This window comes from Agromyces sp. CCNWLW213 (assembly GCF_037199545.1).
GTDB lineage: Bacteria > Actinomycetota > Actinomycetes > Actinomycetales > Microbacteriaceae > Agromyces.
In genome coordinates, this window is sequence record NZ_JBBBDX010000009.1 from 1 (window position 1) to 57,671 (window position 57,671).

A 57,671-nucleotide genomic window follows, 5' to 3' on the forward strand; every position below is an offset into this window, starting at 1 on the left:
CCCCCCCCCCCCCCCCCCCCCCCCCCCCCCCCCCCCCCCCCCCCCCCCCCCCCCCCCCCCCCCCCCCCCCCCCGCTCGCCTTCCTGAGCGCCCTCGGGCGCCGCACGTTCGCAGGATGATCCGGGTCACGGTCGGCCGTACGGGCTCATCGCCCGGCTCGTCTGCGTTCCGCTCCGACCCGCACCCGCGGCTCAGAACAGCCGCCGCTGCGCCACCACCGCGGCGCCCTCGAGTTCGAGCAGGCGCCGCTTGCGCTCGAACCCGCCGGCGTAGCCGGTGAGCGATCCGTCGGCGCCCACGACCCGGTGGCACGGCACGAGGATGCTGATCGGGTTGCGCCCGACCGCGTTGCCGACGCGGCGCGCGAGGTTGCGGTCGCCCAGCCGCGCGGCGAGCTCGCCGTACGTGACGGTCTCGCCGAACGGGATCTCGCGCAGCATCGCCCACACCGCCTGCTGGAAGTCGTCGCCGACCGCCGCGAGCGGCAGGTCGAAGTCCGTGCGGCGTCCGTCGAGGTACTCGGCGAGCTCGGCCCCGAGCTGCGCGAACAGCGGGTCGCGCGGCGCGTCGACCTCGGCGCCGAGCGACTCCGCGGCGGGCGGATGCCAGTGCCCGGGGAAGTAGACGCCGGCCAGTCCGCCGTCGTCGGCGACCACGAGCAGGTCGCCGAGCGGCGTGGGCAGCGTCGCGTGACGGCGGGTCATGCGTCGATTCTCGCGCGTGCGCGGCACCGGGCGGCGAGCGGATGTCGCGGGAATCGGACGTCCACGTCGCCGCTGCGGCATCCGCTCGCTCGTCTGCAACCCCGGCTGTCAACCCGGTGACGGCGCCCGCCGCCCCGCAGGAGGGTGGGAGCACCGACGCCGACACGAGGAGCGCCGGACACCGCCGGACACGAAGGAGCGAGCCATGAGCGACAGGAACGTCCCCGACGAGGAGTACCGCGACGAGCAGCCCGGCGACCCGGAGTCGCCCCAGACGCCCGGCGCGCCGCGCAACGCCGACCCCATGAGCGAGTCGACCGAGGGCGGCCTGGAGGGCGGGGAGCCCGGCGTCGAGGAGTGACCCGGCGCGGGCGCTCCCGCCGCGCCGATCACCCGCCGAGCTTGCGGAACGCCACCCCCGCGATCCGGTCGAGCTGCTTCGCGGTGAGGCGCCCGTCGAACGAGCGCGCCTCGCGCGAGATCGCCGCGACGAGCTCGCGCCGCCCCTTCACCCCGATCGTGCGCCAGTCGGGGTCGACGGGCACGGGTCCGCGGCCGGGGACCCACACCACGCCGGGTGCGTCGTCGATGATCCCGAACAGGATGTGCACCCAGTACACGTAGCGATCGGAGATGCGCCCGAACCGCTCGTCGCGCTCGATGGCCTCGAAGATCGCGCGGAGGTCGGGCATGACGCCGATCCGGTCGGTCGCGGGGTCCGCGCTCGGCGTGTTCACGGGTGAGCTCAGCCACCGCCGGACGGTCGCCGGGTCCATGGGCGAGCCCGTCCGCCGCCGCCGCCAGCTCTGCAGGAGGACCGCCGCCCCGGTGACGATCGGGCTCGCGCCCGAGGTGCCCCCGAACCAGCCCGTGTACTCCGTGGTCGACGTGCCCTGCCATCCGTCGCCGGTCGTGTCGATGCCCTCGCCCCACGCGTAGCAGTCGATGCGGCTGCCGTGGTTCGAGAAGCCCAGGCGCGAGTGCGGGGCGGCGGAGGTCGCGGCGCCGACCATGATCGCGCCGGAGTCGCGGTAGTCGTCGTGGCCGACCTGCAGCAGGTGGCGGCCCTCGCCGTCGGTCCAGTCGTCGAGGTCGTTGCCGCCGTTGCCGGCGGCCTCGACGACGACGATCCCCGCGTCGACCGCATCGCGGATCGCGTCGAACACCGCCTGCTCGACCTCGACGGGCAGGTAGCTCGTGCTCGAGCCCGCGGCGGTCGTCTGCGCCTCGAGCAGCAGCACGTCGCCGGGCGACATCGCGTCGGTCGCGGAGATGATCGCGGCGGCGGTGCTGTAGGACGTCGACGTGCGGAACTGCGACACGACGCGGGCCGTCGCGCCCGGCGCGATGCCCACGCAGCCGATCGCGTTGTCGACCGCGACGACCTCGCCGAGCACCGCGGTGCCGTGCCCGTGGTACGCCTGGCTCACCCCCGAGATGATGGTGATCCCGGCGGCGGCCAGGTCCTCGTGCGTGAGGGTCCAGCCCTGCTCGAGGTCGACGAACCCGACCCCGCTCCCGTCGGCGGCATCCCACGCCCACCGCGCGTCGATGCCCTCGGGTGCGGCGTCGAGGTAGCCCTGGTCGCCGCTGCGCGGGTCGTCTCCCGCGTCGACGGGCGGCGGCGTCGGCCCGCCCTCGACGTACGCGGTCTCGATGTCGTCGCGCGCGTTCAGCTCCTTCGCGAGTTCCTCGGCGGATGCCGCGTCCCGCACCGTGATCGCCGCGTACCCGTCGAACCGAGCCCGGCGTCCGGTGCCGATGCGGTCGCGCTCGTCGACGAGCGACTCGAGGTGCGCCTCGTCGGCGACCCGTCGCTGTCGGTCGGACATGACGTCGCCGAGGTAGGCGAGCGCGTCGACGAGCTCGCGTCCGACATCCTCCTCCGGCTCCCCGGCCCGCCGTTCGCGCGGTCGGTCGCGGAGCGCGCGTTCGCGCCGCGCCTCGTCGCGCACCTTGACCACGACCCGCGGTCGCACCTCGCTCGTGTCGGCCGGCTTCGGCTCCCTGCCCTCGATGAGTCCCATGATCTGCTCGCTTCCAGTCCGCATGGCGGTCGTGCGTGCACGTGGAGGCGCCGCGTGCGGGCGGCCGGCCATTCCGATGGTGTACGGGGGGATCGTGCGCCGCCACGACCCGGGCCGCATCAGTGACATCCCGGAGGGGGCGGCCCTCGCGCGGGAGTAGCCTGCGACCGATCGGAGCGCCCGCGGCGTCAGGGGTGCCGTGGACCGGCTCCGCACGGGAACGGGGGTCCATCGTGCTGTCTTCACGCCTCTTCGCCGGGGACGACCTGCTCGAGCGCATCGCCGCGGGTGCGCTCGACCGCATCTCGGAGACGCAGAACCGCTTCGATCCGGCGGTCGCCAAGGTGCAGGCCGCGCTGCTGCTGTGGCGCCCCGACGTGCTGCCGTTGCACGGCGACGACGGCGAGTTCGGTAGCGAGAGCGCCATCGCCGTGGTCCGGTTCAAGGTCGAGGAGCTCGGCGTGCCGCAGCCGATCGCGGATGTCGGCCCGCTCACCGTGCAGCGCCTCGACCAGATCGCCGCGGCTGCGGAGCAGCCCGGGCCGGTCGCCCCGCGGGTGCGCCGCGACATCTGGACGCTGCAGCCGACGGCGGGCACGCCGTGGCATCCGATCGTCGACGCCTACGAGCGGGCGGTGGCCGCGCTGCGCGACCCGTCCCGTACCGCGCCGGCCCGCTGGGACTACCAGGCGGCCCTGCACGGGACGCCGATCCCGACCGGCGACCCGCTGCTGGCGAAGTGCCAGCACGGCACCTGGTACTTCCTGCCATGGCACCGGATGTACCTCGCGCTCTTCGAGCGCATCCTCATCGACGTGATCGCGGGCCTCGACGAGGTCGACGACGACACCAAGGCGACGTGGGCGCTGCCGTACTGGAACTACCACCGGCCGTCCGCGGCGTTCCTGCCGCATCCGTTCCGGTCGCCGACGCGCCCGGACGGCGGCCCCAACAGCCTGCACGAGCCGGCCCGGACGCTCGTCGACACGCTGATCCCGCCGACCTCGCTCGACACGTCCGGATGGCTCGACCGGAACCTCGCGTTCAGCGGCGCGTTCGATCCGGCCGTCAACGTGTCGTTCGGCGGCGAGCGCACGCCCGCGACCCACGTGGCCGCGGGCGGCACGGGCCAGCTCGAGCGGTCGCCCCACAACTCGGTGCACAACGCGGTCGGCGGGCAGATGCTCGATCCGGCGGTCGCCGGTCGCGACCCGGTGTTCTGGCTGCACCACGCGAACGTCGACCGGCTCTGGGAGGTGTGGCGGCTCACGCAGGGCATCGGTCGCGACGAGACGCGGATGTCGTACCTGGGCGAGCCGTTCCCGTTCCTCGAGCTCGACGGCGGCATCGAGCCGTGGCATCCGTCGGACGTCGTCGAGACCGCGCCGCTCGGCTACGCGTACGACGACCTGTCGAAGCCGGCGCCCGTGTTCGTGCTGGGCCGGCTGCAGCCGGAGTGGGTGGCGGCGCTCGCGGGCGTGTTCGCTCCCGTTCCGGTGGGGCCGCCGGTTCCGGTCGGGCCGCCCGTGCCGGCGCCGCCGTCGCCGGTCGAGGGCGAGGTCGGCGCCGGCGGGGCCGGGCCGGATGACGCGCACCGGCGCGTGCGGGCGTCCGCCGGTCCGGAGCCCGGTCCGGCCGCCGAACCCATGCCCGAGCCGCAGCCTCGGCGCCTGGAGCGGATCGGCGCGCTCGACCGGACCCTGCGCCTCTCGGGCGGCGAGTCGCCGACCCTCGACCTGCCGCTCGATGCGCCGCCTCCGGTCGTTCCGGCGCCCGTGCCGCCGCCCCCTTCCGCACGCGGCGGCGGCGACGCGGACGACGACGGCGAGCGCTTCGCGGTCCCGGAGGAGACTGCGGCGGATGCCGCGGAGCCGCCGACCCGCTACTTCATCCGCGTCGAGCACCTCTCGGTGACGCGCAACTCCGACCGCATGTACGAGCTCTACCTCGACCCCGACGGCGAGGCCCCGGAGGCCGCGCGGTTCGTGGCGACGCTGCCGACGTTCGGCGCCGAGCGGGCGGACGCCCCGGATTCCGAGCACGGCCTGACGTTCACGTTCGAGATCACCGAGATCGTCGAGTACCTCATCGCGAACGGGCTGTGGAACCCCTCGAGCGCCCGCGTCACGCTGCACCTGGGCGGCGAGGCGACCGACCGGTCCCCCGATCCCGAGCTCACGATCGGCAGCATCGACATCTTCGCGGGGTGACGGATGTCGGCGGCCACTGGGACCTCGGCGCGCGACCCCCTCGCGGTCGCGCGGCTCCGGTCGCTGCCGCTCCTCGAGTGGGTGCGCACGCGCCGCCGCGAGGAGGCGGCGCTGCTCGCGGCCGCCGCCGCCGCGTGGGCGGCGTGGTGCGGCGTGATGTCGGTGACGGACGCCGCGGCCGGCGGGGATCCCGGAGCGGACGGCGGCGCCCACCGCCATCCGGCCGCCGTGCTCGGAGCGCCGCTCGGCGACGCCGCCGTCCCTCCGGAGCCGGCGTCCGCGGGAGCCGGCCTGCTCGCCGCCCTCGCGATGTGGGCGCTCATGGCGGCGGCCATGATGCTGCCCACGGTCCTCCCGGCCGTGCGATACGTGGCCGACGTGAGCCGGCCCGCGCTGCGCTCGCCGCTGGCGGCCGTGTTCGCGCTCGCCTACCTCGGCGTGTGGACGGCTGTCGGAACGCTGGTCGTCGGCGCGACCGCATGGCTGGGCTCTGCCGACCGGCCCCTCCTCGTCGCGGCGATCGTCGCCGCGGCGCTGTGGGAGCTCACGCCGCTCAAGCGCCGCGCGCTCGCGCGGTGCTGCCGGACGGCGCCGATCCGGTTGCGCGGCCTCGCGGCGTTCCGGTCGTCGGCGGCGTTCGGGGTCCGCAACGGCGCGGTCTGCGTGCTCGCGTGCGGGCCGGCGATGGCGGTCCTCGCGCTCGCCGGGCATCCGCTCGTCGCGACCGTCGTGGTGGCCGGAGTGCTCATGGGCGAAAAGGTCCGGCGGCACGGCGACCGGCTCCGGCCGTGGGGCGCCGCGGCGGGACTCGTGCTCGCCGCCGGGGCGATCGTCGCGTGATCGGCCGATCCCCCGACGCGCCGGCACACCACTCCCCGGCTCATCCGCTCGTGAGGATCGCGAGCCGCTGGGTCGCGCGCGTCATGGCGACGTAGCGATCGACCGCGCCCTCGATGCCGTCGCCGAACCGGTCGGGGTCGACCAGGACGACGAGGTCGAACTCGAGGCCCTTGGCGAGCCCGGGCGTGAGCGACCGGACCCGCGACCCCGGCTCGGGCGACGGCGCGAACGCCGGATCGCCGATGACGCACGCGGTGCCTTCGGCGTGGTCCGCGAGCCACGCGTCGAGGATCGCGTCGCGCTCGCCGACGGGTCCACGGAACACCGGCACGCCGGCGCTGCGGATCGACGTCGGGACGTTCGCATCCGGGATCGCCGCGCGGATGACGGGCTCGGCCTCGGCCATGACCTCCTCGGGGGTGCGGTAGTTGATGGTGAGGCCGGCGAGCTCCACGCGGTCGAGGCCGATGCGCGCGAGGCGCTCCTCCCACGACTCGGTGAAGCCGTGCCGCGCCTGCGCGCGGTCGCCGACGATCGTGAGGCTCCGCGACGGGCAGCGGGCGAGCAGCATCCGCCACTCGGCATCCGTCAGCTCCTGCGACTCGTCGACGACGAGGTGCGCGAAGGGCCCGGCGAGCAGGTCGGGGTCGGCGGCCGGGAGCACCGAGTCGTCGCGGAGGGACTCCTGGGCGTCCTCGACGCGCAGCATCGACATGAGCTTCAGGTCGGAGTCGTCGGCCGCGATGAGGTCGTCGACCACGTCGGCCATGCGCTCGCGCCGGGCGCGGGCCGCGGCATCCGCTGCCCTGCGGCGTCGGGATGCCTCGGGGTCGCCGACGCGCCGCCGCGCGGCGTCGAGGAACGGGAGGTCCTCGGCGGTCCAGGCCCGCGGGTCGTCGCGCTGCAGCGCCCGCACCTCGTGCGGGGCGAGCCACGGCGCGCAGCGGTGCAGGTGCTCGGGCGACGACCACAGGTCGGCGACGACGCCGACCGGGTCGTGCATCGGCCAGGCGCGGGCGAACGTCTCGCGCAGCTCGTCGGCCTGCGCGAGCCACGCACGGAGGGCGGCCTCGGGCAGGTCGGGGTCCTCGTCGACGGCGCGTTCGACGAGGATCGTGAGCAGCTCGTCCCAGACCTCCTCGCGCGCCTCGTCGTGCGGGGCAGCGGATGCCACGGACTCGAACGCGACGGCCCACTCGTCGGCGCCCACGTGCACGTCGACCCACGGGGTCTCGATGAGCAGCTCCTCGGCCGGCGGCCGCTCGTACCGGCGGACGGCGGCCTCGACCGCGTCGAGCAGGCGGCCGCCGGACTTCAGCCGGGCGACCTCCGGATCGGCCTCGCGCAACGCGGTCGCGCCCTCGGGGACGAGGTCGCGCACGGTGCACGTCTGCACGCCCTCCTCGCCGAGGCTCGGCAGCACGTCGGCCACGTACGCGAGGTACGGCCGGCTCGGGCCGACGAACAGCAGGCCGCCGCGGCGATGCCCGAGCCGCGGGTCGGCGTAGAGGAGGTAGGCGGCGCGGTGCAGCGCCACGACCGTCTTGCCGGTGCCCGGCCCGCCGTCGACGACGAGCGCCCCGCGGGAGCCGGCGCGGATGATGGCGTCCTGGTCGGACTGGATGGTCGCGAGCACGTCGCGCATGCGAGGCGACCGGCTGCTGGCGAGGCTCGCGATGAACGCCGAGTCGTCATCGAGCGCGAGGCCGCCCGCCGGGCCTGCGGATGCCGCGGGCGTGAACGCCTCGTCCCAGTAGTCGGCGATGCGGCCCCGGGTCCAGCGGTAGCGGCGCCGGCTGGCGAGGCCCCGCGGGTCGGCATGCGTGGCCGCGAAGAACGGCTCGGCCGCGGGCGCGCGCCAGTCGACGAGCAGGCGGCGGCCCTCGCGGTCGACGAGGCCGAGGCGGCCGATGTAGACCGGCCCCGCGGCATCCGTCTCGACGATGCGCCCGAGGCACAGGTCGAGCGAGAAGCGGCGCAGGGTGCGCAGTCGCGCGCTCAGCCGGTGGATCTCGAGGTCGCGCTCGAGCGCCTGCTCGCCGTGGCCGCCGGGCGCACGGCGCAGGGACTCGAGCCGGTCGGCGAGCTCGGCGACGGTCTGCTCGAGGGTGTCGGCGATGCGCGCGAAGTGCTGCTCGTCGGCGGCGATGAGGGCGGGGTCGGCCTTGGCGGCCAGGCGTTCGGGCAGCACGAACGTGCTGGTGGTGGCGGGATCCACGGGGTCGCTCCGATCGTTCGGCCGACCAGTCTGCGCCCTGACCGGGCCCTTGCCGCAAGACGGGGGGTCCGCGGTATCCTGAAGGTGGGAGGTCGGAGCGGCCTCCCGTTCGCATGCCCGGGCGGAGCATCGGGCGTCGCCTACGGCGCCACATCGAAGACGAGCGAGTCGATGATCGGCTGCAGCTGCGAGCGGAACTCCTCGGCGCTGCGCTGCTCGCGCACGTTGGTGATCTCGAGCGTGAGGTTGCCCTCGCCCCATTCGAGGAGGACGAGCCGGACGTCCATGTCCTCGAGGATCACGTGGTGCAGGTCCGACACGCCGTCGCCGATGATGAGCGGGAGTCCCGGGTTGCCGCCGAAGTCGCAGGCCTCCACGCCGTCCTCGAGGGCGAGGTCGACCTGCAGCCCGTCGAGGCCTCCCACGCTCGCCGGCACCGGCTCGGACACGGTGAGCCCGGGCATCGACTGGTACCAGGCGACGAGGTCGGCGGGCGTCGTGCCCACGCCGTCCTCCCAGCCCTCCCCGCAGTCGAGGGCCGCCGCGTGGACGTTGGTGTAGACGCCGAGGTAGCTGCCGCCTCGCGCCGACGACTGCACCTCGGCGTCCTCCTCGAGGAAGAGCCAGAAGTTGCCCGGCAGGTCCTCCGAGTTGAACCAGCCCTCGGGCACGCGGTACGAGATCGTCGGATCGAAGGTCGTCGTCTCGTACTCGCCCGCCTCGAGCGGGCCGAGGCAGCTTCCCCCGTGCGGGTTCGGGCAGGTGGTGGCGTCGGTCGACGGCGTGGGCGATTCGGCCGCCGCGGCGGGCGCGGGGGACTCGGCCGCGGACTCGGCGCGCGGTGACGAGCACCCGGCGAGCAGCATGGCGAGCGCGGTGCCGCAGGCCGCGGCGGAGGCGATCGGTCGGACGGTGCGAGTGGACATGGACGTTCCTTCCTCGAGCGGTTCGGTTCCCACGGTCCTCGGCCGGGTTTCCGTCGGACTTCCCCCGGTTTCCGTCCGGTATCCGCCGCATTGACGCCCGGATCGTGCGGGCGGATGATCGTCGCGTGAGCATCCGCGTGCTCGGCCCCATCGAGGTGGACGGGAGCGAGGCCCTTCGGCCACGTGACCGCAGCGTCCTCGCCGCGCTGGTGATCCGGCACGGCCGGACGGTCTCGCCGGCCGAGATCGCGGAGGCGGTGTGGGCCGACGGGCCGCCGCCGTCGTGGCCGAAGCAGGTGCAGATCTGCGTGGTCCGGCTCCGCAAGGCGCTCTCGCGCGAGGCGATCCAGACGGCGGGCGACGACGGATACCGGCTCGACCCGGACCGCGTCGAGATCGACGCCGATCGGATGGAGGAGCTCGTCGCCCGCGGCCGGCAGTTCCTCGGCACGGGCGAGCCGGATCGCGCGGCCACGGCCCTCGGGCGCGCGCTCGCCCTCGTGCGAGGCGAGCCGTACCGTTCCGTCGAGCACTGGCCCCCCGCGGCCGCCGAAGCGGCCCGGCTCACGGAGGTCATCCGCTCCGCCGAGGACGACCTGCTCGACGCGCGGCTCGCGCTGGGCCGTCATCGGGAGGTCGTGGGCGACGCCCGGGCGCTCGTCGCGCAGGATCCGCTGCGCGAGCGCCGGTGGGCGGCCCTCGCGCTCGCCCAGTACCGGTGCGGCCGCCAGGCCGACGCGCTCGACGCCATCCACCGGGCTCGGGGACTGCTGCGCGACCAGCTCGGCATCGATCCGGGCGCCGGATTGCTCGAGCTCGAGCAGCGCATCCTCCACCAGGACGCCGGGCTCGACCAGGTCGCCGAGCCGCGGCCGGTCGCGACCGCGTGCCCGTACAAGGGGCTCGCGCCGCTCGCCGCGGGCGACCCGCTGTTCGGCCGCGACCGCGAGGTGGCCGACCTGCTGGAGCGCACCCCCGCGACCGGACTCCTGGTCATCACGGGGCCGTCGGGGTCGGGCAAGTCCTCGCTCGTGCGGGCGGGCCTCGTGCCGGCGCTCGAACGGCGGGGGCGGTCGTGCCGGCTCGTGCTGCCCGACGTCGCGGGCGCGATCGGGATCCCGGATGACGCCGCGCCGTCGGTGCTCGTCATCGACCAGTTCGAGCGGCTCCTGCTGGGCGAGCGATCGCCCGATGCGGTCCGCGCCGAGCTGGCGGGGCTCGCCCGGCACGCGGCATCCGTCGGGCTCGTGGTCATCGTGGTGCGCGCCGACCAGCTGGCCGGCCTCGGCCTGGCGCCGGAACTCGGGCGGCTCGCCGAGGAGAACCTGCACTTCGTGACCGCCCCGACCGGCGCCGCGTTGCGCGAGGCGATCGAGCGACCCGCGATCGAGGCCGGCCTCCGGGTGGAGCCTGGTCTCGTCGACCTCGTCGTCCGCGACACCGAGGGCGAGTCGGGCGCGCTGCCGATGATGTCGCACGCCCTCGTGGAGACCTGGCAGTTCCGCGACGGGAACGTGCTCACGGTGGAGGCCTACCGGGCGTCCGGCGGGATCCAGGGGGCGGTCGCCCGGACGGCGGATCGCGTGTACGAGGGCCTGACGGCGCCGCAGCGGCGCGCCATCCGCTCGGTGCTCCTGCGCCTGGTCGTGCCCTCGATCGAGGGACCGCCGCTCCGCCTGCGCGTCGCGGCCGGGTCCCTGCGGGGCACGGCGGAGTGGGACGAGGTCGTCGCACGGCTCATCGCCGCCCGGCTCGTGACGGCGGAGGACGACGCGCTCGAGATCTCGCATGAGGCCCTCGTGCGCGCGTGGCCGCGGCTGCAGTCCTGGATCGATGAGGATGGCGCGGGGCTGCGCGTGCTGCGGCACCTCTCGACGACCGCCGAGGGGTGGGAGAGCCTGGGCCGGCCGGACAGCGAGCTCTACCGCGGAGCGCGCCTCGAGGCGACGCAGGAGTACCTCGATGCGGCCGCACCCGACCTGACTCCGCTGGAGCGGGAGTTCCTCGATGCGTCCGTGCGGCGCTCGGCGTCGGAGCGCGATGCGATGCGCGAGCAGGCCCGGCGCGATGCGCGGCAGAACCGTCGCCTGCGCGTCCTGCTCGCGGCCGCGGGCGTGCTGCTGCTCGTGACGGTCGGCGCGGTGGCCGTCGCCGGCCGCCAGGGCGCCGACGCGCGGCACCAGGCGGAGCAGGCCACGATCGAGGCGCTCGTCAACCGCTCGCTCGCGCTGCGGAGCACCGACCGCGACATCGCCGCGCTCCTCGCCGTCGAGGCGCACCGCCGCTGGCCCGACGACCCGCGCGTCACGTCCGCGCTGCTCGGCACGTTCACGACCGGGATCGGGGTCGTCGACACGCACTACATCGACGACGCGGCGAGCCTGCGCGGGGCCGTCGTGCCGGGCACCGACCGCGCCGTCGTGGCCCGCGACGGGATCCGCCCGGCTCTCGTCGACCTGGACTCCGGTCAGGTGCTCGAGGCCATCGAGCTGCCGAGCGACCACGGGCCCCTCGGCGGCGACGGCATCGCCGTGAGCGCGGACGCGACCCGCGCCGCCCTGCTCGTCGGCGCGCCTCGCGAGGAGTGCGGCGACGACGGCGGCATCACCGAACACGGGCTCTGCGGTGCGTTCACGGTGCTCGACCTCGCCGGATCGACCGCGACCGGGCCCGTCGTGACCCCCGATGGACCGGGTGGGATCGCCATCTCCCCCGACGGGCGGACGGTGGCCGTGATCGGCACCGGGAGCGGCATCGTGTCGATCCACGACGCCGCGCGGGCGAGCACGGTGGCCGAGGTGCCCGGGCTGCCCGCGGCGGCGCCGGGAGACGGGTGGCCGATCACCAGCGCGGTGGCGTTCGGACCGGACGGCCTCGTGTACGCCGGGTCCGCGGCCGGCCCGGTCCGCGTCATCCGCTCGGACACCGGCGAGGTCGTCGCCACGCTCGACGCCCCGCCGGGTCACTCCGAGCGCCACCTCGCGGTCGGCTCGGACGGCGTGCTCGTCGCGGTCGGCTCCGACGGACTCGTCGCGATCGACGTCCGTTCCGGCGCCACGCGCTGGACGGCGGGCCTCGCGGGCACGAACCCGGATCCGTGCCCGTGGTTCGCCGCGTCCGTCGCGACCGAGCGCGTGTACTGCGGCACCCACTACGGCGAGGTCGAGGAACGCGACCGCCGCACCGGCCAGCTCACGGGGCGCGTGCTCGACACGCAGCTCGGCTCGGTCGGCGACCTCGCCGTGACGGCCGACGGGTCGGAACTCGTCGCATTCGGGCTCGAGACGCCGGCGATCACCCGGTGGCGCCTCGACGGCAGCGGGCCCGTGAGCACCAGGATCGCCGACGGCTACGCGGCGATGGACCGCTTCGGCTACGGCGACGACACGCTGCTCGTCGCACGGCGGTCGCCCGGCGCGACGCTCACGTCCGACTTCACCGACTACGCGCTGTGGGACGCCTCCGCGGATCGCATGGTCGACGACATCCCGCCCGACCGGGAGGGCGGCCTCGAGGGCGTCGGCTGGGCCGGACGCGACCTGCTCGTCGGCATGGACGTCACGGCGCTGCGGTACGCCTGGTACGACACGGATCGCGGCGCGCTCACGGACGGCGACGAGATCGGCACCGAGTGCGAACACCTCTGGCCGTCCGGGGATGGTGCGCGCGCGTACTGCGGCGGCGCCGCCGGCGAGGTGTGGACCATCGACACCGCGACCCGCGCCGTGGTCGAGCCGATGCTGCGGGTCGAGGGGTACGTGCGGTCGGTCTCCGCCACGCGCGGCGGGGAGCGCATCGTCGTCACCTCCGCCGCCGAGCGCGGCTACGAGACGGTCGTGCTCGACCCGGACGGCGACGTGCTCGCCGGCCCCCTCGACGGCCCGTCGCTCACGAGCGTCAGCCCCGACGGCACGCTGGTCGGCACTTCCGCGGGCGCCATCACGCGATACGACCTCGAGACCCTCGAACCGCTCGGCGAGCTCCCCGGTGCGAGCGGCGAGGTCAACACGCTCCAGTTCAGCGACGACGGCCGACTGCTCCTCGCGACGTCCAACGACCAGTCCGCCTCGCTCTACGACGTGGCGACGGGCACGCGGCTCGGCGACCCGATCACCACGAGCGCCCCGCTGATCTACCCCGGCTTCCTGCGACCGGATGGCGCGGCGCTCGCGATCACGGATGCGACGGGCATCGTGGTGTGGGACCTGGACCCCGATCGCCTCGCGGCGGCCGCGTGCCGGCTCGCGGGGCGGAACCTCACCGCGAGCGAGTGGGGGACGTACCTCGCGGGCGTCGGCGAGCACCGCGAGACGTGCGGCGGCGAGGTGGGCGCGGGCTGACTGCGCGGGGCTGACCGCGCGGGCGGCGGCGGGCGGCGCGACGAGACCCGACCGGTCGGATGTCACAGATCGCCGTGCTGCGGCGTCGTATGGGTGAGGCCACTCATGAGGAGGCACCCATGCAGACCACCGTGACCGACCGGCTCGCGGCATCCGTCGTCGACGCCACCGTCTTCGGCCGCCGGATCGGCGCCGCCGTCGAGGCGCTCCGCCGCCGCCGGGTGCCGACGCACTGGACGGACCTGTTCGGCATCGTCACGTTCGCCTGCGTCGTCGTCGTGACCCTCACCGGCCTGTGGCTCATGTTCTTCTACGTGCCATCCGGGGACCCGACGACCTACGAGGGCGGCTACGCGCCGCTGCACGGCGCGGAGGTCTCGGCGGCGTATGCGTCGACCATGCGGATCACGTTCGACGTGCCCGGCGGCCTGCTCGTCCGGCAGGCGCATCACTGGTCGGCGCTGCTGCTGCCCGCGTCGATCATCGTGCAGCTGCTCGCGACGTTCTTCACGGGCGGCTTCCGGCGGCCCCGGCGCGGCCTGTGGGTGCTGCTCGTGCTCGTGTTCGTGGCGGCGCTCGCGACCGGATGGAGCGGGTACGCGCTGCCCGACGACCTCCTCTCGGGCACGGGCCTGCGCATCACCGAGGGTGTCGCGCTCGGCATCCCGGTCGTGGGCACGTGGGTCGCGTCGCTGCTGTTCGGCGGGCCGTTCCCGGGGCGGGTGATCGAGCACCTGTATCCCCTGCACGTCGCGGTGCTGCCGGCGTCGCTCGTCGCGCTGGTGGCGCTGCGCGCGGTGGCGGCGTGGCGGCACGGGCCGCCGCAGTTCCCCGACGCGAGGCGGACGGAGTCGAACCTCGTCGGCGTGCCGCTCTGGCCGACCGGCGTCGCCCGGGCCGCCGGGCTGGTCGCGCTCGTCACCGGCGTGCTCGTCGCGATCTCGGCGACGGTCACGATCAACCCGATCTGGCTCTACGGGCCGGCGTCGACGGGTGACGCGGGCGCGGGCAGCCAGCCGGACTGGTACACCGGGTTCCTCGACGGGGCGCTCCGGCTCGTGCCATCCGGGTGGGAGGTCGTGCTCTTCGGCCGCACCTGGACCCTCGCGGTCGTCGTGCCGCTCGCGGTCGTGACGGGGTTCTTCGCGGCGGTCGCCTCCTACCCGTTCGTCGAGGAGTGGCTGACCGGCGACCGGCGCGAGCACCACGTGCTCGAGCGGCCCCGCAGCATGCCGGCTCGCACCGGCATCGGCGTCGCGGGCATCGTGTTCTTCGGGGTGCTGTGGGCGGCGGGGAGCGCCGACCTGGTCGCGACGAAGTTCGGGGTGAGCTTCGAGGGGGTCATCGGGGCGTTGCAGGTGCTGCTCGTGACGGGCCCGGTCGTCGCGTTCGCCGTGACGCGGCGGGTGTGCCTCGGCCTGCAGCGGCGCGACCGCGAAGTGCTGCGGCACGGATACGAGACCGGACGCCTCGTGCGCCTGCCGGGCGGCGAGTACGTCGAGGAGCACCGCCCGGTCGGACCGGCCGAGCGGGCGCGGCTCACCGCCGGCGCGGGGATCGAACCGCCGGTGCTGCGCCCGCTCGAGCTGCGTCCCGACGCGCGCGGCGCGCTCCCGCTCCGGCGGCGGGTGCGGGTGCGGATGTCGCGGTGGTTCCTCTCGGACCGCGCCTGAGCGTGGTGCGCGTCGGTGCGCCCGGCGCGTGCCGCCCCCGTTCGCACTGGAGTGCCGTTTGTGCGATGGAGGCCGGTTGCACACGGACCTCCACCGCAGGAACGGCACTCCAGCGTGGCGGGGGGCGCTCAGTCGCGGGGCGTGCGGTGCCCGCCGCCGGTGTCGAGGTCGGGCCCGGCCTCGAGGTCGGGACCGTCGCTCTCGGTGATGTTCGCACCCTCGAAGAACGGGTCGACGCCGAGCTCGCGGGCGTGTTCGGCCCTGAGCCGGGCCTGCTCGCTCGCGCTGTCGGCGAAGTCGCGGTCGTCGGGCAGGTCGTCGTCGCTGCGGCGCCCCGGGTCGCGGTCGGTGTCGTCGCTCATGCGGTCCTCCTCGTCGTCGATGCGCTCAGGGTAGGTCGCCGCGTAGCCGGCCGCACGGGTTTCGCCCGCTTGGGCCGGGTCACGCGACCCACCGTGCCGCAACGAGCCTCCCGCCGAGGGGGCGCAACACGCCGCGCCTCCTCAGGGCGCAACGGCGTGTCGTGTCCCCTCGCGGCGCCGCACGGGCACGTGGTCGGGCGACCGCAGCCACTCGTCGAACGTGATGCGGGCCCGCAGCGCGTCCGGCCCGCCGCGCACGACCCCGGTGGCGAGCGACCGCCCGAACGGCCCCGGGAACCGCACCTCGAGCACTCCCCGGCGCACGCCGTCGAACGCGTACATGCGGCGCACCAGGTCGGCGAGCCGCTCGTCCCGCGGTCCGGCGAGGTCGCGGGCGCGTCCGCCGACGGGCTCGCCCTCGGCGACCTCGACGAGCCGGGCGCCCACCTCGCGCGCGGCCACGGGCCGGATCAGCGCCTTCGGCGCCACCGTGAGCGGCCCGAAGGTCGTCTGCGCGGCGACCTGCGCGGCGAACTCGTGGAACTGCGTGGCCCGCTGGATCGTGTGCGGCACCGGGCTGTCGGCGAGCAGCGCCTCCTGCGCGAGCTTGCCCGCGTAGTGCGCGTCGTCGATGCCGTCGATGCCGACGATCGAGAGGGCGACGTGGTGCCCGACGCCCGAAGAGGCCTCGGCGCGCAGCAGGTTGCCGGTCACGTTCGTGAAGAACTCGCGCGCCCGGCGCCCCGACAGCGTGACGACGCTCGTGACGTCGATCACGACGTCGACCCCGTCGAGCGCGCCGGCGAGTCCGGCGCCGGTCTCGAGGTCGTGCCCGTTGCGTCGCGTGAGCACGAGCACGTCGTGTCCGCGCGCCTCGGCGGCAGCGACGACGTGGCGTCCGACGGCGCCGGTTCCGCCGGCGACGGCGATCCTCATCGGGCCGCCTCCTCGTGCGCGGTGCGGGCATGGGGGCGAGCGGATGCCGCGGGGCCGGCCGTGCCGGCGGCATCCGTCTCACGTCGACGGTCGTCGCGCGCCGGGGTCAGCAGCAGGATGCCGAGCCCGAGGCTGAGCGTCAGCGAGACGACGGTGCCGATCGCGGCATCCGTGTCGAGGTGGTCGAGGTGGGTGGCGTGGTACCAGAGGTGGAGGACGCCGAAGACCGTCCAGGCGAGGCCGAGCAGGCGGGTGACGGAGGGGCTGCGCCAGACGAGCCCGGCGACGGATGCCGCGCCGAGGGCGAGGTACATGGCGCCGACGTCGCGCACGAGGTGTGCGTTGAAGGGCCCGTCGGTGGCGACCCACTGCCCGAGCACGCCCGGGAACGAGTCGAAGAACGAGTCGGGAGCGAACGACGCCCATCCGCCGACGAAGAACGCGATGGCCGCGGTCAGCGCGAGGGCGGCCGTGTGGATTCTGGTCATACCCGTATTGACGAATCGGGCGGACGAAGTGTGAGGTCACTGGCCTCCGGCGTGCCGAGCCGCTTCGGCGACCCCATCTGGTCGCGGGCCGCCCGCAACCGCGACTTCGTCGCGCACCACGACGACCGCGTCGACGCCGATGCCCTCTGGGTGACGGTCGACCGCAGCTCTCCCGAGCTTCGAGCCGTGCTCGACCGGGTTCGCGGCCGATCGGCGGTCGCGTCCCTCACGATCCGGCCGGCTGTGGCGTCATGCTTGGTGAAGGGAGCAGTGACGATGACGGATGACACGACGCACGACGAGCACGAGCCCGACCTCGCCGACGTGGTCGACGAGCGCCGCCGCCTGCTGGCGCTCGCGTACCGCATGCTGGGCACCACGGGCGAGGCCGAGGACGCCGTGCAGGAGACCTACGTGCGCTGGTACCGGATGTCGGACGCCGAGCGCGCCGCGATCGCGAACCCGCAGGGCTGGCTGACCCGCGTCGCGGGCCGCGTGTGCCTCGACCTGCTCGGCACGGCGCGGGCGCGGCGGGAGCGGTACGTGGGTCCGTGGCTGCCCGAGCCGCTGCCGGCGGGGTTCTTCGCGGGGCGCGGGCGCGCGGGCGGCGGCGGGGGCTCGGGCGCGGCCGAGGGCGCTCCGGCGTCGGCCGGCCCCGCGGCATCCGCTCGCCCCCTCACCGAGACGACGACGGATGCCGCGGCCGACCCGCTCGACCGCGTGACCCTCGACGAGGCGGTGTCGAGCGCCCTGCTGGTGGTGCTCGAGTCGATGACGCCGGCCGAGCGTGTCGCGTTCGTGCTGCACGAGGTGTTCGCGGTGCCCTTCCCGGAGATCGCGGAGATCGTCGGGCGCTCCCCCGCCGCGGTGCGTCAGCTCGCGACCTCCGCGCGCCGCCGGGTCGCCTCGGAGCGCTCACGCCGCGTCGGGCGTGCCGAGCACGACCAGGTGGTCGCCGCGTTCGGCGCCGCCGCGCAGGCCGGCGACCTCGCCGCCCTCGTGTCGGTGCTCGACCCCGAGGTCGTGCTGCGCTCCGACGGCGGCGGACTCGTCTCGGCCGCCCGCAGGCCCGTCCTCGGTGCCGAGAACGTCGCCCGCTTCCTGCTCGGCCTGCTCGCCAAGAACCCCGACGACCGGGTCGAACCCCTCGAGACGACGGATGGCGCCGGCTTCGCCGTCCGCCGCGACGACGCGGTGATCGGCGTGGTGAACTTCAACGTGGTCGCGGGGCGGGTCGCCGACGTGTGGATCGTGATGAACCCCGAGAAGCTCAGCGCCTGGCGGTGATCGCCCGCTCCGCGGCATCCGTCGGCGCCGCCGCGACCCGTCGTCGTTCGCTCGCGAACACCACGATGCCGGATGCCACGCCCGACGCGAGACCGACCGTCGCCGGTTCGCCGCCGTGTTCGAGCCCGCCGCCGATCACGAGCACCGGCACCGCGATCGCGAGCGCGGTCATGGCCGCTGCGCCGATCGCGCGGAGCACCCGCGGTGAGCTCCACTCGTCGACGAGGAGCACGACGAGCACCGCCCACGCCGCGGTGACGATGGCGGGAAACGCGCCCAGCAGCGCGTACAGGGCGAGATCGGCGCCGGATGTCGCGGCGGACGAGCCGCGAGCCTCGAGGTGGCGACCGATGACCGCGACGGCCGGCGGGATGCCCGCGGCGAGCGCGGCGATGGCGACGATCGCGGCGAGCGGCAGGCGCGGCGACCAGCGCGCGGCATCCGAGCCGGCCGTGGCATCCGCACCGGCCGTGGCATCCGTGCCGGCCGTGGCATCCGTCCCCTCAGCCCGGACCGCGCGGACCACGCGGACCGCGCGCCGGCGCAGCGCGACCGCCGGCACCAACCCGACGAACACCGCCCCCGCCGCGGCGAGCGCCGCGGCACTCGTCAGGTAGGCGCTGACGAGGCCGATCGCGATCGCGGGCGCGACGAGCTCGAGCGCGCGGATGACGGCCCAGATGATCGCCGCGGTGATCGCTGCGAGCACCGGATGCGGCACGCGCGACGGTGCGAACCGGTACACCGCGACGGCGATGAGCCCGGCGACCAGGAGCACCGCCGGCGAGATGACCTGCAGGCCGAGGGACACGTACTCGGCGCCGGTGCGTCCGCCCGTCATGATGAACGACGGCGCGCCCACGCCCGCGACCGTCGCGCCGCCGGCGACGACCGCGGCGAGCAGGGGTTCGCGCCGGTCGTGCGGCCTCGGGTCTCGTCCCACCGTGGATTCCTTCCTGCGCCGGGCTGCGTCGGCCGGCGTCCGGGCGCGGTGGTCGGTGACGCCGTGCCCTCGATGAGGATACGGTCGCGAGGACCTGTTGCGGAGTACCCCGGGAGGGAGTAGGTTCCGGCCCGAGTGGTTCTGGGGGGAGCCCGTTCGCGCGTCGCGAGGCGCTCGAGCGAGCCGTGGATTCGGGGGGATCCCATGGCGAATCGATCCAAGGGCGCCGACGCGCTCGGCAAACCTGAGGGCGAGCGCTTCGAGGCGACCGTCCATCCGGGGGTGCGGGAGGCCGCGCTGTCGCGCGTGGCGGATCTCGACCTCGACCGCATTCCGGATGCGCACGGCGACGTGCGTGTCATCATCACCGCCGACGAGCTCGGTGAGCTCGTGCGACGCGGGTACGAGGTGCGCGTCGTCCGCACGGTTCCGATCGCACCGCTCGACCCCGAGCGGATCCAGTCGGACGACGATGCGGCGCGCTGGCTGGAGGACCGCATCGCGGGCATCCCGCGAGAGGAGGAGCGCTGATGTACCGCACGGTGGCGCAACTCGACTCGCAGATGCAGTCGCTCGCGACGTGGTTCCCGGGGTTCTTCACGCGGATGCAGCTGCCCGAGGCATCCGTTCAGGGACGACCCGTGTACGCCCTGCGCCTGCGCGCGGGCACCGGCCCCGAGCGCCGCGGGGTGCTGCTCGTGGGTGGCACGCACGCGCGCGAGCTCATGAACCCCGACGCGATCATCGAGCTCGCGGTCGACCTCTTCGTCAGCTACACGAACAATCGCGACCTCGTCTACGGCGGCAAGACCTGGCCGGCGGCCGACATCAAGCTGATCCTCGACGCCCTCGACATCTGGATGGTGCCCTGCGCCAACCCCGACGGACGCGCGCACGTCATGACGGTCGACGACATGTGGCGGAAGAACCGGGCGACGAACGCCGGCACCACGTGCATGGGCGTCGACCTCAACCGGAACGCCGACTTCATGTGGGGCGTAGCCGAGGGGCAGACGTCGTGCTCGCCGTGCGCCGACGTCTACGCCGGAACGAGCGCGTTCAGCGAGCCCGAAGGCCGGAACGTGAAGCACCTGCTCGACACGCACCGCATCGCCACGTTCGTCGACGTGCACTCGTTCTCGGAGCTCATCCTCTGGCCGTGGGGCCACGCCCCCACCCAGACGACCGACCCGAAGAAGAACTTCACGACGCTGCCGAAGCCGAAGTGCAAGCCCATCCAGGTCGCCGGCTACCAGGAGTACCTGCCGCCGCGCGACCTGCAGCGGTTCCAGACGGTCGGCGCCCGTATCCGGGATGCGATCGCGGCCGTGCGCGGTCGCACGTACACCAGCGAGCCGGGCATCGGCCTCTACGCGACCACGGGCACGTGGAGCGACTACGTCTACAGCCGCCACATCGCGAGCTCGGCGCTCGAGAAGACCTACGGCTTCACGTTCGAGACCGGCCCGCAGGCGGCGACCGTCGAGGACTCGTTCCATCCCGCCGACCCGACGCTGATCAAGCGCGACGCGAAGTCGGGCATGGTCGCGCTGCTGCAGCAGAGCATCTGCGCGATCGAGCTGATCGGCGCCCAGTTCTTCCGCGCGCAGACCGAGGTCACGGCGCTGCAGAAGGTGCGCGACAAGCTGCTGTCGACGACGGATGCCGGGCGGGAGTGGATCGCACTCTTCGAACGCATCGAGGCGCCCGCGGTCGTGGCGATGCTCGGCGACCGCGAGCTGCTGTCGGAGACGGCCGAGCTCGTGAAACGCGCCTCGGCGCTGTCGAAGGATGACACGACGAAGCTCACCGACGAGGAGGTGGATGCGGGGCTGAAGGTCGTGCGCCGACTGCGGTCGCGCGTCGAGGACGCGGGGCTACGGAAGGACCTGCGGGCGATCGAGGTGCAGCTCGACGGGCTTCGGGGCGCGGCGATGTCGAAGGCGGTGGAGAAGTTGATGACGACGGCGCCGGGCGCGAAGGCGCCGGCGCGGACGGGGTCTCGGGCGAAGGGGAAGGCGAGCGCCGGGCGCTGAGCGTCGCCGTCCATGCAGCTTGTCATCTGAAGGCGAGAGACCGGGGAGGGGTGTGGGTTCCATGGATGCGACGAAGCTGTGGATGGTCACCGTCGAGATCGAAGAAGAAGAGAACACGACGATGGCGAACGCCAACCTGCGCACGCCCGCGGGCCTGGACGTGACCGGCGTCGGAAAGGCGGATCGCAACCCGCTCGACCCGAACGTCCCCGAGATCGGCGACGAGCTCGCGGTCGCGCGCGCGTTGCGCAACCTCTCCGAGCGCCTGCTGCACGCCACGGAGAAGGACATCACGAGCGTCACCGGGCAGCCGTCGCACGTGCACCGGTAGCACCGGGCGCGGTCTCGACGCGGTGGCCCGGTTGATCGGGCGGGCGTGGTTGAACGTGCCCGCACTCCCGCCCGACGTCGTCCTCCTGCTCGCCCGCCCGCCGCTGATCCGGACGTGCCCGCGTGCCGGCGCCGGTCGCGCCGCGGGACCAAGTCCCCGTGAGCCTCGCGCCGGACACCCGAGACTGGCATGCGAGCGCTCCGCCGGCTGCGGCCGCGACGATCTCGATTCGACCAGGAGGAACACATCATGCGTGCAGCCGTCGTGACGGCCTTCGACCGGCCCGTCGCCCTCGAGGACCGGCCGATCCCCGAGCCCGGACCTGGCCAGGTGCTCGTCCGCCTCGAGGCGTGCGGGCTCTGCCACACCGACATCCACGCCATGCGCGGCGACTGGCCGGTCAAGCCGGGCCTGCCGTTCGTGCCCGGCCACGAGGGCGTCGGCATCGTCGAGCGGGTCGGCGAGGGCGTGACGTCCCGTTCGGTCGGCGAGCGCGTGGCGATGCCGTGGTTGGGGCACGCGTGCGGCGAATGCCGGTTCTGCGTCTCGGGACGCGAGAACCTGTGCGAGCAGCAGCAGAACACCGGGTACTCGATCGACGGCGGCTATGCCGAGTACCTGGTCGCCGATGCCCGGTTCGCTTCGCCCGTGCCCGAGGGCGTCTCGGCGATGGATGCCGCACCGCTCACCTGCGCGGGCGTCACGACGTACGCCGCGGTGAAGAACGCGCACGTCGTGCCCGGCGAGCGCGTCGCCGTGTGGGGCGTCGGCGGACTCGGCCACCTCGCGGTGCAGTACGCGCATCTCGCGGGCGCCGAGGTGATCGGCGTCGACATCACGCAGGAGAAGCTCGACCTCGCCCGCGAGCTCGGCGCCGACCACGCCGTCGACGCCTCGGCGGGCGACCCGGTCGCGGCGATCGCCGAGGTCGGCGGGGCGGATGTCGCGATCGTGCTCGCCGTCGCCCCGCAGGTCTTCGACCAGGCATTCCGCTCGCTGAACCGCGGCGGCCGCATGGTGCTCGTCTCCCTCCCGGCCGAGGGCACCCTCACGGTGCCGGTGTTCGACACCGTGCTGAAGGGAATCTCGATCATCGGTTCGATCGTCGGAACCCGGCAGGACCTCACCGAGGTGTTCGCCCTCCACGCCCTCGGCCGCACCCGGGTCATCTCGAAACCGCGCGACCTCGGCGACGTCAACTCGGCGGTCGACGAGGTGCTGCACGGCGACGTGCCGGCGCGACTGGTGTTCGACTTCGGCTCGGCGGGGTGAGCGATCCGTCGCTCTCTCCGGTGCGCGCGTCGGTGAGCAGCGTGTCAGGAACCAGACGGTCACTCCGGTCGAGGTCAGCACGACGTACAGCGAGTACAACGCGGGGATGAGGAGCACCTCCTGCTGCACGACGCCGCTGAAGCTCAGCACACGATCGCGAGCGCGAGCGGCTCGTGGACGATACCGATCGCGAGGGTGAGGTGCGCCGGTCCTTAGGACCGAGCCGACCGAGCCGGGGCCAGTTGCAGGCGCACGCCATGCCGACCGTGGCAACGCGATCGCGGCGAGATCGTCTGCCACGGCGCCGTGATGACGAGCTGCCAGTTGCAGGGCACCCAAGTGACGAGGAGCAGCATGATGAACAGCACGCCGAGCGCGCTGCCCGACGCTGCCGAGCGCGGAGATGACGACGCGGTCGGGGCCGCGGGAGGAGGGGATGGCGGGCGCTCGGCGCTGTGTCGGCCTGTTCCTCGGGGCCGCGGTCTAGCGGCGAACTCGCGTGCCGTACTGGGTGCTCGGCCCCCGGTCGTACCCCGCTCCTGCGGGCGGCAGACTCATCACCGCCGCCCGCCAGTCGGCGCTTGGCGCCGAGCGTATGGTCCGGTTCCTACTCGGCATGCTCGCCGACAAATGCGCCGCCGACGAGTTCAGAATGTTGACGCAACGGAGCCGTGGTGGCATGGATCGAGAAGAATCTTCTATAAATAGCTTTACCTAGCTATAGCTATTCGGTACGGTCGAGTCATGGATGATCGCGATAAGGAAGCACCACAGCTGATAGAGCTGCGCGTCTTGGTTCCTGCGCACCGCGAAACGGAGTTCTACCGCTGGTTCGCGGACTGGCGCGACGAGGCGCCGACAGAGAGCGTGTCGTCAGATTCGCTGGTTGCGGAATCTGAGTTGGAGGCCGCGGCGAAGTGGTGGAAGACCCTGACGAAGAAGGAGCGTGCGCTCTGGAACATCTGGATCGAATCCGCACCCGGTCTCGTGGCTGCCGACCGGATCGTCGAGGAACTTCATCTGAAGTCGACGCGCGCAATTCCTGGGATCCTGTCTTGGCCGACCAGGAAGGCTCGGCGGGTCGGATTCCGGGCGCGTTGGACGTTCGATGCGAACGACGGCTCGCCCTTGTACGGAATCGAAGACCCCGATTACGCCGATCTCCTCCAGCGTGCGAGGGCCAGCCTGCAAGGCGACTTCTGATGACGCCCGAAGAAGCCGATCCGCGAGTGAGCATGATTGCCGGGCGGGCGAGCCTCAGCTCCGAAACCCATCCAGGGGACGCGGCCGAGCTCGAATCAGAGGGCGCCGGCGCAAGCCAACGACAATACGATTCGCTCGACGAGGCACTCCGCGCGCATCGGATCCCTTTGGAGAACTACGACATGATCCGCCGCATCGCCAACGGGATCGGCTCGTCGACGTTCTTCGGCACCTCTGGGTATATCAGGGCCCCGCGGGACTCGGGCGGACCGGATATTCGGGTCTCCTATGGCTACACGAACGGATTCCGGTCCGCCGAAGAGGCCGCCCAGGTGCTCGGAGCGGATATCGAGCTTTGGCGCAGCGCGCGCCGTGGCCTTTGGGGCGTGACGCATCCGGTGAACAACACGCGCGGGCGAGGCGATCGTATGCAACGAAGACAACGGCTCGACGGCGGCGCGTGCGGCAGCTGTGGCAATCGGCTGCCGCGATCCGGGCTGTGCGATTTCTGCAGCTGATGAAGCGGTCAATGCACCGCGGCTCTCACTGGCGCGTGGTACCGGCGCCGTGCAGAATCAAACCATGTCGGCGATCGCCATCTACCTACGGAGCGACCAACTCGGACGGCGAAACCTCGACCATGCGATCGAGACCGGCACTTGGGGATTCACTCACGACCGCCCCCATTACGGACGGATCACGCGAGGCACGTCAGTGCTCATCGCAAGCGGCTTCAGCCATCCGACGCTCGGCGGGAGCCCGCGTCGCAAGGCGGAACTCTGGTCAGAGGGGGTGCTCAGGCGCATCGCCGTGTTTCGCGCGGAATCGGGCGTCCGACCGGAGGGGACGCTGCTGCGGCCGGATGAGGTCGAGAACGGCGAACTTCGCTATCCGTTCCGGGTAGCGATCAAGTATCTCCGCGACGTCCGCGACATCGAAGTCGCGCAGCTCCCAACGGACCTAGCGGAGGGATTCCGAATCTCCGCGATGACCGGGGGAAGCGGCACTGAAGTGGCCCCCGCGGTGCTGCCTACGGTGCTCGGGTGAGGTGAGGGAGCGCTTCGCCCCACAGCTGTCAGTCACCGAGACGTCGTCAGTTGTGCGATCGGCGTGCCGGGGCCGTCCCTCCGCCGTGCGCGTCGATCCCCGTACCGCGCGTGCCGCTCGTCGAGCTGCATGATCCGGCGCCGCAGGACGGTTAGCAGCGCCGCGACGTGCCGACGCCGGTGCGGCTCCAGCCCACCACCGGCTTCGAGGGCGCCCGCCCGGTCGGCGATCGAGCGCAGCCGGGTGACGGTGTCGCGACGCCACGCCTGGTAGGCGTCGTCAGGGCGAGCTGCGAGACGTTCGAAGCGGTCGTCGATGATCGCCAGGCGCAGCTCGAGCGCCTGAACGTCGGCGAGGAACTGCGCGCGATCGATGTGGCCGACCGGCATGCCGGGGGCGCGGAGCCGAGCGTCCAAGCGTGCGCTGAGTGGTGAGTCCGAGCCCATGTCGGTGCTCCTTGCTGACTCCAGCCGTAGCCGAAGATTGCGACGCTACGGCGGGCCACCGACATCCGCTCGGAACGGTGGTCGACCGGCCGTGTACCCCTTTCTGGGGTGGATGCCACGGCGGCGGCTGATCAGGCACAGAATCCGCAGCCCAGAAGCGGGGCCTGAAGGGCTCGCGCGCCGCCGTCGCGTCGGACCGGGTAACTAACGTCGGTCAGCTGTCCATCCGACGGCGGCGCGCCGAACCGTGCGCCCACACCACAGCGAACGGAAACACCATGAGCGACTCGAACTCGACTCCTCCGGCAGGCGGCACCCCCGCCACGACCGACGTGTCGCCCGCATCGGCCGGCGGCACGCCTCCCGGTTGGTACGACGACGGCTCCGGCGCGCAGCGCTACTGGAACGGCGACGCCTGGACCGAACACACCGCGCCCACGGCATCCGCCACCGCTGCACCGGCGACAACCGTCACCGCCACGTCGGCGGATCCCGCCCCCGGAACCGGCCCCGGCGAGCCGGCGCCGAAGTCCTTCATCGTCACCTGGCTCTTCGCCCTCCTGCTCGGCCTCTTCGCCGTCGACCGGTTCTACCTCGGCAAGATCGGCACCGCCCTCGCGAAGCTCTTCACGCTCGGCGGCCTGGGCGTGTGGGTGCTCGTCGACCTGGTCCTCGTGCTCGCCGGCGCCCAGCGCGACAAGCTGGGCCGCCCGCTCGAGGGGTATGCGAAGCACCGGACGATGGCGTGGATCGTCACGGCGGTCTTCATCGTGCTGTCGCTCATCGTGAACGGCGTCAACGCCGCGAATCGCGGAGACGACGTCGCGCCGATCGCCGACCCCGGCATCGCAACACCCGACGAGACCGCAGTGGATGCCGCGGCCGAACCGGAGGACGAGCCCGCGCCGGAGCCCGAGCCCGCCCCCGAGCCCACCGCCGCCGACTGGGCCGCGGAGACCTGGGGCACCTTCGAGCCGGTGACGCAGTCGGGCACCGGCGACAGCATCATCACCCTGCCCGCGACCGCCGCGATCGTGACGGCGACCCACGACGGTGCGCGCAATTTCGTGCTCAGCGGTCTCGACGCGTCGAACCAGTCGACCGGCGACCTGCTCGTGAACACGATCGGGCCGTACTCCGGCACGACCGTGTACGGCTTCACGTCGTTCACCGAGCCGAAGACGCTGCAGGTCACGGCCGACGGGAACTGGACTGTGACGATCTCGCCCGTGGCATCCGCCCCCGCGCTGGCCGGGTCGGGCACCGGCGACGCCGTGCTGCTCTACGACGACGATGCGGCGGCGCTCACCGCGACGCACCAGGGGTCGCGCAACTTCGTCGTCATCGAGGAGACCGGCGCCGCATTCAGCATGGGCCTGCTCGTGAACGAGATCGGAGCGTACAGCGGCACGGTGCCGCTCAGTGCCGGACCGTCGGTGATCGCAGTCAACGCCGATGGGGCGTGGACGCTGGCGGTCGGTTAGTCACTAACCGTCTCGCGGATGCCGCGGGCACGAGCTCGCGGCATCCGCCCCCTGAAATCGCCCCAATTCTGGGCATTCCGCGGCGGTCGCTCAGGCCGCTACCGTCGCAGACTTCACCGCTCCCGAGGAGATCGCATGTCCGATCCGAACACCCCCGCCCACGCCCCCGCTCCGAACTGGTATCCGGACCCGCACGACGCGAGTCGGCTCCGGTACTGGGACGGCGCGGCCTGGACCGATCACTTCGCACCGGCCACAGCGCCCGCACCCGTGGGCGCAACGCCGTCCGCGGCACCGAGCGCCGCCGATACGCAGGTCTACGCCGCTGCAACATCGACCTCAGCGCCGAGTTCGAACACCCGGCGCACCCTCCTGATCGCGGGCGCGGTGGTCGCGGGCGTCCTCGTGGTCGGCAGCATCGGTGCGGCGATCGGCGCCGCGAGCGGCGGCGCCGAATCGGCTGCGACCATGGCGCCCGCGACACCGTCCCCGACGCCGACGCCGGAGCCGGCTACGCCCACTGCGACGCCGCCCCCGACGCCGATCGCCGAGCCGACGCCCACCCCGGCCGACCCGGCGCGGTTCCGCGGGTCGGCGAATTCGCACCTCGACGACATGCAGAAGGACCTCGACGACATGGTCGTCACACTCGACGAGGGCGGCTTCTTCCGTTTGCTGTCCAACTCCGTCGAGCTGAGCTTCAACCTCGGCCAGCTCCAGTCGCTCGACGCGCCGGAGTCGGTAGCCGTGGCGTACGCGGACAGTCTCGGGCGACTCGAGGCGTCGATCGACGCACTCGACGACCCGATCGCCGCGTCCGACGACCCCGGGACCCGCGCCGCGATCGAGGCGGTCCGCGCCGAGGTGGAGGCAACGCGCGGAGTGGTCGATCAGGCCCAGTGACCGGGGCTCGTGACGCAGGTCAATTCTCGAACCGAAGGACACGATCATGAACGAGAACGAGCCGGAGAAGCCGCTCGAGCGCAACGGCAGCGAAGCCGACAACTCGGTAGAAGGCTCGGGCGTAGAGCCGCCGAGTGTGCAGAGCGAAGCGAGCGATCAGACGGATGCGCGAGAGGTCGCTCTCGGCGAAGACGAGGTCGCGCAGCCGACGTCCGCGCAGTCCACAGCGGATGAGCGGGCGCCGGTCGGCTGGTACCCGACGCCCGACGGCGGCCAGCGGTACTGGGACGGCGCGAGGTGGCTCGACCTCCCCGACCCGGCAGCTGCGCGGGCGACCACCGACGCGGTACCCGGCGCGGCATCCGTGGGGACAAGCCGCAGGAGGAAGCTCATCACCGCTGCGATCATCGGTGCGCTCGCCGTCGTGCTCATCGGCGGTGGTCTGCTCGCCTGGAAGGTCGTGTCCGACGGCGAGGCGGCGCGCGTGGCGGCCGAGGAGGCAGCGGAGGCTGCGCGCGAGCGGGAGGCCGAGGCGGAGCGGGAGAAGGAACGCGAAGAGGCTGCGGAACGTGCCGCCGAGGCGGAGGACGACGCAGAGCGCGAGACGCGCGCTGCAGCGGTGCCAGGCATCGAAGAGAGCGTGAAGGTCATGGCCGAGGAGCACGCCGCCGACGGCGTCATCGATGGGCCGATCCTGAGCGTCAGCTGCTCTCCTGTGCAGGGCGGCTCGATCGACGACCTCTCCGAGCTCACCACTGTCTTCGAGTGCTTCGTCGCTACCGTCGACAACGGCGACGGCACCATGACCGGCTACACCTACAACGCGACGATGAACTGGTCGACGGGCTCGTACACCTACGGACTCGGGGCGCCGTGAGCCGCATGCGGATGACACCCCCGACCGACGAGCGACTCCGTGACGTAGCGACACGGCATGATGAGAGTCGCGGTGGCATCCACCCCGACCAGAGGCGCTCCACGCGTCTGCGAGACCTGAACCCGCGCGCACGCTTGGAGCGGCGGCCCCTTCACCGACGAAAGGCCCGATCGACATGGATGTACAGGAGACCCGCCTCCGAGAGGTGCTGCAGGGCCAGACTCAGTACCGGGTACCGCTGTACCAGCGCCCGTACTCGTGGACGCTCAAGCAGCTCGAGCGCATGTGGGCCGACATCATCGAGCTCGCGGAAACCCACGTGACCTCGCCATCGGCCACGCATTTCACCGGTTCCCTGGTGCTCTCCACGGGCCAGATCGGCCCCAACGGCACCGAGTTCCTCGTCGTCGACGGCCAGCAGCGGCTCACAACCCTGAGCATCCTGATCGCCGCGATGCGAGACCATTACGCGGAGACCGAACCGGACGACCTCGCCCAGATCGCCCGGCTGGAGGAGACCTTCCTCATCGACCGCTTCAAGCAGGGCGACGCCCGTCTGAAGTTGCTGCCGACCCAGGCCGACCGCCCTGCGTATCGCTCGATCGTCGCCGGGTCGATCGATCACTCGGCACCGTCGGGACTTCTGGAGGCGTACCGCTTCTTCAGGACGAAGCTGCGTCTCGCCGATGATCCCGACGACCCGCACGACATGCCCCGCATCGAGGGCGCCGTCCTCAACGGCCTGGTCTTCGTTGCGATCACCGCGAAGGGCGACGACAACGTCTACCGGATCTTCGAGTCGCTCAACAACACCGGGATGAAGCTCACGCAGGGTGATCTCCTCCGCAATTACCTCTTCATGAGGGCCGGCGAGCGCGGCGACGAGGTCTACGAGACCTGGTGGCTTCCGATGCAGAAGCTGCTGTCGCCGAGCGACCTCGAAGCACTGTTCTGGATCGACCTCATCTGGCGAAGCCCCGACTCGAAGGCCGGCGACATCTACTCCGGCCAGGTCGAGCGGCTTCGCCACCTCGACCAGGATCAGGTGATCGACGAGGTCAAGCGGTTCAAGCGACTCGCCGAGCTCTTCGCGATCTATCGGGACCCATCGCTGGAGCAGAACACAGCCGTCGCGAGGCAGCTCCGGCGGGTGAAGAGCTGGGGCATCGGCTCGATGGACGTGCTGGTGCTGTTCTGGCTGCGGCTCCGTGACGACGGCCTCATCGGCGAAGCGGATGTGGTTGCCGCGCTCCATCTGATCGAGTCGTTCCTGGTCCGGCGGATCATCATCGGTGCGCCGGCGAACTCGCTTCCGAAGATCTTCAACCGAGCGGTCACCGAGCTCGGCGAGACTGCCTCGGTGGACGCGCTCCGCCGCTACTTCACCGTAGGTCGCAAATTCTTCGCCACCGACGCGCAGATCGCAGAAGCAGTACTGTCCAAGCCGTTCTACTACCAGGGTCGGCCGCATCAGCGGAAGACCGTGCTCGCTTGGCTGGAAGAGGCTACTCCGGTCAAGTTCCGAGGAGTCGACCACAAAGCGCGCGAGCTGGCGGACCTCTCGGAGACCAGCATCGAGCACGTCATGCCTCAGACACTCAGCCCCGCATGGCGCGATGCGATCGCCAGCCAAACTGACGACCGGTCCGTCGACGAGGTGCACGAGGAACTGCTGCACACGCTGGCGAATCTCACGCTCACGGCCTACAACTCGGAACTCAGCAACCGCCCCTTCGCCGAGAAGCGCGAACTGCTCGAGTCGTCCGGCCTGCGGATGAACCACGAGATCGCTGCCCGCCAGACCTGGGGTCCGGAGGCGATTCTCGAACGCGGGCGAGTGCTCGCCGAGCGCATCGTGACGACGTGGGTCGGCCCGGTCGCCGAGACCGATTCGAGCGACTCGGGAGTGAGCTGGAAGATCGCCATCGATGCGGTCGGCGCCATTCCCGCCGGCCGATGGGCGAGCTACGGCGATGTGGCGGCGATCGCGGGAACGCATCCGGTCCCGCTCGGCCAGTTCCTCGCGACGAAGCCGATCCCCGGCGCGTATCGCGTATTGCAGGCGGCAGGCACCGTGTCACCGGGTTTCTATTGGAACCCGGGAAGCGAGTACGCCGCGCGAGATGTCCACGACGTGCTTCGCACGGAAGGCATCGAATTCGATTCGGAGTTGCGGGCATCCCCGGACCAGAGGATGCAGGTGTCCGAGCTCGCCGAGCTCATCGGCCTCTCGGTTCGATCGGATGTCGAGCCGCAGATAGAGGAGGAGGGCGCTGAGCGCACCGCGTTCATGACGCAGCTCACCGCGAGCCAGCCACCCACGACGATCCACGGGGTGATCGAGCTGCTCGACGCATGGGAACGGCTGGGTGGTCACCTGACCTACGGCTCGGGTGAGGATCTCGCATGCATCCTCCAGGCACCCACCGGCCCCGCTCGACCCAAGCACCTCTGGCCCATCGCGCTGTATGCGTCCGGGTACGTCGAGGTCGGGTTCCAGTACCTGGTCACTCGTCCGCCGTTCGACGAGCCCGAACTCCGTGAAGAGCTCCGGGCCCGGCTCGGCGAGGCGAAGGGCGTCGACCTTCCGCCCGACAAGCTGAACAAGCGCCCCTCGTTCCCGCTCGACGTTTTCGACGACCGCGGAGACCGAGAGCGAATCGTCGAAGCACTCGAATGGTTCATGAGCGAACTCGACCGCTACGACCAGAAAATGGCCGCAAAGGAGACGGCAGCCTAGATGGTGCAGGTGCCGCCCGAGGACTCGGCACGTCGAGCCGTCATTGCAATTACAAACCTCTGCGCTGCCGGACCTTGGGTGAAGTGACGGAGGGCTCGAAGCCGTCGTGGGTCGTTACCAGTTTCTTGAGATTCTTCAACTGATCGTCGGGAGCGGCATCGAGCTGAGCCCGGAAATCCGGGTCGGCGAGCTGGGTACGCATGCCATCCAGCCATTCCTGCCATGTGGTGTTCGTGACGCGATCAGCAGCCCGGAGATCGCATTGATCCTCGCTCAGCCTGAGGTACGCACCTATCGCAACAGTTCGGCGCCGAGCAGCTTCTTCTCCCGGGTAGAACTCGGATTCAGCGATTCGATCCCAGATCGACCAATACCGTTCGAGATAGAGATTCTCCAGATCCCTGTGGAGTTGGGTTCGTTGGAGACGAAGCTGATGCCCGACGTAGAACACGGCCACCAGGGCGATTGCGCCGAAGAGAGCTGACGCCAACGCCGACCACGCTGCGAGCGCGTCCGCCCATGACGGTTCAGCCATTACCTGTCCCTCCCCGCGAGCAGCGGCGACGGCTCCCCCGCCCACGACACCACGAGTTCGTCCCGCGCCCGACTGGCCGCCACGTAGAGCAGCGATCGCTCGCGCAGCAGTAGATCCTCGAGCTCGTCTGCCGGAGCGTTGGCGAGCATGAGCGGGTTCGGCATGACACCGTCCGAGACGTCGTAGAGCACGACGCGGCTGAACTCCTGACCCTTCGCGGTGTGCATGGTGAGCGTGACGGGCTTGTCGCCGTTGACGCTCGGCGCCTTGATGTGGTTCAGGTGCACTCCGCGGTGGCTCAGCTCGGCCCGCACCCTAGCCGCCGCGGCGTTGCCTCTGGCGAGTACCGCGATCGTGGCAGGGTCGACGTCATCGTCGATCCACGACCGGATCAACTGGGCGATGCCGTCGTGCAGCTCGTCCGGATCGCCGCACGCCAGCACTCGCGGCGTCGGGCCGCGCCGAGCAGAGCGATATCCGACGAGCGCGACCTCGTCGCCCTCGGGGTCCAGGTACTCGGCGCCCGCGAGCACGCCGAGCGCGTACTGCAGGTTCTCCTCGGTCGTCCGGTAGTTCAGCGTCAGGCGCCTCGAGCGCCCGCGGATCGCGATGCCGTACCGGAGCAGCACGACGTGCTCACCGTAGATGCGCTGGTGACTGTCCTCGGCGATGAACAGGTCGTCGACGCCCGGGCGCACGAGCGACCGCAGCATCTGCCAGTGCGACGGCACGAGGTCCTGAGCCTCGTCGACGAGGAGGTGATCGACGAGTGCTCCCTGGGAGTCGCCGACCGAATCGAGCCATACCGAGGCGATGGACGCCAGTTCGGCCCACGTGAGCTCGTTCGCGGCGCGCAGCTGTCGGCGGTACTCCTCGATCGTCCGCCAGACCTCGACCCGCTTGCGCCGATCGAGTGCGACCTTGCGACCGGGGCGACGGATGGCGAAGTACTCCTCAGCCTCCGTGACCCTCGCCGGCAGCACGACCTGCACGTACTCGTGCTCGAAGAAGGACTCATTGAGCAGGTCGGGTGGAAGGTCGGGAGCCGCGATATCCAACGCGGAGGCCCAGCGGTCCTGGTTGCCGATGAGGGACTTCGCGAAGCCGATCGTGTCGCCGAGGACCGCCGCGGCGGCCGCACCGAAGCCCTTGCCGGCCCGCGACCGGACCATCGCCGAGAGCTGATCGACGCCTCGAACGAGGATGCCGCGCTCCCCCAGCGCCGACGCGATGGGAAGGTCGGGGTCGAGCCTCGCAAGGTCGCGCTTGAGGTTCTCGGCGAGCGCTCGCGTGTACGTCGTCAGCACGACGGATGCCTCGGGGTTGCGGCGCATCAGGTGACGAGCGCGATGCAGGAGCACGACCGTCTTCCCGGTGCCGGCTCCACCCGAGAGGCGGTACGGCCCGTTCCAGCTGCCCGTCGCGTACCGATCCTGTTCGGGGTGGAGGAACACTCGCCAGGAGCCGAAGTCGCCCTCCTCGATGATGCGGCGCAGGGATTCGTCGCTGTCGATGTAGGTGAATTGCATCTTGGCGGCCGGGTGTTCGAGTGCCCGCAGGATGCGGTCGTCCTCACTGAGATGGGCGAGCTCTTCGGCGTCGGGGGCCTCGTCGAAACCGAGGTCCGTGCGGATCTTCCCGAGCTCGTCGCCGAACGCGAGCCCCAGGGCGGCCAGCTGCTGCCACGTATTCGGGAAGCGCTCGGCGATGTCGGTGACCGCCTCCCGGGTCGTCGCGGCGAGCAGTGCACGAGCGGATGCCTCGTCGAATCCGAGCACGTCTGTGAGGTCGGCGAGCGAGTAGTTGTAGGTGCCCTCGAGGTACGAGACCGACGTCGCCGCGCCATCCGTCGCCGGCTCGTAGTGCACGGGTTGCACCGGGAACGCGACGTCGACGATCTGCGCGATGCCGTTGATGGGGTTGCCCTCGAGCCGCCGCGTCTTGGCGAGCATGTTGCCCTCGTCGTGCGGCCACGTGCCGGCGTAGACGTACGTCCGCACGCCCTCGCTCGAGTCGAACCGGAAGAGCACCGCCCGCCAGCCCTGCGTGACGCGTCCGGTCCGTGCTCGCGGGTCGGCCGCATCCGTCATCGGCTTGATGCGGAGGCCGTCGGCGGTGTCATCCTGGCGCAGCTTCTTGATGAACGCGGCCTCGCGGATCTCGACGGCCTTGTCGAGTTTGGGCGGCTTGAGCCCCTTGAGGTCGGTCCAGAGCACGTTCGGCATCGCACGGCGCTTTCGTTCGGGTCAGGGCTGTGGGCCACATCGTATCGGCCGTCGGCGACGTGGGGGCTCGGGCACGACGTCGGTCACCGCTATCGTTCAAGACGTGGAATGGGCGACGGATGCGAGAACCGATCCGCACCCGCTGCGCGAATCGGTCCGGCCGGATTTCTCGGTCGGCGATGCACCCCTCCGCCTCGTCGATCTCTTCGCCGGCTGCGGCGGCATCACCCTCGGCATCGCCCAGGCCGCTCTCGCCGCCGGCCGCGGCCTGGACATCGCGCTCGCCGTCGACTTCGAGGAGCAGGCGACGACGACCTACCTACGGAACTTCCCGTCGGCGACGCGAGTCGAGACCGCACCCGTTGAGGACTTTTTCGACGGCCCCGTCGGCTCCGAGCCGACCCTCGCAGAGCACCGCACTGCGCGAGAAATCGGTCGGGTCGACATCCTCGTCGGCGGGCCTCCGTGCCAGGGCCACAGCAACCTGAACAACCACACCCGCCGCGTCGACGAGAAGAATGCGCTCTACCTGCGCATGGTCCGCGCCGCCGAGGTCCTGAATCCCGAGGTCGTCCTCATCGAGAACGTCCCGGCCGTGCTCCGCGACCGCCACGACGGCCGCGGAGTCGTCGAGCGCGCGCGCGAAGCGCTCACCGCTTTGCACTATCAGGTCGCCGACCAGGTCGTCAGCCTCGAGCGGCTCGGCGTCGCGCAGACGCGACGTCGTCACATCCTCCTCGCGACACGGGATGGATCGGTCTCGCCGACCACCACCTTCGAGACCCTCGCTGCGGACTCGGTCCAGCACGACCTCGCGTGGGCGATCGGCGACCTCGTCGATGTTGTGCCGACCAGCATCATGGACCGCCCCCCGCAGGCCAAAGCGCCGAACCTCGAACGCATGCAGTGGCTTCTCGACAACGACGCCTACGACCTCCCGAACCATCTCCGTCCCGAGTGCCACCAGGGCGACCACAGCTACAAGTCGATGTACGGCCGCCTTCGATGGGACGAACCGGCGCAGACCATCACGAGCGGCTTCGGCAGCATCGGCCAGGGCCGGTACATGCACCCCGAGCTCCCGCGTGCGCTCACCGCGCACGAGGCCGCGCGGATCCAGGGCTTTCCCGACTACTTCGACTTCTCGACCTGCACCACGCGCAGCGCGCTCGCCACGATGATCGGCAACGCCGTGCCCCCACAACTGGGCACAGCGGTCGTTTCCGCACTGCTCTCCGCCGGAGCATTCGGCAGTATGGAAAGCGTTCAACCAACGTCGGCCCTCGCGTAGCACGTCGGTACCGAGCAACACCGCCCCCTACCGGCGAAGGAGCATCGCATGGAAGCGACTGTGGACACGACTTCGACCACGAGTCTCGAAGTACCCGAACCCGGACAGCTTGTGAACGTCCGGGGCGCCCGCTGGTCGGTGACGGATGTCTCGGCGCAGTCGCTCCCCCGCAGCAGCGCCGACGATGGCCGCGCCGAGCTCCAGCACGCGGTCACGATGCAGTCCGTCGAGGAGGAGCACTACGGCCGCGAGCTCACCGTGATCTGGGAGCTCGAGCCCGGCCGCAGCGTGGTGCGCGAGCAGGGCCTGCCCGAGACGATCCGCGCGGACCGGTTCGACGACCCGAAGACGTTCGCCGCGTACGTCGACGCGCTCCGCTGGGGCGCGCTGACGAGCGCGGACCCGAAGACGTTGCAGGCACCCTTCCGTTCCAGCGCGTCGGTCGAGGCCTACCAGCTCGAGCCTCTGCGGCGGGCGATCGACGCTCCGCGCGCGAACATGCTGCTCGCCGACGACGTCGGCCTGGGCAAGACGATCGAGGCGGGGCTCGTCATCCAGGAGCTGCTGCTCCGCCACCGCGCACGTTCGGTGATCGTGGTGTGCCCCGCGGGGCTGGTCATCAAGTGGCAGGAGGAGCTGCGCGACAAGTTCGGCCTGCATTTCGAGATCGTCAACTCCGAGACGATGAAGACCTTCCGCCGCACCTTCGGCGTGCACGCGAACCCCTTCAAGGTCTACCCGCGGGTGATCGTCTCGATGTCGTGGCTGCCGTCGCCGCGCGCCGAGCGCATGCTCGAAGAGGTGTACGCGAGCGTGAAAGACCAGAAGACCGCCGACCGCCGCGCCTTCGACATCCTCGTCGTCGACGAGGCGCATCACGTCGCGCCGGCGACGCCGAGCCGCGGCAACAGCGGCGCCGACACCCCGCGATACGCGATCGACAGCCAGCGCACGATCGCCGTGCGCCGGCTCGCCGAGCTCTGCGAGCACCGCCTGTTCCTCAGCGCGACGCCGCACAACGGCTACTCCGAGTCATTCACCGCGCTGCTCGAGATGATCGACCCGCAGCGGTTCGCCCGCGGTGCCGACCTCGACGAGGAGGCGCTGAAGCAGGTCGCCGTGCGCCGCCTGAAGCGCGACCTGCCGAGCGGCGAGTTCATGCTGCGCGAGGTGCGGTCGCTCATGTTCGAGCCGTCGGTGGACGAGGCCGACGCCTACGATCGCCTGATCGCGTTCACTCGGCGCCGCAACCAGGCGGTGAAGCGGGAGCGCGGCAAGCGCGCGTCCGACCTCGCGACGCTCATCCTCAAGAAGCGGTTCTTCTCGTCGCCGGTCGCGTTCGCGAGTACGGCCGAGGCATATCTCGCTGCGCGGGGCGAGGACGAGCTGCAGCTCCCCGACTACGACGACGTGCTCGGCGACGAGGCATCCGACGAGGAGGAGGGCCGCACCGAGCAGCCCGAGCTCGAGGCGCTGCGATCCGCGAAGCGCGCACAGGTCGCGCTGACCGACGAAGACAAGGAAGACCTGGAGCAACTCATCGCCTGGGGCAACCGGTACGAAGGCCGCCCCGACTCGAAGCTCGACGCGCTGCTCCGGCTCATCGAGGGCGAGCTGACGATCCCGGGCCTCGGGTGGGGCGACGAGCGCCTCGTCATCTTCACCGAGTACGTCTCGACGCTCGAGTGGCTGCGCGACGTGCTGGAGTCGCGCGGGTGGGGCGGCGACCGTCTCGCCATCATCGACGGTTCCACCGACGCCGAGACGCGAGAGGAGATCCGCGCGCGTTTCACCGCCTCACCGAAGGACGAACGGGTACGCATCCTCCTGGCGACGGATGCCGCGGGTGAAGGCATCGACCTGCAGACCTACTGCCACCGGTTGGTCAGCTTCGACATCCCGTTCAACCCGAACCGGCTCGAGCAGCGCATCGGCCGCATCGACCGCTTCGGTCAGAAGCACACCCCGCTCGTCTGGCACCCGCGCGCCGACAAGTCGAGCGACCGCGCGTACGCGAAGGACACCGACCTGCTCGCGCGCTTGGCGAGCAAGATCGCGAACTCGGAGCACGATGGCGTCTCGGCGAACGAGATCATCGCACCCGATCTGCAGCGCGAGCTGGGCTTCGGCGAGGGTCCGGCGCGCAAGGTGAAGACGGATGCCGGTGACCAGGTCATCAATCGCGTGCTGAACGCCGAGCAGAAGCAGCGCGCCGACCTGACCCGGCTCGCGGAACGCCTCGAGGGTTCGCGCGATCGGATGCATCTGCACGGCGGCAACCTGATGCGCGTGCTGGAGGAAGGTCTGCGCATATCGGGGCAGCCTCCTCTCGTCGAGGTCGACGACCCTCGTGAGGAAGCCGAGCTGTACCAGGTGCCGCCCGGCCTCTCGCGCACCTGGGTGCCGGCGCTCGCGGGCCTCGATACGCGTCTGGCACCCGGGGTGCTGCGCCCGATCACCTTCGACGAGGAGCGCGCCCGCCAGCAGTCGGACGTCGTGTACGCCCACCTGGGCCACCCGCTGATCCAGCGCGCGGCACGCGAACTCCGCGGCAAGGTGTGGTCACGCGACACCATCCGCGGCGTCAGTGCGGTCGTGGTCGACGGGCTCGATCAGTCGCTCGCTGCCGCCGTCGTGCGCCTCGTCCTCGTCGGCGAGGGCGGCACACGCTTGCACGAGGAGGTCTTCCTCGCGGGCACGCGAATCTCGAAGAACCAGGCGATCGGCATCGATCGCGCCGAGGCACTGCTGACGACGACGCTCGACGGGGCGCGACTCGCGGCACCGGGTCAGTCGACCCTCCAGCGTCTCGTCTCGCACTGGAACACCGACGCGGGCCACCCCGAAGGCATCGGCGCCCGGGTCGCTGACGCGGTCACGGACCGGGCCGAGCGACGGATGCGTCAGGTCGCGAACGACCTCCAGACTCGTCGCAACGCCGACCTCGCCGCCGTCGACCAGATCTTCGACCGGTTCCGCAGCACGCTCGAGGGCACCCTCGCGGCGGCCGAGGAGGCTCGGCGCGCGGGCGAGGACATGCTCTTCCAGCTCGCCGAGGAGAAACAGCAGCGCGAGAAGGACCTGGATCGGGTACGAAACCGCCTCTCGGCGCTCGACGGCGAACAGCACGATGAGCGCGAATCGATCGAACGCCGCTACCGCGACGTGCAAGCCCATACATTCGTGGCCGCGCTCGTGTTCGCTTTGACCCCTGAAGACGTCGAGAAGCTGGAGGCCGCCGGTGGCCGCTAGGACCCGCAAGCCCACTATTCCCGAATGGGAGTGGCTGTCGCTCATCGACGCCGACGGCCCGTTCCTGTCGAAGGCGGCGCTCAAGTCGTTCCACCCGTCGGGACTGCCCTCGGACATCAGCCCCGAACAGCGCGAGCTGTTCAAGGACGAGTTCACGCACTGGTTGGCAGCGTGGTCGTCGTCGCCGGACGAGTACACGGCCGCTCGCGATCGCTGGATCGAGGTCGTCCTGCGCGACCTGCTCGACTGGTCGGACGAACTGCGGACCACTCCCGCGGGCATCGAGGCGAAGTCGCCGAACGGGGCCGTGACGGTGAAGCCCTGGGCCGCGCTCGCCGGCGACGGCACAACACCGGCGGCGCTCGTCACCCTCGTCGACCGTACCGAGAACCTCCGTGAGGTCGGCACCGACGGATGGTCGGCGAACGCGATCGACCGTATGGCCGTGCTGCTCCGCGAGACCGGCACGACCATCGGCATCGTCACCGACGGCCGCTGGTGGGCGCTCGTCTCCGCGGCGAAGGACGTCACGACCGCGAGCGGCGTCTGGGACGCCCTGCTCTGGCGCGAAGAACCGCCGAGCCGCGACGCATTCCTCGCCCTCGCGAGCTTCACTTCCATCGCCGGGGGAAAGCCCGAGAAGCGCCTCCCGCTCCTCTTCGCCGAGTCCGTCGCGAGCGCCGAGCAGATCACGGAAGCGCTCGGCGACCAGGTGCGCCGAGCGGTCGAACTCGTGCTGCAGTCGATGTCCGACACGCACCTGCGCGCCCTCGCACAGGGTGACGCCTCGCCGCTGCCGGATGACCCGAAGCTCGTCTACGAAGGCGCGGTCACGGTACTGATGCGCATCGTATTCCTGCTCTTCGCCGAGGAGCGCGGCCTGCTCCCCGAGCACGACCTCTACCGCTCGTCGTACGCGATCGCGAACCTCCGAGCTGAACTGCAGGATCAGGCGACCGAGGCCGGCTCTCCTGAAGCACTCGACCACTCGTGGGAGGCGTGGCATCGCCTGCTCGCCGCCAGCAACGCGGTGTTCAACGGCGTCTCGTATCCCGATGCGCGGATGCCCGCCTACGGCGGTTCGCTCTTCGATCCGGACCGGTTCCCGTGGCTGCAGGCGACCGATGCGCAGGGCCGCTTGCAGGTGCGCGTCACCGATCGCGCGATGCTCGCCGTGCTCCGCGCGGTGCAGACGATCGAGGACGGCGCGATGCAGCTCTCGTTCCGCGACCTCGACGTCGAGCAGATCGGCTACGTCTACGAGGGCCTGCTCGGCTACTCGGCCGAGTACGCGCCCGAGGTGATCGTCGGGCTGCAGGGCAGGGCGGGGTTCGAGCCCGAGGTCCCGCTTCGTGAACTCGAGCAGCTGGCGACGGATGCCGCGAGCCCGAAGGACTTCGGCGAGAAGCTCGTCACGCATTTCAAGAAGACCCAGGAGCACGCGAAGTCGCGCACGGCTGGCCAGATCGCGAAGGCCTACGGCACGGTCGATCCGGATGCTGCGGCCGGCGCCCGTACCCGGCTCCGCCACGCGCTCGCCGGCGACGACAAGCTCGCCGCCAGGCTCGAACCGTTCCACGCGCTCATCCGCGACGACCTTCGCGGGTTCCCGTATGTCGTGCCCGCAGGCGGAGTCGTCATGACCGAGTCGTCGCAGCGCGCGAACACCGGCACGCACTACACGCCCCGGTCGCTCGCCGAAGAGGTCGTGCTGCACGCCCTCGAGCCGCTCGTCTACTCGCCCGGACCGCTCGACACCGAGAACTCCGACAAATGGGTGCTGAAGTCGTCGGCCGAGATCCTCGACCTCAAGGTCGCCGACATCGCCGCCGGCTCCGGCGCGTTCCTCGTCGCCGCGGCCCGCTACCTTGCCGACCGACTCATCGAGGCCCGTGCGAAGGAGCGCATCGACGTCAGCGCCGAGTCCGACCTGAAGCGCTGGGCCGTTCGTGAGATCGTCGCCCGCTGCCTCTACGGCGCCGACATCAACGGCATGGCGGTCGAGATGTGCAAGCTCTCGCTCTGGCTCATGTCGATGGACCCCGGCAAGCCGTTCTCGTTCGTCGACGACCGCGTCTTCCACGGCAACTCGCTGCTCGGCGTCACGACCGAGGCACAGCTCAAGGCGCAGCACGTCTACCCCAAGCAATCGATGAAGCGGCAGCTCGCTTCAGTCGACGTCGACAAGGACCTCGAGGATGCCGCGCGGCTGCGCCGCGAACTGGCCTCCGGGCAGGTGGACGACGCCGACCGCATGCGCTCGACCCGCGCGAAGCGCGCTCTGCTGGAACAGTCGAAGCAGGTCACCGCGAAGCTCCGGGACATCGCCGACGGCATCATCGCCGCGGGGCTGCTCGAGGGCGGTAAACCCGGTCGCAAGCTTGAGGAGCGCTACGACGAGCTCGCGGAAGCGCTGCGCGACGCCTACCCGGGGGAGGGGTCGACCGGCGACCGCCGCCGACTCGAGACGATCATCGACGCCGGGCTTAAACCCACCGTCGACACCGGGGAGGCACGCTGGAAGCCGCTGCACTGGATCCTCGAAGCACCCGACGTCCTGCACGACCACGGAGGCTTCGACGCGATCATCGGGAACCCTCCCTTCCTGGGTGGCCAGAAGATCACTGGAGGGATGGGCACGCCGGTCCGGGACTGGCTCGTGGAAGTCGTTGCAGGGGGGAGAAGCGGTAGCAGTGACCTTGTCGGCTACTTCTTCCTCCGTGCCGGCTCACTCGCCAACAACTCAGGCAGGATCGGACTGATTGCGACGAACTCGGTCGCTCAGGGAGCCACTCGGGAAGTCGGCCTCGATCAGCTTGTTGAGCGGGGCTGGCAGATTCAGCGGGCCGTCCAGAGCGCACCATGGCCGGCTCGCCATGCTGTGCTCGAGTATGCAGCGGTATGGAGTTCGCGCATCCGGCTCGCGGACTCCGTCCGTGCGGTCGCGGATGACGTACGGGTGGGCACTGTCTCTAGCATGCTTGAGCCTGAGGGTCGCGTAAGTGGCCGTCCAACCGCCCTCAGACAGAACTTGGGTATCGCATTCATGGGCGTCATTACGCGCGGGGCCGGATTCATCGTGGATGAATTCGACGCCGAGCGATTCAAGAGCGAACGCCGCTCGGCGGGGCGCATAATCCGTCCGTATCTCGGTGGTGAGGACATCGTCACCCAGCCCGATTCCTCCGCGACGCGATACGCGGTCGATTTCGGTGGAATGGCAGCCGCTGATGCCGCGGCCGCTGCCCCCCTCGCGTGGCAGCACATAGAGCGGTCAGTCCGTCCCATGCGCGTGGGTCTCGACCGGAAGAAGTACGAGCGGCTAGTCGAGCGCTGGTGGGAATTCGAGGCGCGGCGTCCGGGACTGTACTCCGCACTTGCGGAGCAGGGCGAAGCCATTGTTCTCGCCCGAGTGAGCAAGGCAGTGCTGCCCGTCCTTGTCCCTTCCGATCAGGTCTTCAGCGACCTGGTCATTGTGTTCGCATCCTCCAGTCCAGCTTTATTCGCGTTCCTCTCCTCCAACATCCACAACATCTGGGCAGTGACTTACTCGTCCACACTCGAGACGCGCGTGAGGTACACCGCAACTGATGTCTTCGAAACTCTCCCCCGCCCCGAGGACACCGACCGCATGCACGACGTCGGGGAGCAGCTTAACCGCGATCGGCGCGAGATCATGCTGCGCCGCCAGCTTGGTCTCACCGCGCTCTATAACCTCGTGAACTCTCCCGATGTGCAGGGCGATGCCGACGTCGATCTCATACGCTCGATCCACGTGCAGATCGATGAGGCCGTGATGGAAGCGTACGGCTCGACCGACGTCCCGCTGGAGCACGGATTCCACACCTACCGGCAGATGGAGCGGTGGACGGTGAGCCCGGCGGCCCGCGTCGAGATCCTCGACCGGCTGCTCGAGGAGAACCACCGACGCGCGGCGATCGAGGCGCAGCAGAATCCGCAGAAGGCGAAGCGCGGCAAGAGCCTCGAGGAGTCCGCGAAGCCCGAAGGAGCGATGTTCTGATGGCCGACGAGACTGCTGCCACGTCCGCGCAGGTGCGCGACGAGCTGCTCGACCTGCTCGGTCGCGATCTCGTCGGCCCGTGGGACGGACCCACCGAGACGATCGTCGGCACGCCGCGCGCCCGCTATCTCTCGGGCGCGCTCGCTCCCATCTCCCTGCTCGAGGGCGCCGAGTCGAGCACCGCCACCTCCACGGCGAAGCCGACCTCGCTCGACGAGGTGCGCAACGACGAGACGCTCGCTGTCACGGACCTCTCCGACGCGCACGAGGTGCAGGGCGTGCCGGTCGACGAAGACGAGTCAGTCGGAGAGGCATCCCCCTCCGAGCCTGACGAAGACCGAGGCCCGGAGTCGAAGATCATCGCACCGTCATCTATGGGCATCCGGTTCCAGGTCGCCGCCGACACCACTGCCCTGCGGTTCGTCGCGCGCTGGGGCAAGTACGCCGCACGCCGCGAAACCGATCCCGACACCGGGCGCGTGCAGATCTACTACGACCGCACTCCGCATGTGGCTCCAGTCGACGTTAACCTCGCCGCGATCCCGGGCGGCGGGTCGATGCGGACTGATCTCGGCGACGACGTCGCGATCTCCGTCGAAGTCTTCGAACACGAGGGCCGCCGCGTGGTCGAAGCTGCGCTGCTCAACACCGCCGTGACCGGCCGCGAGCTGCCGCCAAAGCTCTGGCTGTTCCAAGCCGAACTCGAAGCGACCGCGCTCGACGGGACATCCGCGATTTTCCTTCCCACGCGTGACGCGATCGAGCACGATCGCGAGTCTCGCGACCCGGAAGTTCGCCGGCTCGACCTGCTCTACCGCGACCGCCTCGAGTTCGCCGCGGGCCGTACGGCGTCCGCCACCTGGGACATCTCCGCTGACGATTCGCGCCGCGCGACCGCGGTGCGAACGACCTGGCTGCCGACCGCCGAGGTTCCGCAAACCCGCGCCCCCGAAGTCGACGGTGCCGTGCTGAGCATGCGTGCGCTCATGGAGGCCTCCGCTGACGAGCTCATCGCCGGATTGCAGCCGATCGTCGACGCCTACTCCGTGTGGCTCGACGAACAGGAAGCGGCGAATTCCGATCTCCCCGCCTGGCTGCAGACGCAGGGCGAGATCGGCATCGCCGATGGCCGGGCCGCGCTGAAGCGCCTCGGAAAGGGGCTCGAGCTGCTCGCCGCGAGCGACGAAGCGCGCAAGGCGTTCTGGTTCATGAACCGCACGATGCGCGACCAGCGTCTGCGCTCGCAGGTCGCGGCGCTCCGCATCGAGCAGCCCGCGCTCAAGATCGCCGAGGCGGTCGACCAGATCGACGCCCGCGGCGACAGGGCGGCGTCATGGCGCGCGTTCCAGCTCGCGTTCATCCTCATGCAGCTGCCGTCGGTGGTCGACCCGACGCACAAGCGACGGTCATCGGACTTCCCGCGGGCGGAGCTGCTGTTCTTCCCGACCGGTGGTGGCAAGACCGAGGCGTATCTCGGGCTTGCGGCATTCACCTTCGGCATCCGCCGTCTGCAGGGTCAGGTCGAGACGCCCGAGGGCATGCTGAACGGCGGCGATGGCGTCGCCGTGCTCATGCGGTACACGCTGCGGCTGCTCACCTCGCAGCAGTTCATCCGTGCGACCACGCTGCTCTGCGCGGCCGAGCTCGTGCGCCGCGAAGACCCCGCGACGTGGGGGTCGGTGCCGTTCCGCATCGGCTTGTGGGTCGGTTCGAGCGTGAGCCCGAAGCGATTCGCCGAAGCCGCCGAGCAGGTGAAGGACGTCCGCGACAGCGAGGGCACGTCCGCCTACGGGCTCTCGGTGCTGCAGTTCGACCACTGCCCGTGGTGCGGCACCGCGATCAACGGCAAGAGCAACGTCGAGGCCGATGACGTCGAGAAACGCATCCGCGTCTATTGCGGCGACAAGCGGGCAGCATGCCCGTTCGCCGCCGGCGGATCGGCAGACGAGGGGCTGCCCGTGCTCACGGTCGACGACGAGATCTACCGGCATCCGCCGACCTTCCTGCTCGCAACGGTCGACAAGTTCGCCCGCCTCGCGCGCGAGGGCGAAGCCGCGAGCCTGTTCGGCTACGTCTCGAAGAAGTGCCCGCGGCACGGCTACAAGCACGCCGACACCGACGCGAGCGTGTGCGGCGCCGAGCACCACAACGCGACGAAGAGGAACGGGCGACCGTACGGCGCAACGCAGGTCACCGCGGTCGGCCGGCTCCGGCCGCCCGACCTGATCATCCAGGACGAGCTCCACCTCATCACCGGCGCCCTCGGCACGGCGGTCGGGCTCTTCGAGGGCGCGATCGACGTGCTCTCGAGCTGGGAGCTCGGAGACGAGGCATCCGCGAAGCCCGTGAAGCCGCTCGTCATCGCCTCGACCGCGACTGTGCGCCGCGCCGGCGACCAGGTGCAGAAGCTCTACGCGCGCGACGTCGAGGTGTTCCCGCCGCAGGTGCTCACCGTGAGCGACACGTTCTTCTCGAAGGAGGTGCCGCTCGAGCAGGAGCCCGGCCGGCTCTACCTCGGCGTGTGCCTGCACGGCGCCAGGCTCACGCTCGCGGAGATCCGCCTGAGCGAGATCCTGCTGCTCGCCGGTCAGAAGCTGTTCGACGCGCACGGCGCGGCCGCCGAGCCGTACCTCACGCTCGTGGACTACTTCTCCGCCACCCGCGAGCTGGCCGGCATGCGGCGGTACCTCGAGGACGACGTCACGACACGAGTGAGCAATCCCGACAAGTCGACCGGCTACCCGCGACGCCGCACGCCCCTGCGTCTCGGCGAGCTCACGTCGCGCATCTCGTCGTCGGAGATCGGGCGCACGCTGACGCACCTCGCGTCGCCGTTCGACGCGTCGCTCGATTCCACCGCCGGGCGTGCCGTCATCGCCGCCAAGCTGAAAGCCGGCGAGAAGCTGCCCGATCGGGAGCTGCCATTCGACGTCGTGCTCGCGACCTCGATGCTGCAGGTCGGCGTCGACGTCCCCCGCCTCGGCCTCATGCTCATCGTGGGGCAGCCGAAGAACACCGCCGAGTACATCCAGGCGTCGTCGCGCGTCGGCCGCGAGGCATCCAAACCCGGGCTGGTCGTCACGCTCGCGAACCGATCGCGCCCACGCGACATGGCCCATTACGAGCAGTTCGAGCACTACCACGACACGTTCTACGCCAACGTCGAAGCCCTGTCGGTGACGCCGTTCTCCGAGGCATCCATGGAGCGCGGACTGACCGGACTCATCGTGTCGGCCGCCCGCGTGATCGACGCGACGGTGGCGACGGATGTCTCGCTCTCGCCCGACTCGACGACCGGAGCCGGTCACGTCGTGCCGCGGCGCCCCGCTCTCGACGCGCTCGTCGCGAAGCTCGTCGCCCGCGTCGCGCAGGCCGGTGGCGACGAGGCTGCGAAGCTCGCGCACAGCAAGCTCGTGTTCCGCCTCGACGAGTGGACCGAACGCAGCGATGCCCAGGGAGGTGCGCTGACATACGCACGCAAGACGCTGCCGAAGCAGATGGTGGCGCCGCTGCTGGTGAGTCCCGAGGACTCGATCGGCGAGGAGGGCAACCGGATCTTCCAGGTCGCGAACTCGATGCGCGAGGTGCAGCCCGAGATCGACCTGCTCGTCTCGCCGTTCCCGGACAAGCTCGCCGAGCCGGTCGGCGCGGCGACGCCGAAGTGGACGTTCACCCCGAAGAAGGACGCGAAGTGACCGACGAGACGACGCCCGAGACATCCGCGCTCGCTGCCGAGGTCACTGCGGCGACTGCGTCCGCGGGTGACACGGCCGAGGCATCCGTCGGGGTCGCCGGTGATGTCGCCGACCCGTTCCTCGACGGCGCGCTGAAGCCGAAGAACCGGGCGCGCGTCGGGTCCATCCGGCCGAGCGCGATGCTCTACACCTCGGGCATCGGCGCGACCGTCGACCTGCCGCACCTCTCCGTCATGCCCCAGGGCATCGACGCATGGGACAAGGCGTACGCGCGGATGGGCGGCGAGCCGTCGCTCGTGCTCGTGCCGCGACTGCTCGAAGCGGTACGGCGACAGCCCGGATTCGACAAGGTGGGCGAGCTCCGGCAGCCTCCGTGGCTGCCCGACGAGCTCGGTGGCGACACCACGCCGATCGGCATCCCGACCCGGGTGTTCCCGCAGTGGCTCCGCTGCACCGGGTGCGACCTGCTCGCGCCGGTCTCGGCGAAGGTGTTCGAGTTCGAGAACACGCGCAAGCACCGCCCCGACATGGCTCGCTTCGTGCACCGCAAGTGCAAGGGGCGGTTCAAGGGCGATGGGCGCGACCGCGTCGCCGTGCCAGCGCGCTACCTGATCGCGTGCACGAACGGGCACCTCGACGAGTTCCCCTACAACGACTGGGTGCACGGCGCCGACGGCAACCGCAAGGAGTGCGTCGCGAACCCGATGCTGCGGATGCGGGAATGGCGCTCGAACCTCGGCCCGCAGGTGTCGATCGTCTGCGTTCAGTGCGAGTCGTCGCGCAACATCGCCGAGATCACCCGTGCTGGCGGCGAGGCGTCCCTGCCGCTGTGTCGCGGCCGGCACCCGCACCTGCCGACCTTCGCGCCGGCCGACAAGCCGTGCCAGGGCGAGGTGCGACTGATGCTGCTGGGGGCGGCCAACCAGTGGTTCCCGACGACGATCAGCGTGCTCGTGCTGCCGTCGCGCAAGGAGCCGAAGCCTGCCGACACAGTCGACGAGGTGATGGGACTGCCGCCCGCGCAGCTCGCGAAGATCACGTCGCTGGCGTCCGTCACTCAATGGCGGCAGTTCGCGCCGGAGCACCTGGTGGCGAAGTTCACGGGAATCTCGGATGAGGAGCTCTGGCAAGCGATCCAGATCGCCCGTGGAGATCTACCGCCGCTGGTCCCGGCGCCATCCGGCCCCACCGGCTACGACCCGAACTACCTGCTGGTACCCGAGTGGTCCACGCTCACCCATCCCGACGAGTTCCTGACCGAAGACCGCCGCAACGGCTTCAAGGTGCATCAGGTTCCTGTGGCCGCGTCATTGGCGCCCGCGGTGCAGGAGGTTACGGCGGTCGATCGAATCCGCAAGGCGAACGCGTTCGTCGGGTTCACCCGAATCGACGCGCAGGACCGCGTGGGCGACGATGCAGCGCGCGTCGCCCCGATCTCGATCTCGGGCAAGCCGAAGTGGGCGCCCGCGACCGAGGACCGCGGCGAAGGCGTGTTCCTCCGGTTCTCCGAAGACGTCGTCACGTCGTGGGAGGCACCGGTGCTCGACTCGGACGTCTGGGCTGCCCACGTCGCCGCCCATGAACGCAATCTCGCCCGCCGCCAGAGTCGCACGGCAGCCGAGCTTGACGCGGACGAGCGGATGCCACCTCCACGGTATTGGGCGCTGCACACCCTCTCGCACCTGCTGATCCGCGAGATGGCGATGTCGAGCGGCTACGGTTCGGCGTCGCTCTCGGAACGGATCTACGCCTGGCGGGAGGGAGACGACAGGGAACCAGCCGCGGGGATACTCATCACGACCACATCGCCCGACAGCGAGGGCACTCTCGGCGGACTCGTCGACCTGGCGCGCACCGAACGGCTGGAAGAGGTGATGCTCGAGGCGCTGCACCGCGCGGAGCGCTGCTCTTCCGACCCGATCTGCGCCCACCGCGTGCCCCGCGATCAGGAGGATTTCCTGCACGGAGCCGCCTGCCACTTCTGCGCGTTCCTGTCGGAGACCTCGTGCGAGCGGGCGAACCGCTTCCTCGACCGTCGGTTCGTGCTCGACCTGCACGAGGGCTCGCACGGCCTCGCGCCGCTGCTCGCGGGCATCAAGATCGGCGCGGTGGCCTGAGATGACCGCAGCGCTCGAAGCCCTGGCACGCACCGTGTCGCCGTCGAAAGCGCTCGCACTCGCCTCGAGCCTGGAGATCGACGGCAGCTTGGCCAAAGCGGCATCCAAGCTTCCGGATGGGGCCGCGCAGGCGCTCCTCGCGGAATGCCACGCCGCCCTCGGCGCCGACCACCTCGCCGCCGTTCTGCGCGGCTTCGCCGCCGCCGCCAAGGCGAATGGCACGGATCTTCGGGCGGTGTGGAGCGGACCGACGTTCCCCGGCGACGGCGATCACACGACCGCTGCGCTCGCCCACCTGATCGACGAGGCGACGGAGGATGTCTTCGCGTCGACGTACTCGGCGAGCCCGACGTCGCTCTACCTCGTCGCGCTCTGGAAGGCGGTCGCGAGAGGTGTGAAGACGACCATGCTCGTCGACCCGAAGATGAACGGCGGCAAGACCGCGGGCTGGCTGCAGGAGAAGCTCGTCGGCGCTCGCTTCCTCGGGTTCAAGCCGGGCCCGAACGGAGGCATCCAGCACTCGAAGGTCGTCATCGTCGACTCGCGAATCGCCTTCATCACCAGCGCGAACCTCTCCGAAGCCGCCCACGAGAAGAACCTCGAAACCGGCGTGATCATCCGCGACCCCGAGTTCGCGTCGGGGCTCCGTCAGCGCTTCTCGGCCCTGCTCAGCGAAGGCCACCTCTACCCGCTCGACCCGCCGAAGGCACCGGATGCCTGAATCCTGGGCAACCTCGGAGGGCACGCGGAAGTCGATGCTCGCCAACAAGCGCCGCGACACTTCGACCGAGCTCGCCGTGCGCCGGCTGCTTCACGCGCAGGGCCTCCGCTACCGCGTGGACTATCCGCCCGTTCCTGGACTGCGCCGCCGAGCCGACATCGTCTTCACCCGCGCGCGGATCGCCGTGTTCATCGACGGCTGCTTCTGGCACGGCTGCCCCGTGCACGCGACGTCGCCGAAGCGCAACAGCGACTACTGGGGCCCGAAGCTCGCCGCGAACATCGAGCGCGATGCCGATACGAACGCGCAACTAGAGGCAGCGGGATGGCGGGCGCTCCGGTTCTGGGAGCACGAAGCGCCGGAGGACGTGGCGCGTGCAATAGCTCAGGAGATCGAGAGGGAGAGTCGATGAGGATGCGATCCGAGAGCCAGCAGCGCGCAATCCGCGAGGACGTGTTCCGCTGGCTGGACGAGAAGCTCGGCGCTGGAGCATACGAGTTGAGCCGGGCGGAACTCGAGAGCTACGCCTTCGAGGGCGAACGCATCCCGCTGCTCGACACCGCTCGCGGCATCCGGAACCCGCGCGACTTCGATGCCACGCTCACCGTGATGACGAGCTCGAAGTCGCACGGATACGACGACGAGATCAGGCCAGACGGTCTGGTGCGCTACTCGTACCAGTCGAAGGACGGCGGCGACAACGTCAAGCTCAGGCGCACCTACGAGGACAATGAGCCGCTCGTCTACTTCCACGGCGTGCGGAGCGGCTACTTCGTCGCCTACTACCCGGTCTACATCGTCCACGACGACCCAGATCTGAGGAGCGTGTATCTCGCGCTGGACGAGACCTTCCGCTTCTTCGGCGATCCGCTCAACATGACCGGCGACGAGCGCAGCTACGCCGACCGCGTCGTTCGCGAGCGGCTGCACCAGCCGATCTTCCGCGCGCGGGTGCTCCGGGCGTACGGGGCGACCTGTTCGGTCTGCTCCTTGAAGCACGCGGAGCTCCTGGATGCCGCCCACATCGTCGCGGACGGCGTGCTGAGCGACCTCGCCCATGTGACCAATGGTCTGTCCCTCTGCAAGATCCACCACGCCGCGTACGACCACAACCTGCTCGGCATCTCTCCCGACTACGAGATCCGAATCGACCGCGACCTCCTCGACGAAGTCGACGGGCCGATGCTCCGATACGGGTTGCAGGACATGCACGGGCGACGACTAGCGCTGCCTCGCCGGCGGGCATCGTGGCCAGATCGGGATCGCCTCGCCCATCGATTCGATCGGTTCGCGGCTTGAACCAATCAAGCCGCGACCTGGAATCGGATTCCACGAGGCAGCTTCAAATCATGTCGAGTTCGTCAAGGCTCTCGGAATCGGTCAATGCCGCCTGATGAGCCAGGCACACGTAATGGGCGAAGATGCTCGCTTCGTAGTTTCCGCCGCTGAGCATGATGCTCACGCCCGACTCAGTGGTTGACCACTTCGTGAAGAAGGCCACATCACCACGCTCGACCGCGTAGCCCCAATTGTCCGGGCTATCGCGATAGAGGTCATCGTGCCATTCGACGTGACTTCCATCCGGCTCACCGTATTTCCGGGTGTAGAGCTCCACGAGTCGGTTGAAGTCGCGCACATATCTGTTCGGCGATGTGCGCTCCTCTCTGAATTGATATGAAGCGCTTGCGAGCTCTCCTTCGCGGAACTGATAGAAGGCTTCGGCGTCCATGGAGGCAACAATCACCTCATAGAGCAGCATCCCTTCAGCGTCGAGCTTCGGGTGGCCGATCTCGAGAGAGCGCACCTGCGCCTGAGTCATCCCCCAGGTCGCGTTTCGAAAGTCAGCCATACGCAAGAACATGGCACAACCCGTGCAGACCGCGCGCGCTGACAAGCCCCCCAGATTTGGGGCATCCGCGTATCTTGCGAAACGAGCAAGGTTGCGCTGAGCGGGCTCGGCCGCCGCCAAACCAGAACGCGCCCACCGTTCGCAAGCTGTGCGTGTCGTGCGGACGCGACACAGGAGCTCGTCGATCGGCCAGGTACGGGGCTCGACCGTCGGCGACCATGCTCCACCCCCGAATTGGGCACACGTGCAGTCCGAGCGCGTCACGATGATGTGATCTGGGCTGGCTAATCTCGGGAGGGCGTGCTCAATGTCGGTCGCTACCCCTAACGTGACCCGGCTAGCTACTGAGCATCGAGGAAGGCGAAGATGGACGACCCGAACCACCACTCCTCCGTGGGCGAGGCGCTGGGCGTCCTCATCGACGGCCTCAAGCCGTTCGTCGAGCGGGTGATGCGTGAGGCCGCCCCGGATGTCTCGGACTGGACGTCGATCATGCAACGCAAAGACAAGATGTCGGGCCGGCACAACCTGACCTATTCGAACCGCGACCTCTCGTTGATGCTCCGCGCCATGACCGAACGAATCGGCGAACTGGGTTTCCCCTTCGACCGGGCACTGTCTCGGCAAGGCACCAACTACGCGAGCGAACTCCGCGACGTCCGTAACAGGTGGGCGCACAACGAGGAGTTCTCGGCGCCGTCGGCCTACCGGGCAATGGACTCGATGGAGCTGCTGTTGCGGCTCATCGCAGCCGACGACGAGGCAGATCGCATCGCCGAGCTCAAAGCACCGCTGCTGCCCGTGCGACCGGCCGAGACAGGACCTGAATCGGATGCCGCGTCGATCGCGTTCGCACCCGGCCCCGCTCCCGCTCCCGCAACGCCGGAGAAGTTCACGGCATCGCCGGCTGGGGCTCCGTCGATCGCGATCAGTGCCATCCCGGTGCTGAGCTACCCGATGGCGTTGAGCCGGATCGCCGTCATCGACGAGATCTCGATCTCCGGCGTGCCCGTCGACCTGCGGGCTGCGTCGGTCGAGGTCGATGTGGTGAGCGTGACCGGGTCACTCGGCGATCCGAAGGTGCACTTGGTCGACCTCGAGGCCGGCGAGACCACGACGTTGCGCGATCTCGAACTCGTGCTCGACCCCACACGCATGCTCGAGGTCGACGTGCAGCAGCACGGGCGCATCCGCGCGACGCTTCGGGATGCCGCGGGCACGACGCTCAGCGAGACATCCGTCGACGTCGACATCCTCGCGGGCAACCAGTGGATCGCGAATCCGCTGCATCTCGGTCTTGAGCTCCTGGCGGCGCACGTACAGCCAAACTCGCCCGCGCTGAGTTCGCTCCTCGTCGAGGCATCCGATCGTGTGAAGGCCGACACCGGCCACGGCGACCTCGACGCGTACCAGAGCGAGAATCCGGTTCGGGTCGACGCGATCGTCACCGCCGTCTACGACGCGATGCGGGCCCGCGACATCCGCTATGCCGAGCCGCCCGCAAGCTGGGGTCAACGCGGCCAGCGCGTGCGCACGCCCGGCGAAGTGCTCGAGGAACGACTCGGCACCTGCCTCGACACCACCGTGACGATGGCTGCGGCGCTCGAACAACTCGGGATCAACACCACGCTCTGGCTGGCGAAGGGCCACGCGTTCCTCGGGTACTGGCGCTCTGACACCTCGCTCGGTGTCGTGGCGACTACAGACCCGATGGAGATCGCGAACCTCGTCGACCTCGGGCACATCGCGCTCGTCGAGACGACGATGCTCACCGGCGGCACCGACTCGCATTCCTTCGGCGAGGCGAACCGCGCACCCCGCACGCGGTTCCTCGACGGCGATCCCGAGGCGCTGCTTGGCGTGAGCGACGTCCGCGAGGCCCGCGGACATCGGATCTACCCGCTCCCGAGCCGCTCGGTCGCTGCCGACGGCACGACGACGATCACGACCTACCAGCCGCCCGCCGCTGCGGTCATCGCTCCCTACTACGGAGCGCCCGCCGGCGAGGGGGCCTCGACCGAGCGGACGGCGGTACCCCGTCGAGTGCAGCTCTGGAAGAACGCTCTGCTCGACCTGAGTCTGCGGAATAAGCTCATCAACTACACCACGCGCGCGGGGTATCGACTCGAAGTACCGCCGCCCGCCGTCGCCAGACTCGAGGACGCCGTCAACGCCGGCGCCACCATCACCCTGGTCGCCTCGGATGACATCCCGTCGGTCGACCGCGAACGGGGCATCCGCTTCGCACGCGACCTTTCCGAGTCGCTCCGCGAAGAGACCCTCGCCGCCAAGCGGCGCGCGTACATCGACATCACCGACGCCGCCTACACCAGCAAGCTCCGGTACCTCGCCTACAAGGCGAAGACGATCGTCGAGGAGACCGGCGCCAACAACCTCTACCTCGCGTTCGGCATGCTGCATTGGCGGTTCAACGACCGCGACCTGCGTTCGCCGCTCGTGCTGGTTCCAGTGAACATGTCGACCACCAATCGCGGGCAGGTCTATCAGCTCTCGCTCGACGAGGCCGGCGCGTCGACCCCCAATTACTGCCTGCTTGAGAAACTGCGCGTCGCGTTCGGACTCGAGATTCCAGGCCTGCAGACACCGGTGGAGGACGAGTCGGGCATCGACCTCGGCGCGGCGTTCCGCGCTGCGCGCGAGGCGATCGCGGCGGCCGGACTCCCCTTCCGTGTCGAGGAGACCGTCGACCTCTCGATCCTGCAGTTCGCGAAGTTCCCCCTGTGGAGAGACCTCGACGACAACTGGGAGTCGCTCGCGAAGAACCCGCTCGTCGCGCACCTCATCAACACGCCGCTCGAGCCGTTCGACGACCCCGTGACCGACGTTCCTCCGGCCGACCTCGATGAGCTCGGCGCCGTCGTCCCGGTGCCTGCCGACGGCTCGCAGCTCGAGGCCGTCGCCGACGCCGTCGGCGGTCGCACCTTCGTGCTCGAGGGTCCTCCCGGCACCGGTAAATCGCAGACGATCACCAACCTGTTGGCGCGCTCGCTCGCGGCGGGCAAGCGCGTGCTCTTCGTCGCCGAGAAGCGTGCGGCGCTCGACGTGGTCAAGAAGCGGCTCGAATCGGTCGGTCTCGGCGACCTTTCGCTCGACCTTCACGACAAGTCCGCCCGGCCGGCAGCCGTGCGTGCCCAAGTCAAGACGGCGCTCGACCTTGCGGTTCGCGCCGACCGGGCGAAGCTGCAGGCCGACTCGGAGACCGCCGAGGCGAGCCGACGAGCACTCGCACGCTACGCGCAACGACTGCATGAGCCGAACGCCGCGGGGATGTCGCTGTACTCCGCACGCACGACCGAGCTCGCACTCGACCCCGACGCGCCTGTGCTCGAGGTTCGGGCCGAACTCGTGTCGAGCTCCACGCCCGAGCAGATCGAGTCCCTGCGGAGCGCTCTGCGTCGACTTGCCGAAACGGCCGATCTCGCGCGACCCGAACCCCGGCATCCCTGGGGTTTCCTCGACGAGCGTCCCGGGACCCGTATCGACGCGGTACACGCGCACCGTGCCGCGCGAGCGTTCGACGCGGCACTCGAGGCCGTGCAGCAGGCGGGTATCCCGCTGAACGAACTGGCGCTTTCCGCGGACCCGGATGAGTTGCAGGCGTGGGCGCAGATCTCGCGGGCCCCGCGGCATCCGGTGACGACGCTCGACGCCCTCGCACAGCACGAGTGGCTCGCGTATCTGCAGGAGGTGTCGGCGCGCGTCGCGGCATTCGCCGCGCCGGCCTGGGTGAGCCAGGTGCGACCGACCGTGCTCGCGCGAGACGTGCAGGCGATCCACCAAGAAGCGTCGGCAGCGGATGCCTCGAGCTTCTTCGGTCGCAAGAAGCGTCGCCAAGCCGTGCTGGCTCGGTTCGCCGACGAGCTGATCGTCGACCCGAAATCGGTGAGGCTCAAGACGCTTTCCGCGCTCACCGGCGAGATGGCCAGGACGATGGCGGAGGTCGATTCGTTACGGGAGGCGATCCGCAAGGTTCCCCTGCCGCTCATCGACTCGGGGTGGAACCCGCTTCTCGAGGCCGACGTGAAGACGTTCGACTCGCGTCTTCAGTGGATCATGTGGCTCGGCGAGTCGCTCAAGGATCGGACGGATCCGCGGATCACCGCGATCCGCGACTACTTCGCGCGAACGAGCGCCGGCGAGGCGGCGGCGGAGCTCGAGCGGCTGGTCACGACGTGGCGCGAGTTCGCGACGGCGGCAGGGATGCCGTCGACGCTGTCGACCGACTCGCTCGGTGGCCAGGCGTTCCTGCGACGCTGGTGGGATACGCGCGGCGCACGGCGACTGGACACCAGCGAGCCTGTGACACTCAACCGCTGGCTCGATTTCGTGCGCGCCCTCGAACCGCTGCGAACGTCGGGCCTGACGGCGGCCCGAGCCTCACTGCTCCGCGGCGAGATCGCCGCCGAGGACGCCGCGATCGCCTTCGACAAGGGCGTCGCGCGAGCTTCCATTGCCGAGCGCGAGGATGCTACGGCATTGGGGACATTCGACCCTCAGGCCCAGAACAACGCGATCGCGCGTTTCACCGCCTCGACGCACGCCGTGCGGGACCACCTCCCGAGGCTGATCCCTTCGGACCTCCTCTCGGCGCGCACGTTCTCGGTGAACGCAGCCGGCGGCCTGGTCGGCGGCCTGCGCAGACAGCTCGAGCGGCAGCGCGGCGGCATGAGCGTACGAGCGATGCTCGACACCTATGGCGAGCTCATCACGCAGATCATGCCGTGCACGTTGATGAGCCCGGACTCGGTCGCGCGATTCTTCCCCGCCCGCCCCGATCTCTTCGACATCGTCGTCTTCGACGAGGCGTCCCAGATCCGCGTCGCTGATGCGGTGGGTGCCATGGGGCGCGGTGCTTCGGTCATCGTGGTCGGCGACAGCAAGCAGATGCCGCCCACGAGCTTCGCCGAATCGAGCGCGTCGATCGACGAGGACGTCGAGTACACGCCCGAGACCGTGGTCGACGAGGAATCGATCCTCAGCGAGAGCGTGCAGGCGCAGGTGCCCCGAAAGTGGCTCTCCTGGCACTACCGGAGCCAGGACGAATCGCTGATCGCGTTCAGCAACCACCACTACTATGAGAACCGGCTGTCGTCGTTCCCGGCTCCGGTGGCGAGCGGCGCGAACGACGCGATCGATGGCCACGGCATTTCGTTCGTCCGCGTCAATGGTCACTTCGAGCGCTCCGGCAGGGGCAAGACCCTGCGCACGAACCGCGTCGAAGCCGAAGCGATCGTCGATGACATCCAGCGTCGGTTCTGGGCTTCGCCCGACGAGTCACCGTCGGTCGGGGTCATCACGTTCAACGCCCAGCAGCGCGACCTGATCGACAACCTGCTGCGAGACAGCGGCGACGAACGCATCATGCGGGCCCTCGATGAGCCCGACGGCCTCTTCGTGAAGAACCTCGAGAACGTGCAGGGCGACGAGCGTGACTGCATCCTGTTCTCGGTCGCCTTCAGCACCAACGACAACGGCGTGCTGCCGCTCAACTTCGGACCGCTCGGACGGGCTGGTGGTGAGCGTCGGCTCAATGTGGCCGTCACGCGCGCACGTCGCCAGGTGATCCTGTTCGCAAGCTTCGACCCCGATCAGCTTCGGGCCGAGCAGACGAGCTCAATCGGCATCAAGCACCTGAAGGCCTATCTTGAACTGGCGGCTCGCGGAGTCGAGGCGGTCACCGACGACGGCCGACGTATGCCGCGCATCGATCGTCACCGCGACGACATCGCTGCGGAGCTGCGCGCCGCCGGCTACGCCGTGCGCACCGACGTCGGGCTCTCCGAGTTCCGTGTCGATCTCAGTATCGCCGATGCCGCCAAGCCCGAGCGGCCGCTCGTCGCGGTGCTGCTCGACGGCGAGAACTGGCGGGCGCGCCAGACCGTGGCCGATCGGGACGGCCTGCCTGTCGAGGTGCTCAAGGGGCTCATGCGCTGGCCGGGAGTCGAGCGCGTCTGGTTGCCGGAGTGGCTGCACCATCGCGAACAGACGATGGAGCGACTCCAAGCGGCGGTAGTTCGGGCGCGCGAAGTTGTGGCGGCGCCCGCTCAGATCCCGCCCGCCGTGACGCCAGCGGATACCGGGCGGCCCGTGTCGCCCGATTCCGAGAGACAGCCCCAGCGAGGACGGCCGACCGACGCCAATGTGGCCCTCGTCATGCCGATACGAGCGCGCCAGATGGCTCCGACTCCCGCTCCCGCTCCCGTACGGGCTGCGACGCACCCCGATCTCACGGAATTCAGGGAATGGGTGCCGGGTCGGCTCGGCTCCATCACGACTCTCGATGAGCTGCCGCGGTCTGCCGCGGCCGATCGAGTCCGAGCGGCGATCCGTGACGCGCTCGCGGCGGAGGGGCCCATTCACCGGATCAGGCTGGCGAAGGTCGTGGCCGGAAGTTTCGGACTCGAGCGCGTCGCTCAGGCTCGAGCGGCTGCAATCCTCAGCTGCGTGCCGTCGGAGTTCAAACGTACGACCGGAGAGCGCACGTTCCTCTGGCCTCCCGACCTCGACCCGCAGACCTGGCGGGGCGTGCGCCGCGCCCAGTCCGGAGCCCCACGCGACCCCGAGTACATCTCTCTCGTCGAGATCGCGAACGCCATGCGGGCCGCAGCTGCGCTTTCGGGCGGCATGGAGGAGACCGAGCTGAAGCGCGAG

General features: G+C 70.5%; 39 protein-coding genes and 1 pseudogene (1 of these 40 running past the window's edge). 28 read left to right on the forward strand and 12 right to left on the reverse strand.

The annotated features are described in order from the left end of the window. Positions 1–191 precede the first annotated feature (191 nt). Positions 192–704 carry a methylated-DNA--[protein]-cysteine S-methyltransferase gene (locus WBQ80_RS14830; protein WP_336572286.1) on the reverse strand — a complete coding sequence of 171 codons (513 nt, stop codon included), beginning with the start codon at positions 702–704 and terminating at the stop codon, positions 192–194. A 205-nt stretch (positions 705–909) separates the two neighbouring features. Here WBQ80_RS14830 and WBQ80_RS14835 point away from each other — a divergent pair, with 205 nt between their 5' ends. After that, positions 910–1,065: a hypothetical protein gene (locus WBQ80_RS14835; RefSeq protein WP_336572285.1), complete on the forward strand. Its 156-nt coding sequence runs from the start codon at positions 910–912 to the stop codon at positions 1,063–1,065. A 28-nt stretch (positions 1,066–1,093) separates the two neighbouring features. Here the strand turns inward: WBQ80_RS14835 and WBQ80_RS14840 are convergent, their stop codons facing one another. Beyond that, the gene (locus WBQ80_RS14840) at positions 1,094–2,755 is read right to left on the reverse strand and encodes a S8 family peptidase (protein ID WP_337282592.1); all 1,662 of its coding nucleotides are present in this window, start codon (positions 2,753–2,755) and stop codon (positions 1,094–1,096) included. A 209-nt stretch (positions 2,756–2,964) separates the two neighbouring features. Between WBQ80_RS14840 and WBQ80_RS14845 the strand changes: the two genes are divergently transcribed. Both WBQ80_RS14845 and WBQ80_RS14850 read left to right on the forward strand, forming a co-directional pair. Further along, on the forward strand, positions 2,965–4,941 hold the full coding sequence (locus WBQ80_RS14845) for a tyrosinase family protein (RefSeq protein ID WP_336572282.1): 1,977 nt from the start codon (positions 2,965–2,967) through the stop codon (positions 4,939–4,941). Between the two features lie 3 nt (positions 4,942–4,944). Continuing rightward, positions 4,945–5,781, forward strand: a complete 837-nt coding sequence (locus WBQ80_RS14850; RefSeq protein ID WP_336572281.1) for a copper chaperone — start codon at positions 4,945–4,947, stop codon at positions 5,779–5,781. 40 nt (positions 5,782–5,821) lie between these two features. Here WBQ80_RS14850 and helR read toward each other — a convergent pair whose 3' ends face one another. Both helR and WBQ80_RS14860 read right to left on the reverse strand, forming a co-directional pair. Then, positions 5,822–7,999: an RNA polymerase recycling motor ATPase HelR gene (gene helR / locus WBQ80_RS14855; RefSeq protein WP_336572280.1), complete on the reverse strand. Its 2,178-nt coding sequence runs from the start codon at positions 7,997–7,999 to the stop codon at positions 5,822–5,824. A 140-nt stretch (positions 8,000–8,139) separates the two neighbouring features. Next, complete coding sequence (locus WBQ80_RS14860) at positions 8,140–8,925, reverse strand: hypothetical protein (protein ID WP_336572279.1); 786 nt, start codon at positions 8,923–8,925, stop codon at positions 8,140–8,142. Between the two features lie 125 nt (positions 8,926–9,050). Between WBQ80_RS14860 and WBQ80_RS14865 the strand changes: the two genes are divergently transcribed. Together WBQ80_RS14865 and qcrB are read left to right on the forward strand one after the other, a co-directional pair. After that, positions 9,051–13,265, forward strand: a complete 4,215-nt coding sequence (locus WBQ80_RS14865; RefSeq protein WP_336572278.1) for an nSTAND1 domain-containing NTPase — start codon at positions 9,051–9,053, stop codon at positions 13,263–13,265. A 119-nt stretch (positions 13,266–13,384) separates the two neighbouring features. Continuing rightward, the gene (gene qcrB / locus WBQ80_RS14870; protein WP_336572277.1) at positions 13,385–14,938 is read left to right on the forward strand and encodes a cytochrome bc1 complex cytochrome b subunit; all 1,554 of its coding nucleotides are present in this window, start codon (positions 13,385–13,387) and stop codon (positions 14,936–14,938) included. A gap of 128 nt (positions 14,939–15,066) precedes the next feature. Here qcrB and WBQ80_RS14875 read toward each other — a convergent pair whose 3' ends face one another. The 3 genes from WBQ80_RS14875 to WBQ80_RS14885 form a co-directional block, all read right to left on the reverse strand. Then, entirely contained in the window at positions 15,067–15,300 is a 234-nt protein-coding gene (locus WBQ80_RS14875) for a hypothetical protein (protein ID WP_336572276.1), read from the reverse strand. Positions 15,301–15,441: 141 nt separating this feature from the next. Continuing rightward, the gene (locus WBQ80_RS14880; protein WP_336572275.1) at positions 15,442–16,236 is read right to left on the reverse strand and encodes an SDR family oxidoreductase; all 795 of its coding nucleotides are present in this window, start codon (positions 16,234–16,236) and stop codon (positions 15,442–15,444) included. Beyond that, positions 16,233–16,724, reverse strand: a complete 492-nt coding sequence (locus tag WBQ80_RS14885; protein WP_336572274.1) for a hypothetical protein — start codon at positions 16,722–16,724, stop codon at positions 16,233–16,235. The genes WBQ80_RS14880 and WBQ80_RS14885 overlap by 4 nt, the downstream gene beginning before the upstream one ends. A 30-nt stretch (positions 16,725–16,754) precedes the next feature. Between WBQ80_RS14885 and WBQ80_RS14890 the strand changes: the two genes are divergently transcribed. Continuing rightward, on the forward strand, positions 16,755–18,011 hold the full coding sequence (locus WBQ80_RS14890) for a sigma-70 family RNA polymerase sigma factor (protein ID WP_336572273.1): 1,257 nt from the start codon (positions 16,755–16,757) through the stop codon (positions 18,009–18,011). On the opposite strand, the gene WBQ80_RS14895 is transcribed toward WBQ80_RS14890, so the two are convergent. Further along, entirely contained in the window at positions 17,995–18,954 is a 960-nt protein-coding gene (locus WBQ80_RS14895) for a hypothetical protein (protein WP_336572272.1), read from the reverse strand. The genes WBQ80_RS14890 and WBQ80_RS14895 overlap by 17 nt on opposite strands. A 204-nt stretch (positions 18,955–19,158) precedes the next feature. On the opposite strand from WBQ80_RS14895, the gene WBQ80_RS14900 reads away from it, so the two are divergent. The 7 genes from WBQ80_RS14900 to WBQ80_RS14930 all read left to right on the forward strand — a co-directional run bounded on the left by WBQ80_RS14900 (position 19,159) and on the right by WBQ80_RS14930 (position 24,843). Next, positions 19,159–19,485 carry a hypothetical protein gene (locus tag WBQ80_RS14900; protein ID WP_336572271.1) on the forward strand — a complete coding sequence of 109 codons (327 nt, stop codon included), beginning with the start codon at positions 19,159–19,161 and terminating at the stop codon, positions 19,483–19,485. Beyond that, positions 19,485–20,990 (forward strand): M14 family zinc carboxypeptidase, encoded by a 1,506-nt coding sequence (locus WBQ80_RS14905; protein ID WP_336572270.1) that lies wholly within the window; start codon positions 19,485–19,487, stop codon positions 20,988–20,990. Before WBQ80_RS14900 ends, WBQ80_RS14905 begins: the two co-directional genes overlap by 1 nt. Before the next feature lie 61 nt (positions 20,991–21,051). Further along, positions 21,052–21,321 carry a DUF1876 domain-containing protein gene (locus WBQ80_RS14910; protein ID WP_336572269.1) on the forward strand — a complete coding sequence of 90 codons (270 nt, stop codon included), beginning with the start codon at positions 21,052–21,054 and terminating at the stop codon, positions 21,319–21,321. Between the two features lie 249 nt (positions 21,322–21,570). Next, the gene (locus WBQ80_RS14915) at positions 21,571–22,593 is read left to right on the forward strand and encodes a zinc-dependent alcohol dehydrogenase (RefSeq protein ID WP_336572268.1); all 1,023 of its coding nucleotides are present in this window, start codon (positions 21,571–21,573) and stop codon (positions 22,591–22,593) included. 744 nt (positions 22,594–23,337) lie between these two features. Continuing rightward, positions 23,338–23,796, forward strand: coding sequence for a hypothetical protein (locus WBQ80_RS14920; RefSeq protein ID WP_336572267.1), 459 nt, complete (start codon positions 23,338–23,340; stop codon positions 23,794–23,796). After that, positions 23,796–24,314, forward strand: a complete 519-nt coding sequence (locus WBQ80_RS14925; RefSeq protein WP_336572266.1) for a hypothetical protein — start codon at positions 23,796–23,798, stop codon at positions 24,312–24,314. Before WBQ80_RS14920 ends, WBQ80_RS14925 begins: the two co-directional genes overlap by 1 nt. A gap of 64 nt (positions 24,315–24,378) precedes the next feature. Then, positions 24,379–24,843, forward strand: a complete 465-nt coding sequence (locus WBQ80_RS14930; RefSeq protein WP_336572265.1) for a hypothetical protein — start codon at positions 24,379–24,381, stop codon at positions 24,841–24,843. 32 nt (positions 24,844–24,875) lie between these two features. Here the strand turns inward: WBQ80_RS14930 and WBQ80_RS14935 are convergent, their stop codons facing one another. Further along, positions 24,876–25,289 (reverse strand): hypothetical protein, encoded by a 414-nt coding sequence (locus WBQ80_RS14935; protein WP_337282593.1) that lies wholly within the window; start codon positions 25,287–25,289, stop codon positions 24,876–24,878. Positions 25,290–25,567: 278 nt separating this feature from the next. On the opposite strand from WBQ80_RS14935, the gene WBQ80_RS14940 reads away from it, so the two are divergent. The 5 genes from WBQ80_RS14940 (at position 25,568) to WBQ80_RS14960 (ending at position 31,777) form a co-directional block, all read left to right on the forward strand. After that, positions 25,568–26,773: an NINE protein gene (locus WBQ80_RS14940; RefSeq protein ID WP_336572263.1), complete on the forward strand. Its 1,206-nt coding sequence runs from the start codon at positions 25,568–25,570 to the stop codon at positions 26,771–26,773. Positions 26,774–26,908: 135 nt separating this feature from the next. After that, positions 26,909–27,676, forward strand: coding sequence for a DUF2510 domain-containing protein (locus WBQ80_RS14945; RefSeq protein WP_336572262.1), 768 nt, complete (start codon positions 26,909–26,911; stop codon positions 27,674–27,676). Positions 27,677–27,722: 46 nt separating this feature from the next. Further along, the gene (locus WBQ80_RS14950) at positions 27,723–28,553 is read left to right on the forward strand and encodes a DUF2510 domain-containing protein (protein WP_336572261.1); all 831 of its coding nucleotides are present in this window, start codon (positions 27,723–27,725) and stop codon (positions 28,551–28,553) included. Between the two features lie 175 nt (positions 28,554–28,728). Next, positions 28,729–31,293 (forward strand): GmrSD restriction endonuclease domain-containing protein, encoded by a 2,565-nt coding sequence (locus tag WBQ80_RS14955; protein ID WP_336572260.1) that lies wholly within the window; start codon positions 28,729–28,731, stop codon positions 31,291–31,293. Positions 31,294–31,399: 106 nt separating this feature from the next. Then, entirely contained in the window at positions 31,400–31,777 is a 378-nt protein-coding gene (locus tag WBQ80_RS14960; RefSeq protein WP_336572259.1) for a hypothetical protein, read from the forward strand. A gap of 50 nt (positions 31,778–31,827) precedes the next feature. Here WBQ80_RS14960 and WBQ80_RS14965 read toward each other — a convergent pair whose 3' ends face one another. Then, complete coding sequence (locus tag WBQ80_RS14965) at positions 31,828–34,044, reverse strand: 3'-5' exonuclease (protein WP_336572258.1); 2,217 nt, start codon at positions 34,042–34,044, stop codon at positions 31,828–31,830. Here WBQ80_RS14965 and WBQ80_RS14970 point away from each other — a divergent pair. From WBQ80_RS14970 to WBQ80_RS15005, 8 genes are all read left to right on the forward strand, one after another. Continuing rightward, on the forward strand, positions 33,968–35,344 hold the full coding sequence (locus tag WBQ80_RS14970; RefSeq protein ID WP_336572257.1) for a DNA cytosine methyltransferase: 1,377 nt from the start codon (positions 33,968–33,970) through the stop codon (positions 35,342–35,344). The genes WBQ80_RS14965 and WBQ80_RS14970 overlap by 77 nt on opposite strands. A 48-nt stretch (positions 35,345–35,392) precedes the next feature. Further along, on the forward strand, positions 35,393–38,596 hold the full coding sequence (gene drmD / locus WBQ80_RS14975) for a DISARM system SNF2-like helicase DrmD (protein WP_336572256.1): 3,204 nt from the start codon (positions 35,393–35,395) through the stop codon (positions 38,594–38,596). After that, positions 38,586–42,617: a DNA methyltransferase gene (locus WBQ80_RS14980; RefSeq protein WP_337282594.1), complete on the forward strand. Its 4,032-nt coding sequence runs from the start codon at positions 38,586–38,588 to the stop codon at positions 42,615–42,617. The genes drmD and WBQ80_RS14980 overlap by 11 nt, the downstream gene beginning before the upstream one ends. Next, positions 42,617–46,312, forward strand: a complete 3,696-nt coding sequence (gene drmA, locus WBQ80_RS14985) for a DISARM system helicase DrmA (RefSeq protein WP_336572255.1) — start codon at positions 42,617–42,619, stop codon at positions 46,310–46,312. Before WBQ80_RS14980 ends, drmA begins: the two co-directional genes overlap by 1 nt. A 131-nt stretch (positions 46,313–46,443) precedes the next feature. Further along, positions 46,444–48,429, forward strand: coding sequence for a DUF1998 domain-containing protein (locus WBQ80_RS14990; protein ID WP_336572287.1), 1,986 nt, complete (start codon positions 46,444–46,446; stop codon positions 48,427–48,429). Position 48,430: 1 nt separating this feature from the next. Further along, positions 48,431–49,150 (forward strand): DISARM system phospholipase D-like protein DrmC, encoded by a 720-nt coding sequence (gene drmC / locus WBQ80_RS14995; RefSeq protein ID WP_336572254.1) that lies wholly within the window; start codon positions 48,431–48,433, stop codon positions 49,148–49,150. Next, positions 49,143–49,562: a very short patch repair endonuclease gene (locus tag WBQ80_RS15000; RefSeq protein WP_336572253.1), complete on the forward strand. Its 420-nt coding sequence runs from the start codon at positions 49,143–49,145 to the stop codon at positions 49,560–49,562. Before drmC ends, WBQ80_RS15000 begins: the two co-directional genes overlap by 8 nt. Next, positions 49,559–50,449 (forward strand): HNH endonuclease, encoded by an 891-nt coding sequence (locus tag WBQ80_RS15005; RefSeq protein ID WP_336572252.1) that lies wholly within the window; start codon positions 49,559–49,561, stop codon positions 50,447–50,449. Before WBQ80_RS15000 ends, WBQ80_RS15005 begins: the two co-directional genes overlap by 4 nt. 43 nt (positions 50,450–50,492) lie before the next feature. Here WBQ80_RS15005 and WBQ80_RS15010 read toward each other — a convergent pair whose 3' ends face one another. Next, positions 50,493–50,999 (reverse strand): hypothetical protein, encoded by a 507-nt coding sequence (locus WBQ80_RS15010; protein ID WP_336572251.1) that lies wholly within the window; start codon positions 50,997–50,999, stop codon positions 50,493–50,495. 366 nt (positions 51,000–51,365) lie between these two features. Between WBQ80_RS15010 and WBQ80_RS15015 the strand changes: the two are divergent. Beyond that, positions 51,366–51,734 (forward strand): annotated as a pseudogene (locus tag WBQ80_RS15015) (Swt1 family HEPN domain-containing protein); the annotation flags it as partial. Positions 51,735–52,061: 327 nt separating this feature from the next. Here the strand turns inward: WBQ80_RS15015 and WBQ80_RS15020 are convergent. Continuing rightward, positions 52,062–52,889 (reverse strand): hypothetical protein, encoded by an 828-nt coding sequence (locus WBQ80_RS15020; RefSeq protein ID WP_337282600.1) that lies wholly within the window; start codon positions 52,887–52,889, stop codon positions 52,062–52,064. Between the two features lie 153 nt (positions 52,890–53,042). Between WBQ80_RS15020 and WBQ80_RS15025 the strand changes: the two genes are divergently transcribed. Beyond that, positions 53,043–57,671: the 5' portion of a DUF4011 domain-containing protein gene (locus WBQ80_RS15025; protein ID WP_337282599.1), read on the forward strand. It continues 135 nt past the right edge of the window; 4,629 of the gene's 4,764 nt are visible here — the first part of the coding sequence; its start codon is at positions 53,043–53,045; the stop codon falls past the right edge of the window.

Bases quoted from the DNA above. Each gene is read 5' to 3' on its own strand.
- WBQ80_RS14880 (WP_336572275.1), bottom strand. From the start codon at position 16,236: ATGAGGATCGCCGTCGCCGGCGGAACCGGCGCCGTCGGACGCCACGTC.
- WBQ80_RS15020 (WP_337282600.1), bottom strand. From the start codon at position 52,889: ATGTCCGCGGGCCTCGCGGACGTCGCTCACGCCAAGCAGCGCCTCGGG.
- WBQ80_RS14830 (WP_336572286.1), bottom strand. From the start codon at position 704: ATGACCCGCCGTCACGCGACGCTGCCCACGCCGCTCGGCGACCTGCTC.
- WBQ80_RS14935 (WP_337282593.1), bottom strand. From the start codon at position 25,289: ATGGGCTCGGACTCACCACTCAGCGCACGCTTGGACGCTCGGCTCCGC.
- drmA (WP_336572255.1), top strand. From the start codon at position 42,617: ATGGCCGACGAGACTGCTGCCACGTCCGCGCAGGTGCGCGACGAGCTG.
- WBQ80_RS14900 (WP_336572271.1), top strand. From the start codon at position 19,159: ATGGCGAATCGATCCAAGGGCGCCGACGCGCTCGGCAAACCTGAGGGC.
- WBQ80_RS15000 (WP_336572253.1), top strand. From the start codon at position 49,143: ATGCCTGAATCCTGGGCAACCTCGGAGGGCACGCGGAAGTCGATGCTC.
- WBQ80_RS15010 (WP_336572251.1), bottom strand. From the start codon at position 50,999: ATGGCTGACTTTCGAAACGCGACCTGGGGGATGACTCAGGCGCAGGTG.
- WBQ80_RS14885 (WP_336572274.1), bottom strand. From the start codon at position 16,724: ATGACCAGAATCCACACGGCCGCCCTCGCGCTGACCGCGGCCATCGCG.
- WBQ80_RS14850 (WP_336572281.1), top strand. From the start codon at position 4,945: ATGTCGGCGGCCACTGGGACCTCGGCGCGCGACCCCCTCGCGGTCGCG.
- WBQ80_RS14945 (WP_336572262.1), top strand. From the start codon at position 26,909: ATGTCCGATCCGAACACCCCCGCCCACGCCCCCGCTCCGAACTGGTAT.
- WBQ80_RS14905 (WP_336572270.1), top strand. From the start codon at position 19,485: ATGTACCGCACGGTGGCGCAACTCGACTCGCAGATGCAGTCGCTCGCG.
- WBQ80_RS14950 (WP_336572261.1), top strand. From the start codon at position 27,723: ATGAACGAGAACGAGCCGGAGAAGCCGCTCGAGCGCAACGGCAGCGAA.
- WBQ80_RS14840 (WP_337282592.1), bottom strand. From the start codon at position 2,755: ATGCGGACTGGAAGCGAGCAGATCATGGGACTCATCGAGGGCAGGGAG.
- WBQ80_RS14955 (WP_336572260.1), top strand. From the start codon at position 28,729: ATGGATGTACAGGAGACCCGCCTCCGAGAGGTGCTGCAGGGCCAGACT.
- WBQ80_RS15005 (WP_336572252.1), top strand. From the start codon at position 49,559: ATGAGGATGCGATCCGAGAGCCAGCAGCGCGCAATCCGCGAGGACGTG.
- WBQ80_RS14930 (WP_336572265.1), top strand. From the start codon at position 24,379: ATGTCGGCGATCGCCATCTACCTACGGAGCGACCAACTCGGACGGCGA.
- WBQ80_RS14915 (WP_336572268.1), top strand. From the start codon at position 21,571: ATGCGTGCAGCCGTCGTGACGGCCTTCGACCGGCCCGTCGCCCTCGAG.
- WBQ80_RS14920 (WP_336572267.1), top strand. From the start codon at position 23,338: ATGGATGATCGCGATAAGGAAGCACCACAGCTGATAGAGCTGCGCGTC.
- WBQ80_RS14970 (WP_336572257.1), top strand. From the start codon at position 33,968: ATGAACGCGGCCTCGCGGATCTCGACGGCCTTGTCGAGTTTGGGCGGC.
- drmD (WP_336572256.1), top strand. From the start codon at position 35,393: ATGGAAGCGACTGTGGACACGACTTCGACCACGAGTCTCGAAGTACCC.
- WBQ80_RS14940 (WP_336572263.1), top strand. From the start codon at position 25,568: ATGAGCGACTCGAACTCGACTCCTCCGGCAGGCGGCACCCCCGCCACG.
- qcrB (WP_336572277.1), top strand. From the start codon at position 13,385: ATGCAGACCACCGTGACCGACCGGCTCGCGGCATCCGTCGTCGACGCC.
- WBQ80_RS14925 (WP_336572266.1), top strand. From the start codon at position 23,796: ATGACGCCCGAAGAAGCCGATCCGCGAGTGAGCATGATTGCCGGGCGG.
- drmC (WP_336572254.1), top strand. From the start codon at position 48,431: ATGACCGCAGCGCTCGAAGCCCTGGCACGCACCGTGTCGCCGTCGAAA.
- WBQ80_RS14875 (WP_336572276.1), bottom strand. From the start codon at position 15,300: ATGAGCGACGACACCGACCGCGACCCGGGGCGCCGCAGCGACGACGAC.
- WBQ80_RS14860 (WP_336572279.1), bottom strand. From the start codon at position 8,925: ATGTCCACTCGCACCGTCCGACCGATCGCCTCCGCCGCGGCCTGCGGC.
- WBQ80_RS14835 (WP_336572285.1), top strand. From the start codon at position 910: ATGAGCGACAGGAACGTCCCCGACGAGGAGTACCGCGACGAGCAGCCC.
- WBQ80_RS14910 (WP_336572269.1), top strand. From the start codon at position 21,052: ATGGATGCGACGAAGCTGTGGATGGTCACCGTCGAGATCGAAGAAGAA.